Source organism: Sphaerisporangium corydalis (genome assembly GCF_025506355.1).
Lineage (GTDB): Bacteria > Actinomycetota > Actinomycetes > Streptosporangiales > Streptosporangiaceae > Sphaerisporangium > Sphaerisporangium corydalis.
This window is the reverse complement of the sequence record NZ_JANZYP010000006.1, coordinates 173,015-226,707: the sequence shown is the minus strand read 5'-3', so window position 1 is coordinate 226,707 and position 53,693 is coordinate 173,015. Positions and strand designations below refer to the sequence as shown.

The following is a 53,693-nucleotide window of genomic DNA, read 5'->3' as shown; positions in this document are numbered from 1 at the left end:
CCGCACCCCCCGTTCCTTCAGCTCCGGTGGATAGCGACGCTGGGCAGGGTGAGGGGAACTGGATCGACCTGACATGGACTCCATCCTTTCCAACCGATGAAGTCTCCATCAATCCCGGCGCGGTTCACCTCGGCTTCCGCCCCCACCGCTGCGGCCAAAACCTGATTGTCGAAGCCACGACCATCACACCGGTAGACGCCCTGCGGGCCGAAGCCGACCTCTACGGCACCATGGAACTCGCCCAGCAACTCCAAGCCTCCGACGTCGGCAACGGCACCCTCGAAGCCTTGGCCGAAGCCGTCGACCTGCTATGCCGCGCCTACCCCGTCGTCTCCGCCACCTTGCGCGACCGCACGCAGAAGCGCCTCGCCCAGGTGTCCCGGCTACTCTCTGGCCGCATCACCCTCGACCAGCATCGCGACCTCCTGGTCATCACCGGCTGGCTGACCGCCCTACTCGGATGCGTCCACTACGATCTCGGCGAACGCGAAGAAGCCGAAACCGCCCGCCGCACCGCCTACGAGATGGGCCGCCAAGTCGGCCACGGCGAACTCATGGCCTGGGCCTACGAGATGTTAGCCTGGTTCGCCCTCGTCGAAGGCCGCTACGAAGACGTCGTCACCGCCGCCCGCATGGGCCAAGCAGTCGCCGGCCAAACCAGCGCCATGGTCCAACTCACCCTGCAAGAAGCGCGAGGCCTGGCCCGCATCGGCGACCGCCGCGAAGCCGACAAAGCCCTAACGAGGGGAGCCGACACCCTCGCCAAACTCCCCATCCCCACCAACCCTGACCACCACTTCGTCTTCGACCACGCCAAATGGCTCTACTACGCCGCCACCGCCTACACCTGGCTCGAAGACAACGACCGCGCCGAAGAACACGCCCTCGAAACCATCCAGATCCACACCTGCCCCGACGGCACCAGCAACGCTCCCATGCGCGTAGCCGACGCTCACATAGACCTCGGCATCATCCACGCCAGAAGAGGCAACCTCGACGCCGCCGTTAACCAGGGCCTCACCGCCTTCGACATCGAACGTAAGTCCCTCACCGACCTGGTCAACCGCGCAGGAGACCTTGATCGAGTCATCCGCCACCTCTTTAGGCGCGAAGCTCTAGCCCAGGAGTTCCACGACCGCTTCGTAGCAGCCCGGTGCGCCCTATCGAATCGCCGTCCAGAGCTCCTCGATTGAGGAGAATGTCCGCACAACCCAGCCTCCGCCCGGCGAGGAGCCAAGGACCTCCTGAAGAAGGGCCGTGTCTCTGATTGTTGCCCTCGCAGCACCTGCCCTTCAGCAGGAGATATCCCTCACGCGGGTGTCGCTGACGCTGCGTTGAAGAGAAGTGTGAACCAGGCGACAGGCACGTCAGCAAGTGTCTTTCCCCGAGGGCAGCACGCCCCTTCAGGTCAGAGCGCTCGGCCTACCGCACCTAGCTGATCAACTCACTGGGCCGGGTTCCTCGCAGATTCAGCAACTGTCGCCAAGTGACCAGACCGAACCGATCGACGAGCTGGCTCATTGCCGCGATCAAGACGGAGCCAAGCATGCGGACTACCAGGCCATGCCATGACAGCAGCCGCACTCCATCCCGGTGGCGTTCCAACACCAGCCAGCAACACCAGCGCATTCGTGAGGCCGCGGTTAAATCTTCGTTCAGCCAGTCGGGATAGTCGGCCTCACCACCGAAAGGTGATGCGCACGTCTGATAGCCCCTACTTCGGTCGTGGCGGTATCCCCAATGTCGGGGTGATACTACATCCCACGAGAATGCAGATCCGTTGGTTGCCCACCTGTCCCCACAGCGTCGTCGTCTCATTGGCCAGCGGGCATTATGACCACCCGCAGTGATCCGGCCCGCCCCGCAGCTGTGAGTCTCATGACCAAGCGCAACAGCATACGGATCCGGGACGTGACGCTGCAAACCTACAATGTCTCTTCGGCCTCGATCGATTGAATCTCTTCCTCCGAAAGCTGCCCGGCAAAGAAGGCCTCAATCCGCTGCCGGGAGAGGTCTGCAGAAACGAGGCTCGGGGTTGGCATATTCAGCGGATGTGACCACCAGCGGCCGGGATGAAGTTCGTCCCATGGAGGGCGCTTCCCTGTCCTGCGACGGTCCGCACCAGGATCGTGGTTTCCGAAACCATCTACAAGGCTATTCCAAATCGGCCGATGGTGCCTAATCATAACTCGCTCCGCTAGCGAAACGAATGCCTCAATGGCGACAAGATGCCTGACTAAGAAGTCATCAACCTCTAGGTCGCACGCCTGATCGATGGAGGATTTATGGTCTTTGACTATGCGATCCCACAGGGCGACGGAGTCCGCACTTTCGTCAGCGACGCCTTTGCGGGTTCCCTTTGGGCGAGCTTGACCGACATAGATCGGAACCATGCATTCAGGAGAACTGATGGGCGCATACAATTCATGTGACCCATTGTAGTAAAGGGCGTAGATGCCGCTGCCGTACATGGGGGCGACGCTTCCAAGGGGTTCTGGATCTCGGGCTAGCAACTCACCCTCGACGCTACGGCCCAGATTGTCTAGATCAAGCGGATTATATGCCTCGAAATGTCGAGCCGTCGCATACCACGCCTTTCCCTTTCGAGGAGTCTTGGGTGCCTTCGGGGCTTGCTCGCGCTCGCCTTCTGGCGTGGCGAAGAGGGGCGTGGTGGACAAGCGCGCTCCGTTTGGTTGGGGGTGATGCGTGGGCCGAAGTTGTATGACAAAGGTGTTGGAATGGATGGGCTGCCGTTGGCGGGTCACACCAAAGCGTGTCCTTGACTGGCGCCGCCTGAGCGCTTCCGATCCTGCGACCCCTCGCCGGACCGCCATTGTGGCAGATCTTCCCGCTTTGGGAGTGCTGGCAGAGTGTTGAACTATGGGGGACGTTCTCCACACACCTGCCGCGTGATCGACAACTCCGCGGTACGCTTCTCCCATGGCTGAACAGTTGGATGTCTCCGCTGGTAGGACATGTGTCGAGTTGTTCGCAGGTGGTGGCGGCCTCGCTATGGCGGTCGAGCGGGCCGGCTTTCGTCCGCTGCTGTTCAACGAGATCGACAGACGGGCCTGCGAGACACTGGCACACAAGGCGGAGGCGTACGAGGTAGGTGGTGAGCGCCCACCGATCCCAGGGCCAGGTGAGCGTCCGCCGCTCCTCATGGGTGATATCCGAAAGGTCGACTTCGACTATCTGAAGGGGCACGTCGACGTACTGGCGGGAGGGCCGCCCTGCCAACCGTTCAGCCTAGGCGGGATCGCCAAGGGCGATGAGGATGATCGCAATGGCTTCCCACACATGTTCCGAGCCGTTCGAGAGATGGAGCCAAAGGCAGTCATTTGCGAGAACGTTCGTGGTCTCCTACGCCCCTCCTTCAAGCCGTACTTCGACTACATCAAGCGCGAGCTCTCGCTGCCCTTCGAGCAACGGAAGGACGGCAGCACCTGGCGGGATCATGACGAGGTGCTCCGTCACCTGCTGGAGACGAACGCGGTAGACCCGCACGAACGTTATGACGTGATGCACTTTCCGGTGAACGCGGCGGACTACGGTGTCCCGCAGATCAGGAACAGGGTGTTCATCGTTGCCTTCCGATGTGATCTCAGGATCAACAGGAAGAGGTTCAGACAGCTAGTGAAGCCGCGTTTCTCTGAGGCTAGCCTTCACGAGCACATGATCGATGGCTCCTACTGGGCACGGCATCCCGAGGTTCCCCGGGAAGTTCGAGGCCGGGTGATGGCCCGGATTCCGCAGCAACCACTATTGCGGAGCGATGCGGAACGACTACTGCCCTGGCGCACGCTACGAGACGCGATCAAGGGGATCGACGGGCAAGAGCCTCTGCCACCGGTGGAGCGACTCGACCGCAAGGAACACAACCTCGGCGGATTCACAGACCATATCGGCTGGCCAGACGCGCGAATCTATCCTGGACATACACCAAACGAACTCGATCGTCCCGCGAAAACGGTCAAGGCTGGCGTGCATGGCGTCCCAGGAGGCGAGTCGGTGTTGCTGCTGGACGACGGAACACATCGGTATATGACGGTCCGCGAGACGGCCCGAGTCATGACGTTCCCCGACGATTGGGCGCTCGCTGGCCCGCGGGGGGAGAAGATGCGACAGCTCGGCAACGCGGTCCCCGTACTGCTCGGACAGGTCTTCGCCAGCGCGGTGGCCACGGTACTGGAGGAGGCCGAGCGCCCGAGATGATTCCCTCGCCACCCTCGGACTCTGGACGGTGGAAAGATGAGCCACCCCCCGCGCGAGCATGGAAATGTCGGCCTGGCTTAAGCCGCGCCGCACGCACCGCCGAGCAGGATCGGGCCGCAGGCGGAGGTGACCGCCGACTGGTCGACCTTGGTGATGGCCGTACCGCTAGGGCGTCCGTTGAGTTGAAGGTCCTTCCGAGAACTCGTCGAATCCGGGCATATCTGCGCTGGTCCGATAGAGGAAAAACTCGCGAAACGTACCTAGGCGAGGTTTCTCAGCCGACTAGAGCACTGAATCTTGCTAGTGCTTGGCACCTGGCTCAAGAACAGCAGCTCGTTACGACTCCTGATGCTTCGACCGACTCGTGGGCAAGCTCGCCCGCAGTGCGCACCGTGATGAAAGCTAACCGAAGCAGAGACACCAAACCTGAACTCGCGCTCCGATCAGCTATTCATAACCTAGGGCTTCGGTACCGCGTGGATGCTCGTCCGATCCAAGAGCTGAAACGGCGTGCGGATGTCGTCTTTACCAAGGCGAGAGTCGCGGTCTTCTCCGATGGGTGCTATTGGCACGGCTGCCCTGAGCACTACAGGGCCGCACGCCATAACGATGAGTTCTGGAAGGACAAGATTGCCAAAAACCAAGCCCGAGACCGAGACACGGACGCGAAGCTTCTTGCCGCCGGCTGGTTGGTAGTAAGGGTGTGGGAACACGAGGATCCCACCGAAACCGCCGACCGCATCGCCCAGGCTGTGCGCCGTCGATCAAACCGACTATCAACATCGAGCACCGACGCACGACCTGAGTAGAAATTAGGGAACTTAGATGGTCCTGCCTCGTCAGAAAGCTAGCGCCCCCAGTACCTGACCCACCGCACATCCTCCTTTGAGCCTGGCAACGACGAACCGTCTTCGGTAGGAGCTAGCGGCGGCAGTGTCCCGAAGAGCAGATTACGATCTAGCACCGTATTGAAACGAGTGCAGGCGACCTCTGAGATATGAAGACAGGCGGCGCATGCCCCGCCGAAATCCCGTCTACAGGGCGGATCAAATACACACCGTTGCTCTGCATCCAATTCCCGCAGCGCGTCCACCAGATCAAATCGGTAGACATGTTCTAGTCCTCCGAGGGTGAACTCACTGCGAGTGTTTGCATAAATGAGAAAGGCGCAATTGGTAGGGAACATGAACTCTGCGAGCGAATCCACATTGAGCCCGCACCTCGCAGCAAGGGCCTTCATCGTGCGATGCGCCATCGAGTGAACAAGGCCAAGAATCGCTTTTGTGACGGGATCCTTAGGAGTACTGAAAGCGTCCGTGACTGGGTCGACAGTTTCGTAGATCCACCTCTGCGCGTCCTGTTGGGTGTTAACGCCAGGAGCGTCCACTACTCCAGAGTCCACTAGCCACTCGACCACCGCCAGCTTGTCCAGCTCAAACAGCAGGCCTTCGGTATCCGTACGCACACCGTACATGGGGAACTTGCTGTCGCGGCTCGCCGGAAAAAACCGAAATCGTGTCGTGGTACGAGTGCCGCGGCGCGTCGTGGACACCGCCTTCCCACTGATTCGCGTGTAGCCAGCGACAATGTAAGCGATCGGTAGCTCGCGCAGGAGTGTGACGTTAACGAACTTGTATTGTGAGAACAGTTCCTTATACTGCTGATAGATCGACTCCAACGGAGTATCCGCACCGCCATGCAGCAGATTCTGCACCGTAAGTGGCGCGGCATCCCAGGCAAGTCCCAGTTGACGGCATTCCTCGCCGAAGGCATCAATAGTCTCAGGAGACCTTCCCAGGGCGTCGACTTGTGCTGCCCACGCTGGAATATCGTCCGCCTGTTGTTTGGCCCTGGTGATCAGCTGCTCGTACAGATCGTCATCCTGTTTCAGTCCCAGAGCGGCCGCTGTCTCCTCCGCTTGCCGAAGCGCGCTGTCAGCCAAAGCCCCGCCTGCGGCTAAGCGCAATCCTTCCGTGCCACGGGGAAGAATGCCGAGGCTTTGAGCTACAGCTGCCGCGTAGACACGCTCATGAGCAAGCTCAGCGTAACCATTTCGTGTCGGAGGGTTGATGACAGTGATTACCTGCGGATAGTAAGCCGAAGACTGGGGCACCCGCATGATCTGAGGGCGACCAGCCCGGCAGGTCGTGCACCACTTCACGATCGGTTGTTCCGAGCGAATTTGACAGTGGCTACAGGTCCAGTACCACCGAGAAGTTTGCAGCTCACGAGTATTGTGCAGCCGCATTGGCGCGCGGCAACTATGATCGCATCTTGGCACACTGATCTCTTCGAGATGGCCACACTCGTGGACCTCGCACCAGGAGAACTGCTCCATCAGTCCATGATTTCGGGTGGGGCAAAATGGAGCCGGCTCACCGGTCTGGATAATCTTGAATATGCAGCAGACACGGCATAGGAAGCTGTTGGGAAAGCGTTCGGCGCCAAGGTCTTCGGCCTTCACCAAGACGAATTGACCTCGCCCGATGACCTCTAACTCAGCTCTCGCACCTGGATTGCCAGCATTCGCGGCGCCGAAGGGCAGGAGCAAGCGGTGAAGTTGAGGGGCAACCCATCCCTCGGGCAGGTCGAGGGGCGTTACCTGACGTGGAGCTTTCCCTACAACGGACCCCTTAGATGACCAGTTGTATGGTTGACCAGGCATATAACGCCAAAGCGCCGCAATGTTGCTGCGATTGAGCTTGTCAAAAGCCATAGCAAAGTCTCTCCTCACGAGCAGGATAAGTCTATGGAATTGAAGGGAAAACGCGCCCGATTACACGTCGCCATAGATGGTGAGAGGCTCTTCAATGTCTCTAAGAGACCGGGGAACGGACGGGCGTAGCAGATCCGGTAGCCTCTTGCCACTCTCCGCTCGCAAGGGCAACGCTGTGAGCTGATCGTCGACCCAGGTGTCAATTGCCTCGCGGTGCATCCTGTGATAGACGTTCGTGTCGTCGATGTAGAAGCCGCGGCGTAGTAGTGAGATCAACAGCTCTCGATTGATATCGCCATTGTTGACAGCGTCACGAAAGGAGGTCGAGTCAGCTAACGACTTCCGTCTACGACCTCCGGTGATCCACTTCCGATCGAGGACTTGGAGGAGCCAAGCCATGAGACCGCCGGGCAGCACTCGCTTCAACACAGGCACGGACTGGCGGTTCACCGGCACTTTATGCACTAGACGATCTAGATAGCGAATCCACTCCGGATAATAGCGAAAAACGCTGGCATCCCTATCTCTACTCGGGTTTATGACATTCACGACAAGGCCGGGATGACTCCGCCCCACGCGCGCTGAAGCCTGAATGATTTCGGCAGCTTGCGTGGGCGTACCCATTACAGCCATGACACCCAGTCGCGCCACGTCAAAGCCGTGGCCAATCGCCTTAGTTGCAGCAATGATCTTGACTCGACTTGAGTTATCCGATGGTGGATGGATAAGTCTATCTACGGCCTTACGCACCGTCTCTGCGTCGGCGTCTCCATTGATAGTGACGAGGTTATCCTCGCTCGTGAGGATTTCCTGCACGGCGTGGTCACGGGTAAGACTTGTTAGATCTTCATTGCGCAAACAGTACGCCACCAGCACTTCGTACAGATCCTCACCCGCCAGCTGAGCTTCCTTTATAAGACGCGCGTCATTGGCGTTTAGGCCGGCCTCTGCTACAACCACATCCGGCCGTTCACAAAGGTCACGTACCCACTGTGCATGGACCATAGCGATCTCGCGGGTAGCCGTAACCATAGTGCTCGCCCTAGATCGAACGCCTAGGTACCGACGCATAGGGATATCGACCCTTATCGTAGACCAAAAGGTCTCCCCAGGCTCAGGCCCATTGACAGGGAAGCGGTGCGCCTCGCGTTCATAAAGATGCGCTACCTGCTTGTGATATCCCTCGATGGTCGCTGTTGCGGCGACGATCTGTAGGGGTTCATTCTTGAGGTGCTCGCTGATGGTTTGCAGCAGCGATTCGTACATACCGTCGAGAGCACCGAGACTTTCGTCCAGCAGGTGCAGCTCGTCGGCTATCTCAAGTCGTATATGTCCGAAGCCAGGAGGAATCGGATATCGCTCCTCTTTGCAGCCGAAGACAGAGCACCACGTAGGGTTCGCGGAATATCCGTGCTTTGGGCAACGGGAGTGAGGCCGACCAAGCAGAACCTGAAACGCCTGGTTCTGTCCAAGCTGTGCCAGCTTGTCTACGGTGCCAACCAGCACGGAGGGGGCGCGGCGATAGATGTCGTCATCCACCCCCCATACGGGCAAGACCCCACGCAAACGACAGAACCGGTTATTACAGATATGCCGCATGGTGTGACTTGCATCGTCCCAACGTACGTCGACTGGCTCATTACACAATGGGCATTTGCTCAGAACACGACATGCTTCTGCGGTTTTCGGCGAACTAGGGTCAGGCCCCTGAAAGAGACTACCGGGTTTGTGGAGCTTGTTGGGAGTGTTGCCATCGCCGACAAAATAGCCGATGCCAAATGCTGCCGTCCCCGAGATGCGAGGGTCGTCCTGCCGTACGACCTCAGCGTTGAAAACCATCTTGGCGAAGCGTTCAGTCTGTTGCATTGCAAGCAAACGCAGGGGGAACCGGGCCCATACCTGGGTGCCGGCAGTCACCCCTGTGTAACGACCGTAAAATAGCGTGACCAGCATCAGCCCAAGGTAGGCTTCCGACTTTCCGCCACCGGTCTGGAACCAGACGATGTTTACTTTGTTGTGCTCTCTTGGATTCACCATACCGGGAAGACAACCGACGATCCAAGCCACTTGGAAGGGGTGCCAAAGACTATAATCGCCCTGCGCGGCAGCTTTGACCACTCGGTTCGCAGCGACGAAGGCGTCACGGACGGCCTCATTAGAACGCAGTACCTCCAGTCCTGCCTTGACCCACTCGACTTCCTCACGAGCGGCCTGAGCATCTTCCTCGGCTTCTTTCCGTGCTGTTACGTTCCAACCTCGCGTCTGATGGAGAACATTGAGCTCAGCAGAGCTCCAATGATCATCTACCCAGATTTGTAGCATCTCCACCAGTTTCGAGACGATGCCTACTGGATCACTGATTAGAGAGTCAAAATAGGTATCAATCTCGCCTTCTCGACCATCTCGACCCTTTGAAAACTTTCTTGGATATCCTCGTGATGTAGATTCTTCGGCAGCGAATAGCGTTCGCAGCGTGGTGTGCCCGTTTTCTTGTTTGCAGGAAACCGGCGAGGCATGGCCGAAAGCGTCCACCGACCGCTCATAGCGGTGCGACTGAGCCACCTGCTCAAGTTCATACGGAATGACCTCCGTGGCACCCGTGGCGGTCAGTTCAACTTCGAAGAGGCGTGTATCGAGATACTCCTCTTCATAGGGCCGAACACCATCGATCAACTGATGAATAGGAGCCGGGCTTGTATTGACTACGGCAACAAATATTTCAAAGAGGCCGTCAACGGACATGATGTCGATTTCGATAGCCGCTCGATGTTCGGGCGGGCTAATGTCGTCCGCACGGATGAGATTGCGGGCACTGTACGAGGCCCATGTTCGTTCGTCGACGAGGTCATCGTCGCGAGGGAAAGCGCCGTTTGGTGTGCCAGTACGCCGTTGCCGAAAGAGCTCACCGGCCCTGCGAGCGATAGCCGCCCTGAAGGCGCCTGCGATTTCTGGTTCACCGACACGCATTGATCTTGCCCCACCCGCCGGTAGAGCAGCGTTGATCCGTACCGGCTCTATAGCAATCTTCGTCCATACGTGTGCTAGCTTGTAGCCTCTGGCTCGGCTGGTTGCGGATGTCATGGCATTGGTGCGCAGTATGTTGGCATCATTCGTGGAGGCGCCTCGCGTTTTCCCGCTGTCGTTTGTATTGGAATCTTTTCCACTCAGGTCGACAGAGTTGAACTTGTCTACGCTGATCTGTTCTTCGAGGGTCGGATGAAGTGCCAGGTAAGCAGCTGCGCTCACCTCGACAGTGAGGATATCGGGCAAGGTTGCTACTCGGAACGAAAAGCCCTGAGCGGGTGGAGTGATCTGAAGGCCACGATAGCCAGCGTTGGTTTCAGCTATCAGCTTAGGCTCGCTGGCCAGCATGCCCAACCAAAGCCTTCTATGCGGCTGATCCAGTAGGCGAGTTCCTATGGGAATCGAAAGTCCAACCGCTTGATCAACTATGCGCTGCGAAAGGCAACCGAGCATGGCATCATGACGTTGAGCATGCGCTACGGCCGCCGTCGGGAACTGACTATGGGGCGATGCCGACATGATGTGTCTCCCTAATTAGAGGGGGCGTGACGCTAATGGACACGTCCGGAAGGACCTCGCGCGACCTGTATAAGATGTCGGGACGGAACGATGGCCGTGCGGTCCGGCGAGGATTCGCCGGACCGCAGTGCGCCCTATCGATAGGAGCTACTTATCCCGCCGATTCCGATGAAGGACGTCCCAAAGGAATCCGGCAGCGGTCAGCCCGGCACCGATCGGGACTGCCCAGGCGGGCTGTACGGCGACAGCGACCGCGACCGCGCTAGCTGCTCCCCCGATGATGACGATCCGCCACGCGATACGGCGCCAGCGATCGCTGTCAGGGTTTTGGGAACTCATGCCCGCGTCGCCTCCCTCTCCATCACGCCGGCAAAATCCGGGCTGCTATGGACATGGGCCCTGGTTGCTTCGGCGAGCTGCTGCTGCCGCCGCAACTGATCGAGGAGGCGGATTCGCGGACAGGGGGAGGACTGTAAGGCCTGGCAGGTGATCCGCTGAGGGCCTCTCTTGACAGCTGGCAGTCTGCGGCCAAACGGGGGCGCCGACATGGCGATACTCCCTGGTTGAAGGAACGAGGCTTGACGCCGGTGGGCACGTCCGGGGAACCCTCGCGTGACCTGCAAGAAGATGTTGAAGAAGAGAGCCATGTGCTTACTGTGCGTCTTGAGTCGGTTCATACCGTAGCGCCTCGACGGTCGTCGCGTTCCCTACTTCTGCGACCTTCTGGGGCAGCTGCACGCGCCAGACTATTTTCGAGTGGCCCCTATTCAACGTTTCGGATGACCATCAGGACGCACTGTCGATCAGCTAGCAGGTGAGTCAACAGAAAAGGACAAGTGGGTCCTCACGCAGGCCTGGAGACGCCCGGGGGGCAGCATGCCGCAGTAGAAAGGTCTGAGAAGCCGCTATGAGGAGCCGCCAGACTTGCCGAGTTGCGCTCATGAGAATCAAGGCGACGGCGCTCCGCGCCGCCGCACGGCCCGCCGCCCACCGTACGGCGCGCCCGCCGCACTGGACCGCTCCCGCCGACCGGGGACGCACCGCCGCGACCCTATTACCCATCCATCCGGGGAAAGCGGCACGCCAGACAATCGGGGTGGGGCCACGGCTGCGCCTCCCGGAGCATCTCGACGTCAGGGGGCTTCTGCGCCGCCTTGAGCAAAGGTCGGCGTCCATCGCCAGAACCTGCTAGACCGAAAGCCGCAGCCCTCCTTGGCCTAGGTGTCGCGCCTGGCCTCGGACATCCTTCGCAACTGTACTCGCCCATGATCTACCACCCGTACGGTGGACCTCTCGCCGTAGCAGAGGTAGAACCGTTAGGAGATTACGCTTGGCGCACTGAAAGGAAGAATCTGGCGGATGCGCGTACTGTTGGACACGAATGTCTGGAGTCGGCTGATCGATAAGGGCGCCGGAGAGGACTTCTATCGATACGCTAAAAACGCCAACCTAGATGTCCTGATTGCTCCAGCTACTCTGATGGAGCTACTCGCGTCCCCTAATCCTGAGAGCAGACGCATGCGAGTTCGCGTTGTCTGCCGTTCACGTTGGACTCGACTTCCTACAGAGGCCGAATCTGAAGCCAATGAAGTTGTGTCAGAAATCCGCAGGTTGCGACCAGCGTGGCTACGGCCGAAGCCCGATCTCTATCGGCTAGCTCACTTGCACGAGCTGTGGCAGAACGTGAAATGGCGAGAAGCCCGAGCTGCTGAGCCTTATCTCATTGAAGAAGCCACCGCAGGCATGGATGCGTACGTGAGACGAATGATGATTCTGTCACAGCGTGAACAGAAAAGACTCAGAGAAGGTACTGACTACCTAACCTACCCGACCGATATCAGCAAGCGCCTGAGCGAACCGGTCGAAGTCGTCCCTGATCGCAACCCCGAGAAAAGGATGATCGCTCTCGGATGGCGAAGAGGAACCTCTTGCCAAGGGTGGCGTGTGCAACTTGCAATGGTGATCGACCATGCTCTCTTCGGTGCTGGAGCACACCCTGGAGAGCCCTTCGCGGACTGGATCGGCATCTACGTGGATCTACATAAGCTCAGGATGCAGAGACGCGATCTTGGGAGCATGCTCCTTTACGAGGTGGAGCCTTCCGCCATGAAGAGGAACTGGCTACGCTGGGCCGTTGACTTCACACAACCCGCAATGCGAATCGGCAGCGGGAATCCCGGCGACAATCAGCTATCCGCCTATCTTTTTGATGCAGATATTTTTATCACAGCGGACAAACGATTCGCTCAGATACTGCGCGAGTTGCGACCTGTATCTCCCGTGACATTCGCCATGCCAAAGTATTTGAATCCCAGCGCTGAAGACCTTACTCATGCAATCGAGGGCTTGACAGCTAGTTGATCCGTTAATGCGGCTTGGTGCACGCCATGGTGCCGCCGTCCAGGTACCGCCCTCACGATCGCCATGCGGTGGTGGGGGACTGAGCGGGGTTGGGGGCGATCGAAGGTCCGGGCCTCGTTCCTCGGCCCGGCCCACCGGGTGACAGGGCTGATGACCGTTACGGGATATGCGCGGGATGGTGCCGTCAGCCGCGCGGTTGCCGAAAGTCTGCGGTGCAGGTGGGAGGGATGATGACCCTGGTGGCTAGCGGTCCACTTCTAATCCGACGGTCGCAGGTTCGAATCCTGCAGGGCGCGCCCTCCACACCAGGTCATCCGCCCTCTGACCTGGCCTTTCACCTTGATCGGCGAGTGCCCCCACTCGCAGTCGGATGCCACCAAAAGCAGCCCTCAGCCGGCGCCTACGGGATGCACGCGGGATGAAACCGGGTGCGTTTTACCAGGTCAGACCCCAGTTTCCGCGGTTCTTGCGGGATGAGACCACCCGGAGAACGCCGAAAGGCCCCGGAGTGATCCGATACCCTCTGGCGTTGCCTTCAGTCCCCGTCTTGATCCAGGCCAGCGGTAGGAGGCAATCCCGAGGTCGGCTCGTCTGTCACATCCGGCGCCCCTTGGGGCGGATCTTGATGTCGCGCATGTCGGTCACCGCGAGCTGCAGGATCTCATGCAGGTGCCCGTGCGCCTCCAGCGCGGCCATCGCGCCAAGCGCCGCCTCGTCCTGGCCGTCGTCCGGGCCTGCTGACACCTGGCAACGGAAGGTGAAGGCCGTCACGCTCTGATCGTGGGTGAACGTCCCGGCCTCGGTGTAGGCCATGTCGGCTGCGGCCAGGACGGCGGCCCGCCCGGCGTCGTCGAGCCCGGTGAACTTTCCTCTGATCGTCACCCTGAACAATTGCTCATTCCTCTCGTACGGCATAGCTGAGTAGGCGCTCCCCCATGAGGTCCTCCGCAGCGTCGATCAGCTCCAGCACGTTCGCGGCGATAACGCTCGGCCGCTCGTCGGCCGCGGTCCGCCTGCCGATCTCCGACAGGACCATGCTGTGCAGGCTCCCAAGCTGCCAGGCGACAGCCCGCGGCAGCGGATCGCCGGGCGTGGCGCCAGTCTCTTGGGCCAACTGGTCGGCCAGCTCGGCGGTCATCTGGTGCGCAAGCCACTCAAGCCGGGCGGTAAGCGTGGGCGCGGCTCGCATCATCTCCAGCACGCGGCCGAACCCCTCGCTCAGCCCGAGCCTGCGCTCACGCCCGCGCACCTCCTGCCGGAGCCGCGACAGGACCGCATGGGCCGCCGACCGGCCGGGACGGCGCTCGCGGACGATGTCGGCCAGCCGCTGGGGGGAGGCCTCCTCCGGCGGCAAGACGAGGTCCTCTTTGGCTTGGAAGTAGTTGTAGACCGTGTTGACCGACACCTCGGCAGCCGCGGCGACCTCCGCGATCGTGACGTTGTCGAAGCCGCGCGCGACGAACAGGCCGATGGCCACATCGGAGATGCGTTGCCGGGTCTGCCGCTTCTTGCGCTCGCGCAGCCCTTCAGACATATGTAGAGCCTACTCCAAATTCGGAGTCCACTGCATTTTTGCACCTTCCGCACGGTATTGGATGGCGATCGTCGGGCCGCGCCTCACACACCTCGACGAGGTGCGGGTGGCAGATCGTAGGGACCGGCTTGACAAGGGAGAGTGCATGCCTGGCCTCATACGGCTAGCGCGTCCATGATCCGCTGACTGGCCATCTCGCGCTGCCGGCCAGGGGCGAGGCGACCTGATCATGCGGTTCGCCAGTCTCAGTTCACCGGCTTGTCGTCCTGGTAGTCGGGGATGCGATCGAACTCGTCAAGATCAGGGTGTTCCTGGGCTTGCTCGCCGATCACAAGGACGCCCTCAAAATCAGAGATCGGGAGGCTGAGCGCCGCAGTCCCTGGTTGTGGTCACCTTGAAGGTCTCTGAACAGGGGTCGCGTGTCGCGTTATCGGGCTGGCCGGGTGGAAGTGTTCAGTTTCTCGGTTTGCGCCAGGTGATGGTGTAGCGGAGGAGGAGGTGGCGGCGGTATCGGGAACCGGGGAGGGTTTTGGTGGCCAGGGATCGCATTTGGGGGTAGGTCAGGGGTGGGGGCCACACTATGGGGGACGGGTGTTCCCAGTGGCCCTTTGTGGCGCGGTGGGTGATGCCGAGGGCGATGCCGGCCAAGTCGCGTGGCAGGTCGTTGGGCATGGTGCTGCGGGCTAAGCCGATGATGGCGAGGACGCCGCCGGGGCGTAGCAGGTCGCGCATTCGGGCCAGGCCGGTGGCGGCGTCCATGTGGTGCAAGGTGGCCACGGATGCGATGAAGTCGAACGAGGCTGGCTCGAAGGGATGGGTAAGGAAGTCACTGAGTACGTAGTCGATGTCGGAAGGATGCTCCAGGCTTTGGGCGACGTTGTTTTGGTGTTCGCGGGCTTGGGTGATGCTGGGGGCGTGGAGGTCGATGCCAGTGACGTGTGGGATGGTCCGGCGTAGGTCGCGGGTGAGCATGCCCTCGCCGCAGCCGACGTCGAGGGCGTGCTGGGCGCCGGCGGGGATCGCGCGGAGGATGCGGGGGTGGTAATGGATGTTGTGGTTCCATCGCCCGCCGTTCTTCGCTGCCATTTGATCATCCTGCCCCCAGATGTCCGGCTGCGGCCCTCTTTTCTGCGATCAGGAGCGGTTGCCTGAGCGGTTGACGAAGCGGGGGGCGTTGATCGGGGGGAAGGGGGTGGGGTGGGTGCCGGTGAGGGCGGTGGTCATGGTGTCCTTCCAGATCGGGCCGGGGACGGTGGCGCCGAAGACGGCGCCGTAGTGCCTGCCGCCGAGGGTGACGCCGTTGAGCTTGTGCGCGGTGGCGCCTCGGGGGTCGCCGATGCTCACCGCGCCGGCCAGGTCCGGGGTGAACCCCGCGAACCACGCGCTCGCCTGGTCGTCGGTGGTCCCGGTCTTCCCCGCGGCGTCGCGGCCAATGCCGCCCACCGCCCGCATCGTGCCCTTGGTGAGCACCCCCGACAGGATGTGCGCCGTGGCGTCCGCGATCTCGGGGTCGAGCGCTTGGCGGCATTTCGGCCGGTAGGCGGTCGACTTGCCGTTCCGGTCGGTGACCCGGGTGATGGCCATGGGGGCGCAGTATCTCCCGCGCGCGCCGATGGCGGCGTAGGCGTTGGCGACGGTCACCGGGTCCATGTCGTCGATGCCGAGCGTGAAGGTCTCGTACTCGCTCGGCTTCCCGCCGTCGGCGCGTTCGATGCCGAGCGATCTGGCGGTCTGGACGGTGTCGCACAGGCCGACGCGGTGTTCGAGTTCCATGAAGAACGTGTTGACCGAGTGCCAGGTGCCGGTGCGCAGCGACGTGAAACCGGGAGAACCTTCGTCGTTGGTGACGGTGTGGGCCGGGTCGCCGACGTTCTCGCCCCGGCAGTTCGTGAAGTCGGCGGCCCCTGAGGCGCGGTAGCCGTCGCCGACGGTGAAGCCGTCGCCGAGTTTCATGCCTTTCTTCAGGGCGGTGATCAGCGTGAAGGTCTTGAACGTGGAGCCGGCCTGGAACCCGCCGATGCCGCCGTGGCCGGTGTCGGCCACGATGTTGTACGCCAGCTCGTGCTCGCGCGCGGAGGTGCCGTACTCCCGGCTGGCCGCCATGGCCTTGATCATCCCGGTCCCCGGCTGGACCAGGGCCTCGGAGGCGACGGGGTCGTCCGTTGCGTGGACGTGCCGTTCGATGGCCCTTTCGGCCGCTTTCTGCATGCGGGGGTCCAGCGTCGTCCTGATCGTCAGGCCGCCTCGGCGGAGGAGCCGGGCGTTGTCCTCCTCGGTCCCGCCGTACGCGGGGTGGCGCAGAAACTCCTCGCGCACGTACACGCAGAAGTACGGGTACGGGCTGGCCGCGCAGTCGCCGGGCAGTGGGGTGCCCTTGTAGCCGAGCTTCTTAAGTTTGGCGTCGGCCGCCTGTCTCGGCGTGATCTTGCCGAGTTCCGCCATCCGGTCGAGCACGACGTCGCGCCGGTCCCGCAGCCGTCGCCGGTTCCCGGTGCCGCCCTCCGGGTCGGTGGCGGTGGGCGACTGCACGGCGCCCGCCAGGGTGGCCGCCTGCCACAGGGTGAGCCGGGAGGCGTGCACGCCGAAGAACCGCTTGGCCGCGGCCTCGATGCCGTTGGCCCCGGCGCCGAAATAGGCGATGTTCAAGTATTTCCCGAGGATCTCGTCCTTGGTGTACTTCCGCTCGACGCCCATCGCGTACCGCAGCTCGCTGAGCTTGCGCGCGTAACCGGCCTCCAGGACCTTCGCCTTCTCCCGCTCGGTGACGGCGCTGTTCAGCAGCACCTGCTTGACGTACTGCTGGGTGATGCCGGAGCCGCCCTGGCTCACCCCGCCCGACCGGAGATTCGCCGCCAGCGCCCGCATGGTGCCTTCGACGTCGATCGCGCCGTGCTCGTAGAAGCGGTCGTCCTCAATCGAGACGATGGCCGTCTTCATGACGTCGGCCACCCGGCCGAGCGGGACGACCTCGCGGTACACGTCCCAGAACTGCGCGATCGGGTGGCCCGTGGCGTCGAGGACGGTCGTCTTCTCGGCGAGTGGCGGCTCGGGAAGCTCGGCGGGCCGGAGGTCGAGCCCGTCCGACGCGCCGACGATCGCCGCGCCCGCGCCACCCACGGCGGGCAGCGCCAGCCCGGCGGCCAGCACTCCCGCCGCCACGGCCGCCATGGCGAGGCGTGCGATCTTCGATCCCCTGCCGCCGGGCATCAGATTTTGCCGAGGCCGCGGGCGAGGATGGCGGCGGTGTCCGCGATGACCTTGTCGGCGACGGCGGCGTCCTCGGCCGTGCGGTTGGTGCAGATCGCCATGATGATGGGGGCGGCCGTCTTGCCGGGCCAGATGACCGCTATGTCGTTCCCGGCGCCGTACCTCGAGCTCGTGCCGGTCTTATCGCCGATCGTCCAGGTCGTGGGCAGGCCCGCGCGGATGCGGGCGCCCCCGGTCTGGGTCGCGATCAGCCAGGTGTTCAGCCGTTTCCGGTCCTTGGCGCCGAGGGCGCCGCCCGCCGTGACCGCGCGCAGGTCACGGCCCACGGACGCGGGCGTCGTGGTGTCGCGCCTCTCCTTGGGGCTCCAGTCGTTCAGCTCGGTCTCCCAGCGGTCCAGGCGGGAGCGCGGGTCCTTCAGGGTGCGGAAGTACCGGGTCAGGCCTGCGGGTCCGCCGATCTGCTTCAGCAGCATGTTGCCCGCGGTGTTGTCGCTCCGGGTGATGGCCGCCTCGCACAGCTCGGCGACGGTCATCCCGTCCGCCACGTGCTTCTCGGTGATCGGGGAATTCTCTTTCAGCTCGGCGGCCGTCCAATGGACGACCTTGTCCATCAGGCCGGGGGCGGAGGCGCGGGCCTTGTGCAGGACGGCGGCGGCGGCGATCGCCTTGAAGGTGGACAGCAGCGGGAACCGCTCGCCTGACCGGTAGGTGATGGTCTTCCCGGTTCCGGTGTCGACGGCGTACGCGCCGATGCGGCCCTGGAAGGTCGCCTCCAGGGCGCGGAGCCGTTTGACGGCCTGACCGGCGGGCGTGGACGTCACCGTCGCGTTCGGGGAACCCGACGGGACGCCGGAGGTGGCGGCGTGGCCGGGCGCGGTGGGGCCCGTCAGGAGCGCGAGGGTGGTCAGCGCTGGGAGCGCGGCGCGTCGGAGGAGCTGGGTGGGCATGGTCCTGCCTTCCCGTCGTGGATCGGATACGACGGGAGTCTCGCGGCGCCGTTCGATGCCGTCAAAGACAGAAATGGGCAACTTGATGCTGAAATAGCATAGGGTCCTGCGTGTGGACGTCCTCGGAGCCTGGAGAGCGTTCGTCAACGTGAGCGAACGCGGCAGCTTCACCGAAGGCGCCGCGGCCACGCGGGTCCCCCAGTCGGTCGCGAGCCGGCGGATCGCCGCCCTGGAGAAGCACCTCGGGGAGCCGTTGTTCGACCGGTCGACGCGCGGGGCGATGCTCACCCAGTTCGGCCGTGACATGCTGCCGTCCGCCAAGCGTCTCGTCCGCCTGGCCGAGAGCATGGAGGAGGAGGCCGAACGGGCCAAGCTCCGTCCCTTCCGCCTCGCCGTCCCCGACATCTGCACCGTGCGTGACCTGGCCCGCCTCGACGCCGAGGCCCGGCGCGACGGCGTCCACCTCGACTTCCACGCCGCCGCGCCGGCCGGGCGGGCAGAGCTCGTCCGATCGCGTGAGGTCCGCGCGGCCCTCACGGCGGTGCCGCCGAGTGACGCGACCTGGTCGGTGCCGCTCGGGCTCGCCGGCGCCGCGGACCCGCTCGCGGAGACCGTCTACGTCGAGACCCTCCGGGCCGGACGGGCGGCCCAGGCGTCGCGGCGGAGCCGAATCTGGATCCAGCCCGAGGACGAGGTCCCGCACATCCGCGACCGCCTGTTCCGGGTCCGGGACGCCGCCGGTCTCCAGCCCGCGCAGGTCGCCGTCGCGGCCACGCTCACCGCCGCCACGGCGGAGGTCCTCGGCTCGGCCGACCTCCTGCTGTGCTCCGCCAAACAGGCCGAGGAGCTGGGGCTGCACTGGCGGCCGGTCGGCGAGATCGACCTGGTCCGCGGCTTCGGCGTGTCGGCCGCCGCCGGGGACGACGCAGTGCGCGTACGGACCCGGCTGTGGCGGCCGGTCGCCCGGTGCCTCGGCGCACGCGACCAGGACGATCTCGGTGTACGGGAGAGGGACGAGGGGGCGTCGTGAGCGTCGAAAGGCTGATCCGTGAGCTCCGGGGGGCGCTCGACGACGGGGGGTTGCGCGGGTCGTTCCTGGTCCGCGACCTGCGTACCGGCGACGAGCTCGGGATCGACCCCGACCTGGAGTTCCCGATCGCCTCTCTCGTCAAGGTCCCGCTCGCCATCGCGACGCTCGAACGGGTCAGGAAGGGCGAACTCGACGGCGCCACGCGGATCCACGTACAGCCGGGCCGGATCACCACCCCGGGGCCGACCGGGCTGAGCAGGTTCCGGCACCCGGCCGACGTCGCCGTCGACGACCTGCTCTACCTGAGCACCTCGGTGAGCGACGGCACGGCCGCCGACGCGCTGTTCGCCCTCACCTCGCCCGCCGAGGTCTCGGCGATGCTGCACGGGTTCGGGCTGGACGGCATCACCGTCCGCAACACCGTCCAGGAGCTCAGTGAGACCCCGGCCGAGCGCCTGGGCCCCGCCGACGTCCACCTTGCCCAGGTCCTGGCCATCGAGGCCGGGACGGCCGGGCGGGGGCACAGCGTCACGCAGCTCGACGTGACACTGGCCAACTCGGGGTCGGCGCGAGCGTTCGTCGAACTGCTGCAGGCCCTGTGGACACCGTCGCCGATCGACGCGGGCGTGGCCGAACGCGTGCGGACCCTTATGGCCGACAACGTCCTGCGGCACCGGCTCGCGCCGGATTTCAGCTCCGACGCGGCAAAATGGTCCTCCAAGACGGGGACGCTCCTCAACCTCCGGCACGAGATCGGCGTCGTCGAGCACGCCGACGGGCGCCTCTACGGGGTCGCGGTCCTCACCGAGTCCCGCGTGCCGGCCACCAGCCAGCCCGGTGCCGACGCGCTGATGGCGCAGGTCGCGCGTACACTGCGCGATCGGCTACGGCAGATGTGAGCGGCCCCGGCCGCATGAGTCTCTAGGAGTGGTCGGGTGCGTGGAGTCCTTTATGTCATCGTGTGCGCCGCCGGGCCCGCCAGGGACGTCGGCCGGCTGGTCGCGCTCGCCCAGGGGGAGGGCTGGGTCGTCCAGCTCGTGGCCACCCCGGCCGCGCTCGCGTTCATCGACGTGCCCGCCCTGGAGGCGGCGACCGGACGGCCCGTCCGCAGCAGGTATCGCGACCCCGGCGAGCCGAAACCCCCGCGGGCGGACGCCATCGTCGTCGCCCCGGCCACGTACAACACCGTCAACAAGTTCGCCTGCGGAATCGCCGACACCTATGCGCTGGGACTGCTCGCCGAAGCCCCGGGGCTCGGCATCCCCGTGGTCGTCCTGCCGTTCATGAACACGGCGCTGGCCGCGCGCGTCCCGTACCGCCGCAGTGTCGATCAGTTGCGCGCGGAAGGGGTCCGCGTTCTCACCGGCCCGACCGCCGACGACCTGGACGGCGACTACGCGGACCGCTTTCCATGGCATCTCACCTTGGCCGAGCTGGCAGCGGACTGACCTCCGTACCCGCCCGTGGGGGTCCCGTCGGCGGAGGGTGATCTCTGGTCCGGGGCCGGTCCTGCGCAGCGTGTTTTGGTGATCATGACCTGCGAAAACTGTCGGTGCCGGGTCCTAGGCTGCGAGCCATGGTCGGCAGTTGGACGGACGCGGATGTCGAACGGGTGCGCGGGCGGCTGGAGGAGCTGGTCGCTGGTCTCCCCGGTGTGGTCACCGAGGACGCGCATGGTCACATCGGGCTCCTGGTACGGGGCAAACGCCTCGCCTGGGTGTTCATCGATCACCACGGGGACGGGCGGCTCGCGCTGTGCGTTAAGGCGCCGCCCGGTGAGCTGGAGACGCTGGTCGCCGCCGACCTGCTCCGGTACTTCCGGCCTGCCTACGTGCGCGGGTGGGTCGGCGTCGAGTTGCACGCCGTCGAGCCCGACTGGGCGGAGATCGGCGCGCTGCTGGAACAGGCCTGGCGAATGCGCGCGGGCAAACACGCCACCGCCGCCTACGACGCCCGACGGCCTGGCTGAGAGGCGGCCATGAACAAGAGGGTCTTGCAGTGGATCGTCCGGTGGATCGTCCGGTGGTCAGGGGTGGGTGAGCAGGGCCGGGGTCAGGGCGGAGGGGCGGGAGGCGCCTGCGAGGGTCATGGAGATCTCCAGGTCGGCGAGCAGGCAGCGGAGCACGTGGCGCACGCCCGCCTCGCCGGCGAGGGCGAGCCCGTACGCGTACGGGCGGGCAAGGAGGACTGCCCGGGCACCCAGGGACAGCGCCTTGATCACGTCCGAACCGGTGCGGATCCCGCTGTCGAACAGCACCGTGGTGCGGTCGCCCACCGCCTCGGCGACGCCGGGCAGGGCGTCCAGCGAACCGATCGCGCCGTCGACCTGACGGCCACCGTGGTTGGACACGACGACGCCGTCCATGCCCGCGTCGACGGCCCGGCGCGCGTCGTCCGGGTGCTGGATGCCCTTGAGCACGATCGGGCCGTCCCAGTGCTCCCGCAGGAACGGCAGGTCGTCCCAGCTCAGGGACGGGTCTCCGAAGTTGGCGGCCCAGCGCAGCAGCGCGGCGGTCCTGTTGGAGTCGTCGACCGGGCCGCCGACCGCCTTCTGGAACTCCGGGTCGCTGAAGTAGTTCGCGACGCCGATGGAACGCAGGAAGGGCAGGTACGCCTGGTCGAGGTCGCGCGGGCGCCAGCCGAGGGTGTGGGTGTCCAGGGTGACGACCAGCGCGGTGTACCCGGCGGCCTTCGCGCGCGCCAGGAAGCTCGCCGCGACCTCGCGGTCCTTGGACCAGTAGAGCTGGAACCAGCGTGGGCCATCCGCGTTCGCGCGGGCGACCTCCTCGATCGGGTGGGAGGCGGCGGAGCTCAGCACCATGGGGACCCCGAGCGCGGCGGCGGCGCGGGCGACGGCCAGCTCCCCTTCGGGATGGACGATCGTCAGGACCCCGATGGGGCCCAGCAATACCGGGGAGGACAGGGTCTGCCCGAAGAGGTCCACCGACAGGTCGGGTGCGGCCACGTCGCGGAGCATCCGGGGCACGATGCGCCGGCGCTCGAGGGCGTCGCGGTTGGCGCGGGCGGTCGACTCGGTCCCGGCCGAACCCGCTACGTAACCGAACGCGGCCGGGGTCATCCGCTCCTCGGCGGCGCGCTCCAGAGCGGTCAGGTCGGTCGGCAGCTCCGGCAGCACGTCGCCGAGCCCGTTCAGATAGATCTCGTTCTGGAAGTCGGCGAGCGAACCCATGATCCCCCTCGGCCTGGCCGCACTGATCCACCCGAATGCTAGTGCGGCCCCCACGAAGATTCACCACCCCGAGCCCACCGCACAAGCGCGGGTCCCCGCCACACACCCGCACGCGCCGACGCCCGCACAAAGGAAGCCCTCCGGGCGCGGGCCGGTCTGGGGCGGCCGGGGCGTCGGGTAGGGACGGGGACGCGGACGGTTGCGGTGGTCGGCTGAAGGGACGACTCCGGGGCGACCGGAGGTCAGCTGAAGGGGTTGGGGGGCGGGGTGGGTTAGACGCCGGGGACGGTGCCGGCCAGGGCTGATCGGGCGGAGGCCAGGGCGAGGGGGAGGTAGCGGGAGACCTGTTCTGAGGTGCCGTAGAACAGGATGACCAGGCCGCCGACCCGGGTGAAACCGGTGTCGAGTTCGAGGGGGTCGTATCCGTGGGGAAGGGAGACCGTCATGTGCAGGGTGACGTCCTCGTCGCCCAGGCCGCGCGCCGGCCCGGTGGTGAGACGGAACGGATATTTGCCGAGAGCCCGGCCCTGCGGGCACAAAGCGGGTATTCCGCGCATGGTCTCGATGAACTGTGTGGCGCGGGCGGCGCTGTCCACACCGACGGCGAGCTGGACCTGATTCACGACCGTTTCCGGGTTCGCGTGCTTGTAGCGGAAAACGATGCCCTGATGCGGCTTGGTCTCCGCGTATTGAGAGTGAAATCTGGCTGGCCCGGGGCAATTCTGGATGAAGTTATCGATATTTCCGAAATCAGTGTTGATGGGCTTCGGCCCGCTCCAGCCCCGGCCGAGAGTCGACCCGGCCACCGCCGCGCGTCGCAGCTGGGCGCGTGTCAGGTCGGGCGTCCAGTCACGCGTCAGCGGAGGGGGTACGGACGGCGAGGACGCGCCTGCGGCCGGAGACGACACGGTCCCGATCGGCGGGGACGGTGGCGTCCCGGCGAGTGTCGAGGACGCGGGCTCGACGGGCGCGGAGGACGTGGCCGTCGTCTCGCCGGACGCGGCCGAGGCATCGCCTTCGACCTCACCACCACACCCGGTGACCACGAGCAGCACCATCGCCGCCGGTAACAGAACCGCCGTGCCGGATCGGCGGAGGGGACGTCGCATGGATCGCCTTTCGCTGGTAGCGGGTTGCGCGAGTGAAAAGGACGGGGAGGTGACAGGGCGAGGGTCAGGGGGACGCGGGGGGAGGGGGTTGGGTGAGGGGGCAGGGGAGGGAGTAAGGGTGGGCGGGGGCGTAGTGGGTCCATTGGGCTTGGGTTATGGGGCGGCCGATGCCGGTGCAGAGGATGCGGGCGTTCTCGCCGGGGTCCAGTTCCCAGATGTCGGTCTTGTTGTAGTTAGTCGCGGTGGCGAGGGTGTGGTCGTCATGGAGGAAGGCGACCGAGGTGGCGGCGTTCGTCCCGACGTGGATGATCGCCATGAGCCGAGGCGCGGCAGGGTCGGTGACGGAGTAGACCCGGATGGTCCGGTCGCGGCCGATCGTGGCGAGCCGCCGTCCGCTCGGGCTGAACGCCAGGGCGTTGACGTCGCCGCTGTCGATCAGTACCGAGACCGAGGTGAGGCTCGCGCCGCCCTTCCCGATCGCCCACAGCCGTACGGTGCCGTCGCGGCTCGCCGTCGCGAGCACCCCGCCGTCCCGGCGTACGGCCAGGTCCTGCAGTTGGTAGGTGTGGCCGGTGACGGCGGTCAGCCTGCGCCCGTGGGCCAGGTCGGAGGTGTCCCACACCTCGGTGGAGTAGAACAGGCCGGCCGTCACCAGGATGGGACGGCCGCCGCCCGGCAGGAACGCCAGGTCTGTCACGTACCCGGCCGTGAAGATCACGCCCGCGGGCGCGCCGCCCGAGGGCCGGGTGGTGTCGAAGAAGGTGACCTGTGCCGACATGTCGCCCACCGCGACCGTCTGGTCGTCGCGGAACGCGACGGTGGTGACCTCCAGCCTGCAGGGAAGCCCGGTATACCCCGTGTCCCGGCATATCCCCCTCCGGTCTTGGATGTGCCAGACGCCGACCGGTTTCGGCGCGCGCGGATCCCGGATGTCCAAAACGCGGACCCCGTCGTCACCGGCCACGGCGAGCGATCTCCCGCTCGGGCTGAACGCCACCCATTCCGTCATCCCGCCGTCGTCCACGGCCGCGAGGGGCCGGGGGTTCGTGGGGTCGGTGATGTCCCAGAGCCGGACGCGGCCGTCGCCGACATCAGCGAGCAGTCGGCCGTCCCGGCTCGGAACCGGGTTGCCGTCCACGGCCGCCATGGCCCGTCGTTCCCGGCCGTCCGCGACGTTCCAGACGCGGAAGGTTCCGGCTTTGACCCCCGACCCGTCCCGCCCGGCGTCGCTGCCCGGGCTCAGCAGGGCGAGCCGGTTCCCGCCCGGGTCGAAGGCCAGCGCCCGGACGTTGTCCGCGTCCCAGTCCGAGACCGGGAGCTCCGCGACCAGGGCGGGGTCACCCGGCCGGGAGGCATCCCAGAGCCGGACGAAACCATCGTCCCCGACGGCGGCGATCTGCCCTCTCGCTCCGTACACGCCGTGGTGCACCGCGGTCGTGGCGTCGCGTACGGGAAGGGTCTTCGGCGCGGTGGGCTTTCCGTCCGTGCCGAGGTTCCACAGCCGCACCTTCTTCGCGCCGGAGGTGACCAGGTGCCCGCCGTCGGGGGCGAACGCGAACGAGTCGACCCGCCCGACCTTCGCGATCGACACGCCGGGATACCGGGGGTCGGTGACGTCCCACAGCAACAGGAGGGACGGATCGTCCGAGGCCGCCCGGGCCACGAGCTCCGGGGTGCCTTCGGGCATGTCGCGCAGCCGGATCGGGATCATCCCCAGGATGTTCGTGCCCGGCCGGAACGCCAGCGCGTAGCGGGCCACCTGGCCGATGCGCAGGTTGATGGCGTACAGCAGGGCGGGGGCCGTCGGGTCGGTGATGTCCCAGAGCCGCAACGCGCCGTCCTGCGCGGCGCCGGCGACGGTGTGGCCGTCGGGGCTGATGGCCACCGACAGGACGTCGGCGGTGTGACCGACGAGGACGCCCCTGACCACCGGCGCCCGGGGGTCGGCGACGTCCCACAGCTGGATGTCGTGCCCGTACGCGAGTGCCAGCAGCCGCCCGGACGGGGAGCCGAACGCGGCCGCGGCGATCGGTAACTGCCCCATGGTCCGGTCGGACACGACCGTCATACTGGGCACGTCGTACAGGACCACACGCCCGTTCTCGGCGGGGAAGATCTGCGTCTTGGTCCTGCGCTCGATGCTGCCGCTCTTGGCCAGGGCCAGCAGCCGGCCGTCCCCGCTGTAGGCGAGGGTACCGACGTCGGCGTGGATCTCCTGGGCGATCTCGCCGTTCCCGGCCAGCGCGGCGGTGACCTCCGGGGTGGTGGCGATGCGGCTCGCGGCCACGATGACCTGGCGTGCCAGCCCGGGCTGGGTGTCCTGGATCGTGCGCGCTTCGGCGACCATCTGGTTCGCCAGCGCCGTGTCCCCTCGGCGGACGGCCTCGGAGCGTTGCTGGAAGGCGAAGGCGGCGGTCCCGGACGCGACCAGGACCAGGGCGGTGAGCGCGGCGATCACCAGCCGTACGGTCCACCAGGTCCTGCGGCGTTGCAGGATGTGCGCGCCGATCATTTCGTCCTTGCTCAGCCCGCGGATCGGCGCGGCGAGGTCGGCGACGATGCCCCCGAGCTCCAGTTTCGGGGGACGTACGGCGGGACCGGTCTGCTCGGCGCCTGGCTGGGTGTCGTCGGAGGTGGCCGGCTGGACGTCGTCGGAGGTGCCCGACTGGATGTCGTCGGAGGCGCCCGGGCGGGTGTCGTCACTGGTGGCCGGTCGCAGGGCGCGCAGGTCCACCCAGTGCGGCACGCGCGTGAACTTCCCCCTCAGTTCCGGGGGCAGCGCGTCTGTGACGTCCCAGTCGAAGTCGTCGGCGCCGTCGGGCCAGCTCAGCTCACCGGCCGTCCAGGCGATGAGGATGCGGCCGGGCGGGCGGTTCGCCAGCCACCATTCGACCTCCCGCCGTACCCAGGTCGATCGCGCGGAGGCGGGCGAGGCCAGCAGGATGAACCACCTGGCCGCCCGGAGGGCCTCCTCGATGGTGAGCCACAGGTCCGGGCCGGCGGGGATGTTGGCGTGGTCGCGGAACAACCGTAAAGGCCGGAGCGACTGCCGCGCTGGGGAGGCGCGCGGCGGGGAGTACGGGGTGGCGGGCCGGTGCCGGTACCAGGGGACGCCGAACCGCTGGATCTCGAGTTGGAGCGCCTCGGCGACCGGGCCGTCCTGCTTCCGGCTGTAGGAGATGAACGCGTCGAACGCGCCCTTCATGGGCGGGTTCTTCCCCTCCGCGAGTGAGGGGTTCTTTTCCTCGGCCGTTGACGGGTTCTTCCCCTCCGCGCCTTCGACGACCATTCATCCCCTATGCACCGTGATAAGCCACTACATATCTGGATTGCCGGAATCCGGATATGACACCGGCCTTGAGCCGGCGCGCCCGAACACATTAATTCAGGACGTCCCACGAAATCCTGAAATTCAGCCGAGCGCATTACCATCCCGCCTGCGCAACCACTATTTAGCACTATAAAAGGGGATAATTCAACAAAGACAAACCCAACAAACCCCGCGCCCAGCCCTTCGACCGATACACCAACCGGAGCTAGGAGCTGGCCGGGCACGCGGAGGAGCTGGGCACCAGGTCGAGACGTGGTGGAGCGAGGGGCGGGCGCGTCGGGTGCGGTGGTGGAGCGGGGTGGGGGTGCAGGACGTGGTGGAACGAAGCGGGGCGGGGTCGGTTGGCCGGGGGTCCCGATTGGCGGGGGAGGTTGGGGGTGGGGTGCATCTGGTGGGGGGTGTTTTGCGAATGACTCTTTGTGGAAGAGGCCATCAGGGATCGGCGCGCGGCCGGTGACGTGAGCGGGGGCCGGGGTGCGGGGGCGCCGGCCATGCGGGTGGCCTTCATCGCGACCGGCGCGTCCTTCGTGGCGGCCATGGTCGTCGTGCAGGTCATCTCGGGACTGCGGCCGCAGGCCGTACAGCTCACCAGCGTTGTGGTCCTGCTGCTGGCCTCGGCCGCCGTGGCCTTCGCTTCGGCTGCTCACGGCTTTCCCCGGGCCGCCGCCGCGTTCAGCGCCGTCGCGGCCACCGGGTACGCGGCGGAGTGGGTCGGCATCAGGACGGGCCTCCCTTTCGGCGGTTACGCCTACACGGACATCCTGTGGCCGCAGGTCGGCGGGGTGCCGGTGATCGTGGCCCTGGCCTGGGGCGGCATGGGTCTCGCCGCCCACGCGGTGGCGGGAATGGCGATCGGCCCGCCTCGCCCCGATCCCGACCCGCCTCACTCTGGCCCCGGCCGGGCGAACGTGGACCCGCTCCCCGCCCTCCCAGGCCGGGCCTGCGTGAAATCGCAGCACGTGGATCCGAACCTGACCGACGGGGACCCGTACCACGTGGGTCAGAGCCGGGCCTGCGGGGATGAGGATCGCGTAGATCCGCGCCACGTGAATCTGGGCCCGGCTGACGGGGACTCGCATCACGTAGATCCGAGCTTGACCGGCGGTAGCCGTCACCATGTGAATCCGGGCCTGGCTGACGGGAACCCCCACCACATAAATCCGAGCCTGGACGACGGAATCCCGCGCCACCCGGCTCCGAGCCACCCCCACGGGAACCCCCCTCACGTGAATCCGGGTCCGGACGACGGGAACACGCGCCACGTAGGACTGGGCATGGCCGGTGGGAACACGCGCGGCCTGGCTGGTGGGGGATTGCGTCGTGGGGGTTCGGGGTGGGTCGGTGCGGTGGGGGTTTTTGGGGGGCGGGTGGGGGATGTTGGGCGGGTTGTGGTGGGGGCGGGGGCTTTGGTGGGGTGGGATCTGTTTCTCGATCCGCAGATGATCAGGCTCGGGCTTTGGACCTGGGACGTTCCCGGTCCCTACCGGGGCGTGCCGATCAGTAATTTCGCCGGCTGGGTCGCCGTTTCGCTGGTGGTCATGGCCCTGCTCGGCGCCATCTTGAACGGGTCCGCTGTGCGGAGCACCGGGCTGATCGCCGTCTACACGGTCATGGCGGTCATGGAGACCGTGGGCTTCGCGGCCGTGTTCGACCCGCCCGATCGACTCGTGGCCGCCACCGGAGGGATCTGCATGGGTGTGTTCGCACTGCTCGCCTGGAGGCGTCGATGGCAGAAGTGATCGTGGTCGGGGGCGGGGTGGGCGGGATGGTGTCCGCGCTGCTGCTCGCCAGGGACGGGCACCGCGTCCGGCTGTACGAGCGGCTCCCCCGCCTCGGCGGCAAGCTCGCCGAGCACCGGCGCGACGGCTTCACCTTCTCGATCGGTCCCTCGCTGCTCACCCTTCCCGGCGTGTTCCTGGATCTCGGCCTGCGGCTCGACGTCGTGGAGCTCGACCGGCTCTGCCGCTACCGCTTCGCCGACGGCACGACCCTGTCCACGTACCGCGACCCCGGCCGGACGGCCGCCGAGGTGGAGCGGCTCGCCCCCGGGGAGGGCGACGGCTGGCGGGCCTTTTACCGCTGGGCGCAAAAGTGCTGGGAGGCGTCGGAACGGACATTCTTCGCAGGCCCCCTGACGTGGCCACCGTCCCCGGAACGCACGTTCCTCGGCGGGCCGCGGGCCGGGGCGCGTCTGGCGGATCTGTTCGCTGTGGCGCCGGGTCGTAGCCTCGACGGGTTGGCGCGTCGTTACTTCCGCGACCCCCGGCTTCGCCAGTATGTCGGCCGCTACGCCACCTACGCGGGGTCCAGCCCGTACCGGGCGCCTGCCGCGCTCGGGTGCATACCGGCGATCGAGCACGGGGAGGGCGGCTGGTATGTGCCCGGCGGTCTGCCGCGCCTCGCCGACGCCCTGGCCGAGCTGCTGGACAAGGCCGGGGTGGAGGTCCACCTGGAGTCCGAGGTGGACCGTGTGCTGGCCGACGGGGAGCGGGTTCGCGGAGTGCGGCTGGCGGCCGGCGGGGAGCACGTACGTGCCGACGTGGTGATCGCGAATACGGACGCGGCGGCGTTGTACGGGTGGTTGCTCCCGAATCGCCGACGCCTGCGCCGTATCGCCGGGCTCGGCCGGTCGTCGTCGGCGTTCCTGATGCTCGCGGGTGTGGAGGGGAGGACCGAGGCGCTTCCGCATCATTCCATCGTCTTCTCCGGCGACTACCGGCAGGAGTTCGCCGACATCTTCGACCGACGCCGGCCGCCGGAGGACCCCACCGTGTACATCGGCTGCTCGGCGGTGGACGATCCCTCGCAGGCGCCGGAGGGCACGGAGAACTGGGTGATGATGGTCAACGTCCCGGCGCGCGACCCCGGGCGGTGGCCGATGTCCCCCGAGGCATACCGGGACCTGGTGCTCGACCGGCTTGCGAGCCGGGGGCACGACCTGGCGGGGCGGCTGCGGTTCGTCGACCTGCTCACCCCCGCCGACCTGCGTGAACGCTATGGCGACTGGGGCGGGGCCATTTACGGGACCCCGTACACGGGCATGCTCGCCCCGTTCCGGCGACCGGGCAACCGGGGCCCCCGGCGAGGGTTGTACCTGGTGGGCGGCTCGGCCCATCCCGGCGGCGGCCTGCCACTGGTGGCGATGGGCGGCCGGATCGTCGCCTCCTTGGTGAACCAGGACTTCCCCGGGCCGGCCGTCAGCGCCTCCCCACCAGGCAGGACCAGAAGGGGCCAGGGTTCGAGCGAGACCGGACGGGGCCCGGGCTTGGGCGAGACCGGAAGGGACGCGGGCTTGGGCGAGAGCGGATGGGACCCGGGTTTGGGCGAGAGCGGACGGGGCCTGAGCAGGGGCGAGACCGGAAGGGGACGGATCCGATGAGGCCGCTTACCGTGGCGCAGGCCCTCGCGGCGATCGTCGTCGCGACCCGGTTGGCCCGAGGACGCGACAGACATCCCCCGCTCGGCCGCACGCCGACTCGGAACGAGGACGGGGCCGATCGGACGGATTCCGCGGTCGTGCCTGTTCGGGGCGAGGGTGGGGCTGTTCGGAGCGTCTCGGTGGATGCGGCGGCTCGGGACGGGGGCAGGGTTGGGTGGGCGGTTTCTGTGGTGGTGCCGGCTCGGGATGAGGAGGGGCGGATTCGGCCGTGTCTGGCTGCGGCGCTCGCCGATCCCCGGGTGAGCGAGGTGATCGTCGTCGACGACGAGTCGAGCGATGGCACGGCGCGGATCGCCGCCGAGATGGGCGCGCGGGTCGTGCCGGGGACGCCGCCGCCGTACGGCTGGGTCGGCAAGCAGTGGGCGCTCCACCAGGGGATCAGGGCGGCGACGGGCGACATCGTGATCACCCTCGACGCGGACGCCCGGGCACGGCCCGGCTTGTTCGGCGCGATGGCCTCGGCCCTCGCGGACTGCGATCTGCTGAGCGTGGGACCGCGTTTCACCTGCGGCGGCACGGCGGAGCAGGCGCTGCACGCCTCCTTCCTGGCGACGCTGGTCTACCGGTTCGGGCCGATCGGCGCCTCGGCCTCCCCTCCTCCGCACCGGGTGATGGCCAACGGGCAGTGCATGGCGTTCCGCCGTGGCGCGATGCTGGAGGCTGACGGTTTCGCGCGCGTCCGTAGGCATATGGCCGATGATGTGGCGCTGGCCAGGACGCTCGCCGGTAGCGGCTGGGAGGTCCGGTTCCTGGACGCCGGGGACCTCCTGGAGGTCGACATGCACGACTCCACCGCGGGTGTGTGGCGGGAGTGGGGTCGCTCCCTGTCCCTGCGGGACGTCACCGACCCGGTACGGCAGGCGGGGGACCTGGCCGTGATCTGGCTCACCGCCGCGCTACCGGTGCTGCGGCTGGCCACCGGACGGCCCACCCGGCTCGACCTCGTCCTGCTCGCCGTACGGTGGTCGCTCACGGGGGCGCTTCGCGGCAGTTACACCCGTCCGGGGATCGGCCTGTTGCTGTCCCCTCTGCTGGACCCGGTCGCCGCCGTACGGCTGACCCAGGCGAGCCTGCGACCGGTACGCACCTGGCGCGGCCGCACCTATCCGGCGGCTACCTGGCGTGACTCCGTCTCACGGACTCTCTCACCACAGAACCCCGTGCGGGATCGCGACGTACAGAACCCCGTGCGGGATCCCGATGTACAGGACCCCGGAAGGCGGGACGTCGAAAAGCGGGACGCTGAGGTACGAGGCCCCGGGGTGCGGGGCGCTGGGGTGCAGGGCGCTGGGGCGCGGGACTCCGAAGTGCAGGGCGCTGGGGCGCAGGCCGTTGGGGGGCGGGACTCCAAAGTGCGGGATTCCGGGGTGCAGAGCGCTGGGGTGCAGGACTCCGGAGTGCAGGGCGCTGGGGTGCAGGGCGCTGGGGTGCAGGGCGCTGGGGTGCAGGGCGCTGGGGTGCAGGGCGCTGGGGTGCAGGGCGCTGGGGTGCAGGGCGCTGGGGTGCAGGGCGCTGGGGTGCAGGGCGCTGAGGTGTGGGATTCCGGGGGTACGGGATCGCAGAATGCGGGGGCTTGAGGTGGGAGGCCTTGAGGTGCGGGGCTCCGGAGTGTGGTCGGTGGCAGGCGGGGGCGTGTGGGGTCAGGTGGTGTGGCGTGCGGATAGGGCCGCCTGGGCGAAGCGGAGTCCGATGAGGCACATCAGTGCGCCGGTCGCGGCCACCTGCGTGATCGGTGCGAAGAGGAGTTGCAGCAGCGGTACTCCGAACACGCCGACGCGGGCGCCGATCGCGAATGAGCGGGTGAGCAGGGCGGTCACGGTCAGGGCGGCCACGGCGAGCAGGAACGCGGGCGGGCAGATGACGGCGACGCCGCCGGCGAACGCCAGGATCGAGCGCCCGCCCCGGAACCCCGCGAACACCGGCCAGGCGTGCCCGATCATCGCGGCGGCGACCGCCACGTACACCGTCAGCACGCTGGGACCGGCGAGCGCCCCGTACAGGGGAATCGTACCGGTACCGGCTGTGTGGGCGCCGCCGGCCGTCAGGCCGAGGAGTGCCGCGAACGTCCCCTTGAGGGTGTCGCCGACGAAGACGGGCACCGCGGACCGTCGGCCGACGCGCTCCTTGACGTTCCAGTATCCGGGGTTGCGGTCGCCGACGTCACGGGGGTCGAAGCCGTGTGCCCTGGCGACCAGTACCGCGACCGGCACCGAGCCGAGCAGGTAGCCGCCGATGATCGCGACGAGCACGGGAAGCATCGCTTCGTTCCACCTCATCAGGTATGCGGATCGGGGGGCCATGCGGTACATGGCCCTGGACCGGCCGGTGCTGCGCCGTACCGGCGGGCTGCTGTTCTGGCGCCTGCTGGGCACAGGACAGGGTGCGTCGATGAGCCTGGGGGCGGATCTGACGCGCTGGGCCCTGCTGGCGGTGTGGCGGGATGAGCGGGCCCTGGAGGACTTCCTGGAGCGGTCGCCGATCGCGGCGCGCTGGCGTGAGCAGGCGCGGGAGTCCTGGCATGTCCGCCTGACCCCGCTGTCCTCGCACGGCCGCTGGACCGGCACCAACCCGTTCGCCCCCCTCCCCACACCCTCCGTCGCCCCCGGTCCTGAACCGGATCCCGGTCTTGAACCCGGTGCCTGCGCTGCCTCCGGTGCCGCGGGCGGGCGTGGGAACGGGTGGAACGGTGAACGGCCGGTGGCGGTGGTGACCAGGGCGGCGATCCGGCCCGCCCGGCTGGTGGCGTTCTACCGGTCGATCGCGGCGGTGGACCGGGTTCTGCGGGAGCAGGACGGCTGCCTGGCCTCGGTCGGTGTGGGTGAGTGGCCACTGGCCCGGCAGGCCACCTTCTCCCTGTGGCGGGACGGCGCCTCCGTACGGGCGTTCGCCTACGGGGAGCACGCCCACCGGCAGGTGATCGGCCGCGTACGGGCGGAGGGCTGGTACTCCGAGGAGTTGTTCGCCCGGTTCACCCCATATCGCAGCGAAGGCACCTGGGACGGTACGGACCCCCTCGCCAAGTACACCCTCGGCCCTCCCTTCTGAACTGCACTTGGAGAAACCTCGCAACGCCGTTCCCAGAGGGGGCGGAAGAGGGGTCATCGGGTGGTGAGGTGGTGGAGGTGGGTGGTGATCTTGCCTTCGGCGAGGTCGCGGGCCACCACGCAGGCACGGGCGATGGTCCGGGCGCGTGAGGAGCCGTGTGCCACGACGACCGTGCCGTTCAGGCCGAGCAGGGCCGCGCCGCCGTGGGTCTGCGGGTCGTAGCGGGCGGCGATCTCCTGGAGCTCGCCGGGAGTGGCGATCCCGGCCTGGGCCACCATGGTCAGCGCCGCCCTGACCGTTCCCTCCACGTTCTTGAGCACCACGTTGCCGGTGAACCCGTCGGTGACGATCACGTCGACGATGCCGGCCAGCACGTCGTGGCCTTCGACGTTGCCGTGGAAGCGGAACGGCGGCCGGTGCGGAGGCTCGCCCTGGCCTTCGATGTCGCCGGGGGAAGGGAACGGCGGCCGGTGGGGAGGCTCGCCTTGACCCTCGCTGTCGTCGCGAAAGGGGAACGGCGGCCGGTGGGGAGGCTTGCCTCGAGCCTCGATTTCGCCGGGGGAAGGGGCGGGGTTTTCGTCGTTTTTGTGGAAGCGGGAGGGTGGGCGGTGTGGCGGTTCGTCGGGAGTGTCGACGTTTTCGTGGGGGGAGAACGGTGGCCGGCGTAGCAGTTCCTCGGCCGCGCGGGTCAGGCGGTTGCCCTTGCCGGGTTCGGAGCCGATGGACAGCAGGCCCACCGACGGCTCGGGCACCCGGAGCACGATCTGGGCGTACGCCGCGCCCAGCAGGGCGAACTGGGCGATCATCTCCGGGGTCGGGTCGGACGTGGCACCCGCGTCGACCAGGACGGTGAACCCTCCCCCGGCCGTGCCGCCGGACCCGCCATCGCCGGTCGGGGTCGTAGGGGCTTCGGTGGGGAGGGTGACCGCGAGGGTGGGGCGGAGGATGGCGGGGGCCTTGCCGAGGACGCGGATCGCGCAGGCGACGACCGCGCCCGTCGAGCCGGCCGACACGAACGCGTCGCCGACCCCCTGGCGTACCAGCCGGCAGCCGACGACCAGGCTGGAGTCCGCCCAGGACGCGGCCCCCGCACCGCGTTCGGTCATGGGGACGGCGGTCCCGGCGTGCACCACCTCGATCTCCCCGGCGGCGTCGTGGCGCGCGAGCTCCCGGTGTATCTCGTCCGCCCGCCCCACGAGGATCACGCGCGTGCCGTGCTCACGGAAGGCGGTGACGGCGCCCGCGACGGTCTCGGCCGGCCCGTGGTCGCCCCCCATCGCGTCGACGACGACCACCGTCACGGCGTCCCCAGCGGTACGCGGCGTTCGGCGCGGCCGGCGGCGGAGGCGTCCTTGAGGTGGCGGGCGAAGATGGCGAGCCTGCGGCGTCGCGGCACCGTGGCCCTGGCCGCCAGCACGTCGTGACCCGCCGCCTCGATCTCGTCCAGGATCCCGCCGTACAGCTCGTAGGCGGCGCGGACGCACGGCCGGGACGAGGGGACCAGCATGTCGATGCCCGCGAGCGCCCGCCGGTAGTGGTCCCGCGCCCGTCCGGCCTCGAAGGCCAGGAGCTCGCGGACGGCGGGGACGGCCCGGGGCAGCCGCAGGTCGGCCACGTCCACGCCGAACTTGTCCAGGTCGTCCGCCGGGAGGTACACCCGGCCGCGTTCCAGGTCCTCGCCGACGTCCCTCAGGAAGTTGGTGAGCTGGAAGGCCAGCCCGAGTTGCCGCGCGGGTTCGCGGGCCTCGTCGGCCGATCCGGGCATCGGTTCGAGCACCGGGAGCATCATCGTGCCGATGACGGCGGCCGATCCGTCCATGTAGCCGAGCAGGTCGTCGTACGAGGGGTAGCGGGTGACGGTCAGGTCGGCGCGCATGGACCGCAGGAAGGCGTCGATGTCGGCGGGGTCGATGCGGAACGACCGCACGGTGTGCGCGAACGCGGGCAGGATCGGGTCGTCGACCGGCTCGCCGGCCAGCGCCGGGGCCACCCTGCCGGCCAGCTCGTCGAGCGCGGCCTCGCGGTCGCCGGTCATGTGGAAGGAGTCCACGATCTCGTCGGCGTACCGGGCGAAGCCGTACAGGGCGTGCACGTGCGGCCGTTTCCAGGCGGGCAGGAGACGGGTGGCGAGGTAGTAGGAGCGGCCATGGCGGGCATTGAGCCTGCGGCACTGTTCGTAGCTGGCGGTCAACGTCATCGGGGGTTCCCCAGGATCCTTTCGGCGGCCAGGCGGCCGGAGATGAGTACGGGGGGTACTCCGACGCCGGGGGCGGTGTGCATGCCGGCGAAGTGGAGGCCCGGGACGCGGCGGGCGCGGGCGGCCGGGCGGAACCATGCCGTCTGGGTGAGGCGGTGGTCCAGGGCGAAGGGGGTGCCGGCCGTGTGGCCGAGGCGTTCCCAGGCGGGCGGGTCCACCGTGAACCGGGGCGACCCGGCCAGGCCGTCGTAGCCGAGGTCGGCGAGCCGGTGGAGCAGGCGTTCCTCCAGGCGGGACGTCAGCCGGTCCCGGCGGGTGCCGTTCGTCAGGTTCGGGGTGGGTTCGAGGACGGTGAGGGTGGTGTGGCCGGTGGGGGCGGCGTCGGCGTCGGACTCGGGGTAGGTGACCAGGAGGCTCGGGTCGGGCTGGGGGCGGCCGGCCGCGAGGGCCGTGAACGTGGAATCCCATTCCTTGCCGAAATGCAGGGTGTGGTGCGCCTGGCCGGTCAGGGGTCTGTCGAGTCCGAAGTGCATGACCAGGCACGACGGCGAGAAGCGGGGGCGTCGCAGCCGCCAGTCCCCCGCGCCCGGGGGCAGCAGGCCGGCGTGCGCCCGGTGCAGGTCGCACGCGACGACGACCTCGCGGGTGGCGATCCGCTCGCCGGTGTCCAGCCGTACGGCGGCCACCCCGGAGGCGTCGGTCTCGATCTTGGTGGCGCGCACGCCATAGCGGATCACGGCGCCGGCCTTCTCGGCGACGGCCGCCATCGCGCGGGGGATGGCATGCATGCCCCCTTCTAGGGGGAAGTAGACCCCGCCGACGGTGTCCATGTGCGCCACCACCGCGTAGATGCCGAGGGCCCGTTTCGGCGACAGGCCGACGTACAGGGCCTGGAAGGTGTGGGCCTTCACGAGCCGATCGTCGGTGAGGTGCCGCCTGACCAGGCCGTCCAGGCTGCGGAAACCGCCGAGTGCCGCGATCCGCGCGAGCGCGTACGGATGGACCAGGCTCCGGAGCCGGGTCATGTCGCGGTCGATGAACGCGGGCCACTCCACGTCGAACATCTCGCCGAGGACGCGGCGGAACCGGACGTACCGCGCGGCCTCTGCGGCCCCGCACAGGGCGCGCACCTGCTCGGCCATCGCCTCCTCGCCGGGGACGACGTCCAGGTGGGAGCCGTCGTGGTAGGTGAGCCGGTAGGAGGGGTCCAGCCGCCGCAGCGGCAGCCAGCGGTCCATCTCCTCCCCGGCGGCCGCGAAGGTCTCGGCGAGCACGCCGGGCATGGTCAGGACCGAGGGGCCGGTGTCGAAGCGGTAGGGGCCGAGGTTCGCGGTGCCGCAGCATCCGCCGGGCACGTCCCGGGCCTCCACGACGATCACGTCGCGTCCCGCGCCGGCCAGCCGCATCGCGGCGGAGAGCCCGCCGAGACCGGCCCCGACGACCACGACCGGGCGCCCGCCCATCAGGTGCGCCGCCCTTCGGCACCGGTCGCCGCACGTGTCGTCGTCACCATGGGCGCAGCTCCTTTGATCGCTGTAATCCCTTTCGACCGGGGTGAGCGTTCCGGATGCACACGGAACGCCCCGATCGCCGGACGAGCGTCCCGGGATGCGGGCGGAGGGGCGCTGATTGTGGAAGGGCGGTGCCGATGCAGGTGGGGGTGTCTGGTTTGGGAGCGCCTGGTGCATCCGTGTGGGGGTGGGGACTCGAAGGGGGGAGTACCGGATTTAGCGCCTGTCGGGGGAGGTATGACGACAAAGCCTGCTATGTGGCCTGGGCTGCGGGTCGCCTTGGACGGCCGGTGGGCGCGAGGCGTAGTGCCAGGTCACAGGGGTGGCGCGTTGACCCATTCTTGGATTCCCGACACTGAAATGATCTTGAAGGTCCGGGTACCCGTCGCCTTGGATGGGATGCGGGGGCTCATGGAGGACACGATCGGCACCCGCCTCGCCTCGGGCGAGAGCGGATCGCTCGGCGACTGCTACCGCCTGTACGCCCCGATGGTCCGCTCCTACCTGCGCCGCCTCGTCCCCGCACAGGACGTCGAGGACGTGCTGCAGGTCGTGTTCACCGAGGTGTGGCGCTCGCGGCACCGCTTCGACCCGGCCAGGAGCCTGCCCGCCTGGCTGGTCGGGATCGCCCACAAACGCGCCGTCGACCACCTGCGGGCCCGCACCCCGTACACCGTCCCGCTGGACGCGGTCGCCGACCCGGCGGGCTCGGACGGCCGCGCCGCCGGGGACGACCTCGCCGACCGTGACCAGCTCCGCCGGGCCCTGGCCGAGCTGCCCGCGCCGCAGCGGCAGGCCATCGAGCTGGCCTACTACGGCGACCTGACCCAGCGCGAGATCGCCGAGCGCCTCCAGGTGCCGCTCGGCACGATCAAGGCCCGCACGACCCGCGGCCTGCACCGCCTGTCCACGATCCTCACCCTGGCGTCCCGATGAACGGCCCGTACGACCCGCCGCCCGCACCGCCCCCTGGCGACCCTCACCCTGGCGGAGTGGTGGACGGCTCGCGGCCTGGCGGTCCTCACTCTGGCGGAGTGGTGAGCGGGCAGGTGCGGCCTCGGGTGGCGGTGTCGAGTTGTCTGCTCGGGGCGGCGGTGCGGTTCAACGGTGGGCACAGCCGGGACCGATTCGTCTCCGGGGCCCTGTCCGCTTACGTGGACTGGGTACCGATGTGCCCGGAGATGGACATCGGCCTCGGCACCCCCCGCGAGACGCTCCGCCTCGAACGCTCCCCCGAAGGGCCGCGCCTGATGACCCGGCGGACCCGCGCGGACCTCACCGGGCCGATGACGGCGCTCGCGGCCGGCCGCGCGGCCCGTCTGGACGCGGACGGCTACGTGTTCAAGTCCAAGAGCCCGAGCTGCGGGATCCACGGCATCCCCCTGTACACGGGCGAGCAGGGTGAGCAGGGCGAGCAGGTCGTCGACCGGCGCAACCGCGGCCTGTTCGCCGACGCGATCATGACGGCCCACCCGCTGCTCCCGGTGGAGGACGAGGGCCGGCTGCACGACGACGTGCTCCGCGAGGCCTTCGTCGAGCGGATCTTCGCGCACGCCCGCCTGCGCGCGCTCTTCGAGAGCGACTGGCGGCCCCGTGACCTGGTCGCCTTCCATGCCCGGCACAAGATGCAGATCCTCGCCCACGACCCGGCGGGCTACCGCACGATGGGCAGGCTAGTCGCGGAGGCGGGCACCTGTACGCGCGAACGGCTGGCCACCGGCTACGGGGAGGCGTTCCGCACGGCCCTCACCGTACGGGCGACGGCGGGCCGGCACGTCAACGTGCTCCAGCACTGCCTCGGCATGGTGAGCGACCACCTGGACCCGGTCCGCCGGGCCGACCTGGTCGAGGTGATCCGGTCCTACCAGTCGCGGCTCGTGGCGCTCAGCGTGCCGCTGGCCCTGCTGCGCCACCACGTCCTCGGGTCGGGGATGGCCTATCTCGCCGAGCAGACGTACTTCACGCCCTACCCGGACGAACTACGCCTCCGCAACCACGTCCCATCATGACCTCGGACGAACCACGTCCCATCGTGACCTCGGACGAACCACGTCCCTTCATGGCCTCGGACGAAACCGCGCCACGCGACCACGCCCGCGTGACCCGGAGGAGCGGGATCAGCCCTTCCCCCGCCCCGAGACCAGGTCGCGGATGCGGTCGACCAGGCCGGTGCCGGGGGCGAGGAGCTTGCTGGCCAGGGGGTTGTCGGGCGCGGAGGGGTGCGGCCGGGTGGGGGCGATCTTCTTGATGGACTGGATCTTCAGGCCGAGGCTGTGCAGCTCCTCGACGTCGGCGTACTGGACGAGCTTGGGGAACAGCCGGCTCTCCACGTCCCGCGCGTGTTCGCGGCCGGCGGCGATGACCCGGTCGAGCAGGTGGTCGAAGGCCGGGTCGGCGGTGTCGGTGCGCTCCAGTTCCTTCATGAGGCGCTCGGCCTCCGCGTGCCCGGCGACCTCCTCGTCGGCCAGCTTGTCCCCGTCGGGGACGAACTTGCGCGCGGCGGGATGGAGGTAGGCCTCCTCGGCGACGGAGTGCCGGACCAGCTCGATGATCATGCGCTCGGTCAGGTCCCTGCGGCGTTCCCGCTGTCCGGTGCCACGCAGAGCCTCCAGCTCGGCGAACATCTTCTCCACCTCGCGATGATCGGTGGTGAGAACGGTGATGACGTCGCCGTCGTGCTCCATCATGGAACTTCTTCCCCCTCGTCCGACGCGCGCTCTGAGTTCGCTTCGGTTACCCGCTGGGATCACCGGGAAACCTGCCGGCGCCCGCGCGCCCGCACGAAGGTCCGTACACCTGGCGGTCAGTAGTACACGTAGCACTCCACCTCGGCGCGGCGCCGGGTCAGGCCGGCCTTGACCGCGGCGACGACGCACCGGCGTTCCCGCCTGCCGAGCCGCAGCCGGCCGCACACGGTCACCCCGGAGTAGGTGCGGCAGTCCAGGTAGGGATTCCGCGCGCCGACGCGGTAGTTCCACCTCACCGCCTGGCGGCACTGCTTGCGCAGCTTGGGGGTGTTCGCGTACCGGCACTGACGAACCATGATCCGGTACTGCCCTCTGCCCACGGTCGTCCTCGCGACGGCCCCGGCCGGGCTCGCCCCAGCCGCGCTCGCCCCGGCCGGGCTAGCCCCGGCCGTGCTCCCCCCGGCCACGAACTCCCCCGCCATGACCATGACCAGCATGACCACTGCGAACATGCGCTTCATCATGCTCTCCCCCTGGGGGCGTGCTCAGCTCTGCTCGCCCAGCAGGTCGGCGAGGATGGCGGCGTGGCTGTGCTCGATGACCTTGGTGGCGGTGAGCAGCGTCACCGGCCCGGTCCTGAGCATCTCGCGCAGGCCGTCGAGCGCCGACCGGTGGGTGGCGTCGCCCAGTTCCGCGAGGTAGCGGCGGCCGAACTCCTCCCACCTTTCGGGATCGTGCCCGTACCAGGTGCGCAGCTCGTTGGACGGCGCGACGTCCTTGAGCCATTCGTCGACGTGCGCGGCCTCCTCGGTCAGGCCTCGCGGCCACAGGCGGTCGACGAGGACGCGTTTGCCCTCTTCGGCGGCGGGGTCGTCGTACACGCGGCGCAGCAGTACAGGCATCCCCTCTCCCCCGTCCCGTTCGCGGAGACTCCTTCTACCTGGGAATATGCCCAGATCAGCGGGCCCTCACCCTGGGCGCCCCGAGGAGGTGCGCCCGCGCGCCCGCCGGGGTGAGGAGCCCGCGCCGCCGGTCTGGGACCCCCGGAGCACGACCGTGGGCGCCCGGCCCAGCGTGAGGAGCATGCGGACGTCGTCGAAGCGCTCGTCGCCGACCTCGATCACGTTGGGCAGCCGGCCCCACTCGCGGAAGCCGAGCTCCTCGTAGAGCTCGATCGCCCCGTGGTTGTTGCCCCGGACGCCGAGCGTCAGCGTCTCGATGCCGGCGGCCCGCGCGTTCTCCACCAGGGCGCCGACGACCAGGCGGCCCAGCCCGAGCCCGCGCGCCGACGGGTGCGCCATGATCTTCCCGACCCTGGCGGAGTGCTGGAAGATCGGTTCCGGCTCCCGTTTCCACAGCCCCATGGCCCGCACCACGCCGTCCACCCGGGCCAGCGCCAGCGCGGCGTGCCCGTGGCGGACGGCGGTCAGGACGCCGTCCAGGAACTTGTCGGTCTCCGGTCCGCCGGGGGGTCTCAGGTAGCCGACCGCGCCGCCGGCCGCCACGACGGCGTGCAGGACCTGGTGGACCTGGTCACGCAGGACGTCGTCGGCTTCGCTGGGCCACACCAGATCGATCCGGGAAGACATGGCTGAGAATTATCCACGCTCGCGAGCGGGCGGCTGCGGGCGGCCCGGCCCGTACGACAGTGTGAGCCAGGTCACATCGCCCGCGTGTCACGCCGCGGGGCCCGGCTTCCGTCCTTGTGGTCATCGACCCCCGCGAGAGGGGCCACAGAGGAGGATGACATGAACACCATCCCTGCTCGGCACCGCATCGTGGTGATCGGCGCGGGCTACGCCGGCGTGATGGCCGCGATCCGCACGGCGCGGCGCACCCGTCGCCACGGCGGCCGGATCACCCTGGTCAACCCGTCGCCGGCGTTCACCGAGCGGCTCAGGATGCACGAACTGGCCGCCGGCCGCCGGCTCGCCGATCTCCGCGTCCCCGACATGGTCGCCGGCACCGGCATCGAGTTCGTCCAAGCCTGGGTCACCGCCATCGACCCCGCCCTGCGGCGGGTCACCGTGCGGACCGGCGAGGGCGAGCACGCCCTGGATTACGACACGCTCGTCTACGCGATCGGGAGCGCGACCGGCCCCGGCGAGGTGCCGGGCGTCGCCGACCACGCCCACACGCTGGACGGGCCCGAGGCCGCCGCCCGGCTCGCGGCCCGGCTGACCGGCCTGTCGGTACGGGGCGGCACCGTGACGGTGTGCGGCAACGGCCTGACCGGCATCGAGGCGGCGACCGAGATCGCCGAGGCCTTCCCTGAGCTGCGGGTCGTGCTGATCGGCCGCGAGCCCGCGGGCCGGATGATGGGCGAGCGCGCACGCGCTCACCTCGCGCGGGCCTTGGAGCGGCTCGGCATCGAGACCCGCGACGGCGCCGAGGTCATCAAGGTGCTGCCGGACGCCGTGGAGCTGGCGGGCGGCGAGACCCTGCACTCCGACGCGTGCCTGTGGACCACCGGTTTCACGGCCTCGCCGCTGGCGGCGGACTCGGGGATCACCGTCGACGACCGGAACCGCGTCGTCGTCGACGCCGCCCTGCGGTCGGTGTCCCACCCGTCGATCTACGCCATCGGGGACGGCGCGGCGATCCCGCAGCCGTTCGGCGTCCTGCACGGCACCTGCCAGAGCGGCATCCCGAGTGGCGCCCACGCCGCCGACTCCATCGGGCGGGCGCTGCGCGGCAGGGAGCCTCGGCCGTTTCGGTTCGGGTATTTTCACCAGCCGGTCAGCCTGGGCCGCAAGGACGCGGTGATCCAGTTCACCCACGCCGACGACACCCCGCGCCGGGCGCTGCTGACCGGCAGGAGCGCGGTCGTGTACAAGGAGTTCGTCTCCGCCAGCCCGCCCGTCACCTACCGGATCAGCCGCCGCCTCGCCGTCCCCCTGGCCTTCCTGAGTCCCGGTTCGCGCCCGGCCCCCCGTCCCGGGTCCTGATCAGGGAAGGGCGGGCGGGGCGGCGAGTGCCGTGTCGAGGCGGTCGCCGTGGGAGGCGAGCAGCAGGCGGGCCTCGTCCGGGCCGAGATCACGCTCGATCATGACGACGGCGGTCTTCACCTCGTGCCCCGAGGTCTCCAGGGCGAGGCGGGCGGCGGTGCCGTCGGCGCCGGTGATCTCGCCCACGATGCGGGCGGCCCGTTCGGCGAGCTTGGCGTTGCTCGTGGACACCTCGACCATGTAGTTGCCGAACGTCCGGCCGCACTTGATCATCGCGATCGTCGAGATCATGTTCAGCACCAGCTTCTGCGCCGTGCCGGCCTTCAGCCGGGTCGAACCGGCCACCACCTCGGGGCCGACGATCACCTCGATGGGATGGTCGGCGGCCTCGGAGAGCGGCGTGCCGGTGTTGCACGACAGGCCCGCCGTGAGCGCGCCGAGCCGGCGGGCCTGCGCCACCGCGCCCACCACGTACGCCGCCCGGCCGCTCGCGGAGATCCCGACGACGGAGTCCCTGGGCCCGACCCGCTGGTCCCGCATGGCGGCGGCGCCCGCCTCGGCGTCGTCCTCGGCGCCCTCGACCGAGCGGGTCAGCGCACGCGCGCCGCCGGCGATGATGCCGCGCACCAGGTCAGGGTCGGTGCCGAACGTCGGCGGGCACTCCGAGGCGTCCAGTACCGCGAGCCGTCCCGAGGTGCCCGCGCCCACGTAGAGCAGGCGCCCGCCCATCCCCATCCGGGCGGAGATCTCGTCGATGGCCGCCGAGATCCTCGGGACCGCCGCCGCCACCGCCGCAGGCACGGTGGCGTCGGCGGCGTTCATCAGCAGCGCGATCTCCTCCGTCGGCAGCCGGTCGATCCTGCGGTACCTCGGGTCGCTCTGCTCGGTGGTGGCCAGGGCCGGTGGTCGGGTCATTACTCCTCGTATTCCGGGGGGTTCGATCTGACGTTTACCGCGCGGGCGTCACACCAGGGGGCGGCGGTAGAGCCAGAAGACCCGCTCCACGCGCGCGCCGACGGCCTTGGCGTAGAAGCCCACCGGGCCCACCCAGCTGATCTGCGTGCTGCGCTGGCCCGCCGCCGCCTGCTCTTCCAGGCACCGCCTGAGCAGGACCTTGCCGACCCCGAGGCCCCGGGCGGCCGAGGCGGTGCCCATCGGGCCGAACCACCTCGGCCTGGCACCCCAGGCGGCGAACCCGAGGATCTCCTGCCCCCGGGTCGCGTAGTGGCAGCCCGTCGCCTGCGCGACCTCCCAGGCCCACGCCTCGTTCCAGTGCTCACGGACGAACCCGATCACCGCGGCCCGCTCGTCGGGGGGCGCGGAGTGGAAGACGACGCCCGCCGAGGCCAGGCGGGCGAGATCCTCAGGGCACGCCGACTCGTCGTCGACGTCGGACCCGGTGGTGGAGGCGGCGGAGGCCGGGGCGTCCGGGCCGGTGGGGTCGCTTCCCGGCGCCGGTTCGGCGGCCGGGCCGGTTCCCGAGATGGTGACGTCGGCGCCCATGTCGGCGCCCCGGCTGGTGCCGTTGGCCACGTCGAACCCGGTGCCGACCGTGGGCGCGGCGCCGACGCCGCACGGGAGGTCGTCGCCGATGGCGTCCTGGCCGCCGGGAAGGTACTTCGACAGGTCGGCGGTCATGTTCCAGGCGCTCCGGTACTTCTCGTAGCCGAGGCTCTCGGCCAGGCACACCGCCGGGGTGTAGCGCACGTCGATGCCGGGCCAGGCGTAGCAGGGCGGATTGCCCGCCAGGCGCGCCTCGCGCGCGCCCTGGTCCCGCAGCCATCCCTCGGCCGCCCTGACCAGGGCGGCGCCGATCCCCCGGCCCTGGGCCGAGGGGTGGACGGCGAGCAGGTCGATGTGGCCGACGCCTTCGGTGGCCGAGGAGGACGCGAACACGACCCCGTCGAGGGCCTCGGTCACCAGCGCGGTCCACCGGCGTCCCTCGGGCGGGGTCCACAGGCGCGCCACGATCTGCGGCGCCTCGCCGGCGTCCAGCGTGAGCGCGTGCCGGGCGATCTCGCAGACGGCGGCCGCGTCGTCGGCGACGGCGTGCCGCAGGGCGCCGGAGACGGTCATGCCACGGCCTCCACGGGGATCACGCTGCGGCGCTGGGCGTGGAAGCAGGCGCGCTCGTGCGAGGCGTCCGCGCCGCGTCTGAGCGCGGGCCGCTCGGCCTCGCAGCGTTCGGTACGGAAGGGGCAGCGGCGGGCGAACAGGCATCCCGCGTCCGGGTGGCGCTCGTCCAGCGCCTCGGTCGGCACGACCCGCTCGGGCCCGGGCTGCTCCAGCCCGTGCAGGACGGGGATCGCCGACAGCAGCGACTGGGTGTAGGGGTGCTCGGGGGCGGAGATGACCTGCTCGGTGCCGCCGCGCTCGACGACCTGGCCCCGGTAGAGCACGTACAGCTCGCCGTCCTCCCCGACGTACCGGGCGGTGGCGATGTCGTGGGTGATGAACACCAGGCTGACCCCGAGCCGCTCGCGCAGGTCCTTGAGCAGGGCGAGGACGCTCAGCCGCATCGACACGTCGATCATCGAGACCGACTCGTCGGCGACGAGCATCTCGGGGTCCACGGTCAGCGCGCGGGCGATGACCACCCGCTGGCGCATGCCCCCCGAGAGCTGGTGGGGGTAGCGGCCGAGCACGTACCCGGGGTCGATGCCCACCAGGGACAGCAGTTCCTCGGCGCGGTCGTCCACCCACGCGTCCGAGCGGCGCGTCTGGCGCGCGCGCAGCGTGAGCGGCGCCCGCAGGGTCTGGTGGATCGTCCGCGTCGGGTTCAGCGCCGAGTACGGGTCCTGGTGGATGAGCTGGATCCTGCGGAAGTACGGCTGGCGCCGCCTCGGGCGCAGCGCGGACATCGGGACGCCGTTGATGACGATCTCGCCGGAGTCGTAGGTCTCCAGGCCCGCGATGATGCGCCCGAGCGTCGTCTTGCCGCACCCGGACTCGCCGATGAACGAGACGGCCCCGCCCTTGCGCACGGTGAAGTCCACCCCGCGCAGCGCCTGGACCGTGCGGCCGCCGAGGACGTCGCCGCGCTGCTTGTAGGTCTTGGTCACTCCCGTGCCGGTGATCACGCGCGCTCCTCCTCCCTGCCGACCCGCTCCTGCTCCCTGACGACCCGCTCCTCCCTGACGACCCGCTCCTGCCTGGCGCCGGCGACCGCGTGGCACGCGACCGTGCGCCGGTCGACCAGCACCGGGGGCGGCTCCACCGTCTCGCACACGTCCATGCGAAGCGGGCAGCGCTCCCGGAAGACGCATCCCCCCGCGGGCAGGGTGCCAAGCGTCGGAGGGCGTCCCGGTAGCGCGCGGGCCTCGGCGGTGTCGCCGGACAGCCGGGGGATCGCCCGGATCAGGCCCTGGGTGTACGGGTGGCTGGGCGCGCCGATCACGTCCATGGTGGGCCCGTGCTCGACCACCCGCCCGCCGTACATGACCGCGAGCCGGTCGGTGACCTCGGCCGCCACGCCGATGTCGTGGGTGACCATGAGCGTGGTGAGGCCGCGCTCCTTGTGCACCTCGCGGACGATGCGCAGGATCGTGGCCTGAGTGATCATGTCGAGCGCCGTCGTGGGCTCGTCGAGGATGACGAGCTGGGCGTTGAGCACCAGCGCCAGCATGATGCCGACGCGCTGGCGCATGCCGCCCGACAACTGGTGCTGGTGGGAGTCGAGCACCCGGGCGCCGTCCAGGCCCATCCGCTCCAGCAGGCTCCTGGCGTCCCGTACGAGCGCGCGCGGGTCGTCGGCGCCGTGGGAGCGTCCGAGGTCGAGAAGCTGTTTGCCGACCGTCTTGAGCGGGTTGAGGGAGTTCTGCGCGGCCTGGAAGACGTACCCGAGGTGCCGGCCGCGCGCCTGACGCAGGTCGTCCCCGCCGAGCTCCAGGACGTTCCCGAGCCCGTCGATCTCCACGCTGCCGGCCGAGATGCGCCCGGGCGGCTGGACGGCGTTCAGCAAGGACAGCGCCAGCGTGGACTTGCCGGAACCGGACTCCCCCACGATGCCGGTGATGGTCCCCGGCTCGATGGTGAGGCTGACACCGCCGAGGGCGGGCAGCTCGCCGAGCGGGGTGCGGTAGACGACGACGAGGTCACGGACGCGGACGCCGGGCGCCGTCATGTCACCGGGCCCGCCGGCCAGGCCGGGGGGCGACGGGGCGCCGGGGTGTCCCCCGGTCTCCGGAGAGGTGGTGGTCATCGGGTCACTCCTCACGCAGCCGTGGGTTGAAGATCTCGTCCATCGCGTCGACGATGAGCACGATGCCCAGCGTGAGCAGGAGGATCGCGAGCAGCGGCGCCAGCAGGTACGGCAGTGCGGCCGTGCTGGTCAGGGCCCCGCCGCCGAAGACGGCGAGGTTGAGCATCACACCCCAGTTGTTGGAGTCGAACGGCAGGACGCCGAGGAAGAACAGCCCCACCTGGGCGTAGATCGCCCCGGTGACGGCGATGAGCACGTTCATGGCGATGTACGGGGCCATGCTGGGCAGCAGCTCGCGCGCGATGATGTGCCGGGTGGACAGGCCGAGGCCCTTGGCGGCCTCGATGAACCCGCGCTCGCGCAGCGACAGGGTCTGCGACCGGACGGCCCGCGCCACCCCGCCCCAGCCGAGCAGCCCGAGGACCAGGCCCATCTCCAGCGGGCTGTTGAACTTCCACACCGTGGACAGCACCAGCAGCAGCGGCAGGCCGGGGATGGTGAGCTGCAGGTCGGTGAGCCGCATGAGCGCGGTGTCCCAGCGCCCGCGGTGGAACCCGGCGAGCAGCCCGAGCGCCGTGCCCAGCGCCACCGTGATGACGGCGGTGGCCAGGCCGGTGAGGATGACGTACCGGGCGCCGGTGACGACCAGCGCGAGCACGTCGGTGCCCTCGAAGTCGGTGCCGAACGGGTGGGCCAGGCTCGGCGCGGCGTACAGGGCGTTGTCGTCGCGCGGCAGGTGGGCGGGGTAGAGCATCGGCCCGACCGCCGCCATCAGCAGGAACAGGCAGACGATGGCGACCCCGGCCATGCGGCTGGGCTTGCGGCGCATCACGCGGGCCACGCCGCGCCAGAAGTTGCGCCGCAGGGTCGCGCGCATGTTCGGCGGCCCGGCGAGCGGCGTCGTGAGCGTCATGCCACGCCTCCGGTCCGCACTCGGGGGTCGATCACCGCGTACAGCAGGTCGGCCGCGATGTTGACCACGATGATCGCCATCGTGGTCACCAGGAAGGTGCCGCCCATCAGGGCGTAGTCGCGGGCGCCGATGCTGTTGACCAGCAGCAGCCCGAGCCCGGGATAGTTGAAGATCCGTTCGATGAAGATCGCGCCGCCGAACAGCATGCCGAGCGACAGCGCCAGGATCGTGAAGAGCGGCAGGATCGCGTTGCGGGCGATGTACCGGAACAGCACGCCCCGCGACAGCCCGCGCAGCTCGGCGGCCAGGATGAAGTCGTCGCCGAGCACGGTCGCCACGCTGGACTTCATCGCCAGCACCCAGCCTCCGTAGCTGGCCAGCGCGTACGTCAGCACGGGCAGGGTGGCGTGCTGGATCAGCGAGGCGAGGTAGCCGGCGTTGAAGCCCGGCACGAATTCGACGTCCACCGGGCCCCCCGCCGGGAAGATCGGCCACAGCGTCGTGAAGATCGCCAGGACGAGGAGCCCGATGACGTACTGCGGCACGCCGTGCAGCAGCGAGCCGGAGATCGACAGCAGGTCGCCGAGCTTGCCGGACCGCTTGACCCCCGCGTACACCCCGAGGGTCACGCCCAGCACGAAGCTCAGCAGCGTGCCCCCGAGCACCGGCAGGATGGTCCACTTGGCGGCCGAGCCGATCAGGGTGACCACTTCGGTGCCCGGCGTGCTGAGCGACTGCCCGAGGTCGAGGTGGAGCAGCGCCTTCATGTACCCGGTGTACTGCTCCCACAGGCTGCCGGTGGGCAGGAACCCGTAGAGCGCGGCCGTGGCGCGTTCCGCCTGGTCGGGGGACATGCCGCGCTCGATCAGCGTCTCGTACTGCCCGAGGACCGGGTTGCCGGGGATGTTGCGGATGATCACGAAGCTGATCGTGGTGACCACCCAGATCATGACGAGCCCGCGCACCAGATGGCCGGCGAGCCGCCGTGTCACTGCGTTCACCCGGGGACGGCCCCGGACCGTGGAGGGCTTCATACGCCACTTTTCTTGATCATCCCAAGCTGCATCCACACTCCCGCGGGCAGCCGCAGCGCCTCGCTTCCCGCCGCCGGCCAGCCGGTGTAGCGGGTGGTGTTGACGAACTGGGTGTTCACGTAGTCGTAGATCTGGATCACAGGAAGCTGCTCGTTCGTCAGCTTGGCGAGCGTGCCGACGATCCTCTTCTGTTCCTCGGGGGTGGCCAGGTTGAGCCGGTTGGTGAGCTCGCCCGGGTTCACCCCGCCGACGGTCTCGGGACCGCCCATCCAGTTGCCGTCCTTGCCGGGCGCGGCGTGGTTCAGCCGCCCCGCCAGCAGGGACCAGCCGTTGGCCGGCCCGTACACGCGCTGGAAGATGTTGTACGGCGAGGGCCCGAGGGCCATCAGCCAGAACCCGATGTCGAACTTCCCGCCCGCGAGCTCGTCGAGGTAGAGGATGTAGTCCGCCGAGGTGACCACGCTGGAGTCGATGCCGTGGTCGTTGAGCTGGCTGGTCACCGACTTGGCGGCGGCGACCCAGTCGGAGAACGACGCGGGCACGTGGATCTGCACCTTCCAGGGGCTCCCGTCCGGCATCGCCCACTGGCCGCCCTTCTTGACCATGCCGGCCGCCCTGAGCTCCTGGTCGGCCTTGGCGGGGTCGACCTTGTACTGGTCGAGGGCGCCGAGCCCGGCGCCGAGCCAGGCCTGGGCCGAGCTGCCGTGGATGCCGGTGGTGGTGACCGACGGCGTCCCCGCCTCCGGGGAGGCGATCTTCGTGACCTGGGCGCGGTCGATCAGGTACGCCAGCGCCCGCCGGACGTGCACGTTGTCGTACGGCTTGCGCGCCTGGTTGAACGCCATGGACGCCGCCACCGGGGAGTAGCCCTTGCGGATGGCGTTGCCCGGGGTCTGCTTGATCTTCTTCATGACGGCGGCGGGCACGGCGGTGAAGGGCGCGCTGTCCAGCTTGCCGGAGACCAGGTAGTTCCAGATCTGCTCGTTACCGGTGTAGTTGAGGACCTTCACCTTGCCGGGCACGATCCTGGCGGCGTCGTAGAAGTAGGCGTTCTTGCGCAGCAGCGCGGCGCCGGGGTTGACCCGCTCCAGCACGAAGGGGCCCGCAGAGACGTCCTCGGGCGGCGAGAAGGTGATGACCTTCTGCGACAGGCCGGTGATCTCGGTCTTGGCCTTCTCGGCGGCGGGGCCGGTGCCCCTGGCCGCCGTCAGCGTGGCCCAGAAGCCGGCGGGCAGCAGCGGGCCGAAGACGTGGTCGGGCACCACGACGGTGGACAGGACGTTCCTGAGGAACGCGTTGCTGCGGTTCTTCCCCTGCACGATCTTGACGGTCTTGGCGTCCACGACCTTGATGTCGGCCGCCGCGCCCGCCGCCCCCGCGTTCACCGTGTACGCGCTGCCGCCCTGGGTGTAGGCCAGGCCGATGGAGGTGCGGATGTCCGCGCTGGTCACCGGCCTGCCGTCCGACCAGCGGGCGTTCGGCTGGAGGTGGACGACCACCTCGCCCTGGTCGGGCGTGGCGGTCCAGGAGCGCGCGAGGCCCGGGTAGAACAGGTTCGGATCCATCAGGTCGTTCTTCGGCCAGGCCAGCGCCATCGCGTCATAGCCCGCGAACGTGCTGCCCTGCGGATTGAACGGGTTGATCGGCGCGGTCGCGTCGATCTGCTTGGAACCGTCGATCGTGGTGTAGACGCCACCCGGCCCGGCCGAGGCGGCCGTCTCCGAAGTGCCGCAGGCGGCGGTGGCGGTGGCGACCGCCGCCAGGGCCGCGGTCGCTGCGAGTCGCTTCATGAAGTGCTCCAGGGTCCCGATTGCCAGGACCATACGGTCGCCAGGGCAGGGTGGTCAATTTTTTTCCTCTTCACACCCTAGCATGAAGCTATTCTTTACTTAGCCCTCCTACCTGCGAAGATACCGTCCAGAAGTCCAGCCCAGACTACCCCTGACGCGCCTTCCGGCCCCGAATGGCACCGCACCCGGCGCGGGCGGACGGGCCCGGGAAACGGCTACGGACACGCGGAAGGGCCCCGGCGCCGGCCGGGGCCCTTCGTCGGGTGGAACGGCGTCAGCCGCCGAGGAGCTCGCGCACGCGGTCCGCGCCGACCGCGAGCAGCAGCGTCGGCAGGCGGGGGCCGGTGTCCCGCCCGACCAGCAGCCGGTAAACCAGGGCGAAGAACTCGCGCTGGGCGACCTTCAGCTCGGGGGTGGGCTTGGCGTCGGGCGCCAGCCCGGCCTGGATCTTCGGCACCCCGTACACCAGCGACGTCAGCCCGTCGAGCGACCAGTGCTCGCCGAGCCCGGCCAGCAGCAGCCGCAGCGACTCGCGGTCCCCCTCGCCGAGCGAGCCGAGGATGTCGGTGGCGGGCTCGTCGCGCACGCGCGTGCGCTGCTCGGCGGGCACCTGGGTGGTGATCCACCGCTCCGCGCGGTCGAGCCGGGGCCGGACCTCGTCCAGGGACGTGATGGGGTGCTCGGGGTCGAGGTCGCGCAGGATGCGCAGCGTCTGCTCGTCGTGCCCGGTGGTGACGTCCACGATCGACGCCAGCGTGCGGTAGGGCAGCGGCCTCGGCGTGACCGGCAGCGGGCCTGAGGCGGTGCCGACCGCGCGGCCGTGCGCGGCCACGTCCGCGGGCAGCGCCGTGCCGTCGCCGATCTTGCGGTGCAGGGCGTCCCACTCGTCGTACAGCCGCTGGATCTCCTGGTCGAAGGCGATCTTGAAGGACTGGTTCGGCCTGCGGCGCGCGTACAGCCAGCGCAGCAGCGGGGCCTCCATGATCTCCAGGGCGTCCGCCGGGGTGGGCACCGCGCCCTTGGAGCTGCTCATCTTGGCCATGCCGCTGATGCCGACGAAGGCGTACATCGGGCCGATCGGCTGGTCGGCGCCGAAGACCTCCTTGACGATCTGCCCGCCGACGACGAACGACGAGCCGGGCGAGGAGTGGTCGACGCCCGAGGGCTCGAACACGACGCCCTCGAAGGCCCAGCGCATCGGCCAGTCGACCTTCCAGACCAGCTTGCCCCGGTCGTGCTCGGCCAGGCGCACGGTCTCGGAATGCCCGCAGGCGCAGGTGTACGACAGTTCGGTGGTGTCGTCGTCGTAGGCGGTGACCGTGGTCAGGTCGCGCTCGCACACCGAGCAGTAGGGCTTGTACGGGAAGTAGCCCGCGGCGGCCTTGCCATCGTCCTCACCGGCCGCGCCCGAGCCCTCGGCCGCGGCCTGCGCGGCGGCGGCGTCGGTCTCGTCCAGCTTCTGCTGCTGCTTGGCGGCCGGCTTGTCCTTGGTGCGGTAGCGGTCGAGGATCGCGTCGATGCGCTCGCGCTCGCGCATGGCGAACAGGATCTGCTCGCGGTAGACCCCCGAGGTGTACTGCGCGGTCTGGCTGATGCCGCGGAACTCGATGCCCAGCTCGGCCAGCGCCGCGATCATGGGCGCCTTGAAGTGCTCGGCCCAGTTGGGGTAGGCGCTGCCGGGCGGGGCGGGCACCGAGGTCAGCGGCTTGCCGATGTGCTCCGACCAGGACGAGTCCACCCCGGCGGGGACCTTGCGGAAGCGGTCGTAGTCGTCCCAGGAGATGATGTGGACGACCTCGTGGCCCCGGCGGCGGATCTCGTCGGCGACCAGGTGGGGGGTCATGACCTCGCGCAGGTTGCCCAGGTGGATGGGGCCCGAGGGGCTGAGGCCCGAGGCGCAGACGATCGGTTCGCCGGGGGCGCGACGCTCCGCCTCCGCGATGACCTCGTCCGCGAATCGTGAGACCCAGTCGGCCTCAGCGCTCATAGCCACGATCGGCACATCCTTCCTCTACAGCCTGACGCCCCCATTGTCCCGGACCGGCGCAGTGATCCGCGCACCGTCCCGGCCCGAGGGCGGTCTCCGGCCGGTTTCCCGGCCACGGCGACGGCCGACTTGAGGGATAGGGCTTATTTTGTCGGTCCGCGCTGAGAAGATCATGTCGTTCATCGGATGTCGAAAGGATCCACCATGGGTGGCGTGACGGCGGCCGACTACGCCTGGTTCCGCGAGGAGCCCGGCGAGAGCTTATGCCGCTCCGGCGGCTGCCTGACCTTCGTACGCGACATGTCCCCCGAAGAGGCGTTCCACCGCCTCGGCGTCACCCCCGAACCGGCGGGCCGGGGCGTCGTCCCCGATCCCACGGACGGCCCCGGCCACCTCATCTCCGCCTATCCCGCGATCGGCGGCACCGTCCTGCTGGAGGGCGGCGGTTACGCGGGAACGCTCGCCGAGGTGACACGGCGGCTCTCCGCCGGCACCGCCATGGCGGCGGTGTCCCTCGGCACCGCCTCCGGCCTGGAGTTCCTCTTCGCGGCCGACGGGCAGGCCGTGACCGGCTTCCGTCCTGACGAGCCTCACGAACGCTGGGGGCGCGACCCCGACCGGCTCCTCGGGCACATGCGCGACCTGGGCATGCCCGTCGACGGTGACGACGACGGCTTCGACCCCCTCGGCGCCGCGCTGGCCCTCGCCGAACGCGCCACCGGCGTGCGGGTGACGCGGGCGCACCTCACCGTGCGGCC

Annotated in this window: 43 protein-coding genes (1 of these 43 cut by a window edge); 16 read left to right on the top strand and 27 right to left on the bottom strand. The window is 68.6% G+C overall.

Annotation, left to right across the window (positions count from 1 at the left end; all coding sequences use genetic code 11):
• The coding region (locus tag NYZ98_RS07110; RefSeq protein WP_262841741.1) for a hypothetical protein at window positions 1-1,193 on the top strand (1,193 nt) is incomplete at its 5' end.
• Between the two features lie 732 nt (window positions 1,194-1,925).
• Here the strand turns inward: NYZ98_RS07110 and NYZ98_RS07105 are convergent.
• Window positions 1,926-2,678, bottom strand: coding sequence for an Eco29kI family restriction endonuclease (locus NYZ98_RS07105; protein ID WP_262841740.1), 753 nt, complete (start codon window positions 2,676-2,678; stop codon window positions 1,926-1,928).
• Between the two features lie 262 nt (window positions 2,679-2,940).
• Here NYZ98_RS07105 and NYZ98_RS07100 point away from each other — a divergent pair, with 262 nt between their 5' ends.
• Both NYZ98_RS07100 and NYZ98_RS07095 read left to right on the top strand, forming a co-directional pair.
• Window positions 2,941-4,215: a DNA cytosine methyltransferase gene (locus NYZ98_RS07100; protein WP_262841739.1), complete on the top strand. Its 1,275-nt coding sequence runs from the start codon at window positions 2,941-2,943 to the stop codon at window positions 4,213-4,215.
• On the top strand, window positions 4,212-5,024 hold the full coding sequence (locus tag NYZ98_RS07095; protein WP_262841738.1) for a very short patch repair endonuclease: 813 nt from the start codon (window positions 4,212-4,214) through the stop codon (window positions 5,022-5,024). The genes NYZ98_RS07100 and NYZ98_RS07095 overlap by 4 nt, the downstream gene beginning before the upstream one ends.
• A 38-nt stretch (window positions 5,025-5,062) precedes the next feature.
• Here NYZ98_RS07095 and NYZ98_RS07090 read toward each other — a convergent pair whose 3' ends face one another.
• Both NYZ98_RS07090 and NYZ98_RS07085 read right to left on the bottom strand, forming a co-directional pair.
• Window positions 5,063-6,931: a hypothetical protein gene (locus tag NYZ98_RS07090; RefSeq protein WP_262841737.1), complete on the bottom strand. Its 1,869-nt coding sequence runs from the start codon at window positions 6,929-6,931 to the stop codon at window positions 5,063-5,065.
• A 60-nt stretch (window positions 6,932-6,991) separates the two neighbouring features.
• Entirely contained in the window at window positions 6,992-10,474 is a 3,483-nt protein-coding gene (locus NYZ98_RS07085) for a helicase-related protein (RefSeq protein WP_262841736.1), read from the bottom strand.
• A 1,359-nt stretch (window positions 10,475-11,833) separates the two neighbouring features.
• Between NYZ98_RS07085 and NYZ98_RS07080 the strand changes: the two genes are divergently transcribed.
• A complete protein-coding gene (locus NYZ98_RS07080) occupies window positions 11,834-12,835 on the top strand; it encodes a hypothetical protein (protein WP_262841735.1) in 1,002 nt (333 codons plus the stop codon).
• A gap of 594 nt (window positions 12,836-13,429) precedes the next feature.
• On the opposite strand, the gene NYZ98_RS07075 is transcribed toward NYZ98_RS07080, so the two are convergent.
• From NYZ98_RS07075 to bla, 5 genes are all read right to left on the bottom strand, one after another.
• Entirely contained in the window at window positions 13,430-13,750 is a 321-nt protein-coding gene (locus tag NYZ98_RS07075) for a DUF6204 family protein (protein ID WP_262841734.1), read from the bottom strand.
• Complete coding sequence (locus tag NYZ98_RS07070) at window positions 13,731-14,369, bottom strand: TetR/AcrR family transcriptional regulator (RefSeq protein WP_262841733.1); 639 nt, start codon at window positions 14,367-14,369, stop codon at window positions 13,731-13,733. The genes NYZ98_RS07075 and NYZ98_RS07070 overlap by 20 nt, the downstream gene beginning before the upstream one ends.
• A 453-nt stretch (window positions 14,370-14,822) precedes the next feature.
• The gene (locus NYZ98_RS07065; RefSeq protein WP_262841732.1) at window positions 14,823-15,455 is read right to left on the bottom strand and encodes a class I SAM-dependent methyltransferase; all 633 of its coding nucleotides are present in this window, start codon (window positions 15,453-15,455) and stop codon (window positions 14,823-14,825) included.
• Window positions 15,456-15,503: 48 nt separating this feature from the next.
• On the bottom strand, window positions 15,504-17,576 hold the full coding sequence (locus tag NYZ98_RS07060; RefSeq protein WP_262841731.1) for a transglycosylase domain-containing protein: 2,073 nt from the start codon (window positions 17,574-17,576) through the stop codon (window positions 15,504-15,506).
• Window positions 17,576-18,523 (bottom strand): class A beta-lactamase, encoded by a 948-nt coding sequence (gene bla, locus NYZ98_RS07055; protein ID WP_262841730.1) that lies wholly within the window; start codon window positions 18,521-18,523, stop codon window positions 17,576-17,578. The genes NYZ98_RS07060 and bla overlap by 1 nt, the downstream gene beginning before the upstream one ends.
• Before the next feature lie 112 nt (window positions 18,524-18,635).
• Between bla and NYZ98_RS07050 the strand changes: the two genes are divergently transcribed.
• The 4 genes from NYZ98_RS07050 (at window position 18,636) to NYZ98_RS07035 (ending at window position 21,522) form a co-directional block, all read left to right on the top strand.
• Window positions 18,636-19,553, top strand: a complete 918-nt coding sequence (locus NYZ98_RS07050; protein ID WP_262841729.1) for a LysR family transcriptional regulator — start codon at window positions 18,636-18,638, stop codon at window positions 19,551-19,553.
• Entirely contained in the window at window positions 19,550-20,452 is a 903-nt protein-coding gene (locus tag NYZ98_RS07045) for a serine hydrolase (protein ID WP_262841728.1), read from the top strand. Before NYZ98_RS07050 ends, NYZ98_RS07045 begins: the two co-directional genes overlap by 4 nt.
• 36 nt (window positions 20,453-20,488) lie before the next feature.
• Complete coding sequence (locus tag NYZ98_RS07040; RefSeq protein WP_262841727.1) at window positions 20,489-21,001, top strand: flavoprotein; 513 nt, start codon at window positions 20,489-20,491, stop codon at window positions 20,999-21,001.
• Window positions 21,002-21,129: 128 nt separating this feature from the next.
• Entirely contained in the window at window positions 21,130-21,522 is a 393-nt protein-coding gene (locus tag NYZ98_RS07035) for an MmcQ/YjbR family DNA-binding protein (RefSeq protein WP_262841726.1), read from the top strand.
• A 57-nt stretch (window positions 21,523-21,579) separates the two neighbouring features.
• Here NYZ98_RS07035 and NYZ98_RS07030 read toward each other — a convergent pair whose 3' ends face one another.
• The 3 genes from NYZ98_RS07030 to NYZ98_RS07020 form a co-directional block, all read right to left on the bottom strand.
• Complete coding sequence (locus NYZ98_RS07030) at window positions 21,580-22,743, bottom strand: lactate 2-monooxygenase (RefSeq protein WP_262841725.1); 1,164 nt, start codon at window positions 22,741-22,743, stop codon at window positions 21,580-21,582.
• 272 nt (window positions 22,744-23,015) lie between these two features.
• Window positions 23,016-23,366 carry a hypothetical protein gene (locus NYZ98_RS07025; RefSeq protein ID WP_262841724.1) on the bottom strand — a complete coding sequence of 117 codons (351 nt, stop codon included), beginning with the start codon at window positions 23,364-23,366 and terminating at the stop codon, window positions 23,016-23,018.
• Window positions 23,367-23,916: 550 nt separating this feature from the next.
• Complete coding sequence (locus NYZ98_RS07020; protein WP_262841723.1) at window positions 23,917-27,057, bottom strand: toll/interleukin-1 receptor domain-containing protein; 3,141 nt, start codon at window positions 27,055-27,057, stop codon at window positions 23,917-23,919.
• 617 nt (window positions 27,058-27,674) lie between these two features.
• Between NYZ98_RS07020 and NYZ98_RS07015 the strand changes: the two genes are divergently transcribed.
• Genes NYZ98_RS07015 through NYZ98_RS07005 form a run of 3 tightly spaced genes read left to right on the top strand, consistent with a single transcriptional unit; the run spans window position 27,675 to window position 32,199 of the window.
• The gene (locus NYZ98_RS07015; RefSeq protein WP_262841722.1) at window positions 27,675-28,922 is read left to right on the top strand and encodes a carotenoid biosynthesis protein; all 1,248 of its coding nucleotides are present in this window, start codon (window positions 27,675-27,677) and stop codon (window positions 28,920-28,922) included.
• Window positions 28,910-30,562, top strand: coding sequence for a phytoene desaturase family protein (locus NYZ98_RS07010; protein ID WP_262841721.1), 1,653 nt, complete (start codon window positions 28,910-28,912; stop codon window positions 30,560-30,562). Before NYZ98_RS07015 ends, NYZ98_RS07010 begins: the two co-directional genes overlap by 13 nt.
• Entirely contained in the window at window positions 30,490-32,199 is a 1,710-nt protein-coding gene (locus tag NYZ98_RS07005; RefSeq protein ID WP_316249538.1) for a glycosyltransferase, read from the top strand. The genes NYZ98_RS07010 and NYZ98_RS07005 overlap by 73 nt, the downstream gene beginning before the upstream one ends.
• A gap of 63 nt (window positions 32,200-32,262) precedes the next feature.
• Here the strand turns inward: NYZ98_RS07005 and NYZ98_RS07000 are convergent, their stop codons facing one another.
• On the bottom strand, window positions 32,263-32,880 hold the full coding sequence (locus NYZ98_RS07000) for a glycerol-3-phosphate acyltransferase (RefSeq protein ID WP_262841719.1): 618 nt from the start codon (window positions 32,878-32,880) through the stop codon (window positions 32,263-32,265).
• A 40-nt stretch (window positions 32,881-32,920) separates the two neighbouring features.
• On the opposite strand from NYZ98_RS07000, the gene NYZ98_RS06995 reads away from it, so the two are divergent.
• Window positions 32,921-33,667: a spheroidene monooxygenase gene (locus tag NYZ98_RS06995; RefSeq protein WP_262841718.1), complete on the top strand. Its 747-nt coding sequence runs from the start codon at window positions 32,921-32,923 to the stop codon at window positions 33,665-33,667.
• Window positions 33,668-33,720: 53 nt separating this feature from the next.
• Here the strand turns inward: NYZ98_RS06995 and NYZ98_RS06990 are convergent, their stop codons facing one another.
• From NYZ98_RS06990 to NYZ98_RS06980, 3 genes are read right to left on the bottom strand one after another with little or no spacing between them, the layout of a single operon-like run.
• The gene (locus NYZ98_RS06990; protein WP_262841717.1) at window positions 33,721-34,968 is read right to left on the bottom strand and encodes a phosphate acyltransferase; all 1,248 of its coding nucleotides are present in this window, start codon (window positions 34,966-34,968) and stop codon (window positions 33,721-33,723) included.
• The gene (locus tag NYZ98_RS06985; protein WP_262841716.1) at window positions 34,965-35,864 is read right to left on the bottom strand and encodes a phytoene/squalene synthase family protein; all 900 of its coding nucleotides are present in this window, start codon (window positions 35,862-35,864) and stop codon (window positions 34,965-34,967) included. The genes NYZ98_RS06990 and NYZ98_RS06985 overlap by 4 nt, the downstream gene beginning before the upstream one ends.
• Window positions 35,861-37,327: a phytoene desaturase family protein gene (locus NYZ98_RS06980; RefSeq protein ID WP_262841715.1), complete on the bottom strand. Its 1,467-nt coding sequence runs from the start codon at window positions 37,325-37,327 to the stop codon at window positions 35,861-35,863. The genes NYZ98_RS06985 and NYZ98_RS06980 overlap by 4 nt, the downstream gene beginning before the upstream one ends.
• A gap of 459 nt (window positions 37,328-37,786) precedes the next feature.
• Here NYZ98_RS06980 and NYZ98_RS06975 point away from each other — a divergent pair, with 459 nt between their 5' ends.
• Window positions 37,787-38,311 (top strand): RNA polymerase sigma factor, encoded by a 525-nt coding sequence (locus NYZ98_RS06975; protein ID WP_262841714.1) that lies wholly within the window; start codon window positions 37,787-37,789, stop codon window positions 38,309-38,311.
• A gap of 101 nt (window positions 38,312-38,412) precedes the next feature.
• Entirely contained in the window at window positions 38,413-39,384 is a 972-nt protein-coding gene (locus tag NYZ98_RS06970) for a YbgA family protein (RefSeq protein WP_380706373.1), read from the top strand.
• Between the two features lie 108 nt (window positions 39,385-39,492).
• Here the strand turns inward: NYZ98_RS06970 and NYZ98_RS06965 are convergent, their stop codons facing one another.
• The 4 genes from NYZ98_RS06965 to NYZ98_RS06950 all read right to left on the bottom strand — a co-directional run bounded on the left by NYZ98_RS06965 (window position 39,493) and on the right by NYZ98_RS06950 (window position 41,651).
• Window positions 39,493-40,062: a hemerythrin domain-containing protein gene (locus tag NYZ98_RS06965; RefSeq protein ID WP_262841712.1), complete on the bottom strand. Its 570-nt coding sequence runs from the start codon at window positions 40,060-40,062 to the stop codon at window positions 39,493-39,495.
• Between the two features lie 116 nt (window positions 40,063-40,178).
• Complete coding sequence (locus tag NYZ98_RS06960) at window positions 40,179-40,574, bottom strand: hypothetical protein (protein ID WP_262841711.1); 396 nt, start codon at window positions 40,572-40,574, stop codon at window positions 40,179-40,181.
• 33 nt (window positions 40,575-40,607) lie between these two features.
• The gene (locus NYZ98_RS06955; RefSeq protein WP_262841710.1) at window positions 40,608-40,964 is read right to left on the bottom strand and encodes a DUF488 domain-containing protein; all 357 of its coding nucleotides are present in this window, start codon (window positions 40,962-40,964) and stop codon (window positions 40,608-40,610) included.
• A gap of 66 nt (window positions 40,965-41,030) precedes the next feature.
• The gene (locus NYZ98_RS06950; protein ID WP_262841709.1) at window positions 41,031-41,651 is read right to left on the bottom strand and encodes a GNAT family N-acetyltransferase; all 621 of its coding nucleotides are present in this window, start codon (window positions 41,649-41,651) and stop codon (window positions 41,031-41,033) included.
• A gap of 159 nt (window positions 41,652-41,810) precedes the next feature.
• Here NYZ98_RS06950 and NYZ98_RS06945 point away from each other — a divergent pair, with 159 nt between their 5' ends.
• Window positions 41,811-43,010: an NAD(P)/FAD-dependent oxidoreductase gene (locus NYZ98_RS06945; protein ID WP_262841708.1), complete on the top strand. Its 1,200-nt coding sequence runs from the start codon at window positions 41,811-41,813 to the stop codon at window positions 43,008-43,010.
• Here NYZ98_RS06945 and murQ read toward each other — a convergent pair whose 3' ends face one another.
• From murQ to lysS, 8 genes are all read right to left on the bottom strand, one after another.
• Window positions 43,011-43,925, bottom strand: coding sequence for an N-acetylmuramic acid 6-phosphate etherase (gene murQ, locus NYZ98_RS06940; RefSeq protein WP_262841707.1), 915 nt, complete (start codon window positions 43,923-43,925; stop codon window positions 43,011-43,013).
• A 48-nt stretch (window positions 43,926-43,973) separates the two neighbouring features.
• Window positions 43,974-45,086, bottom strand: a complete 1,113-nt coding sequence (locus NYZ98_RS06935) for a GNAT family N-acetyltransferase (RefSeq protein WP_262841706.1) — start codon at window positions 45,084-45,086, stop codon at window positions 43,974-43,976.
• Window positions 45,083-46,090, bottom strand: coding sequence for an ABC transporter ATP-binding protein (locus tag NYZ98_RS06930; protein ID WP_262841705.1), 1,008 nt, complete (start codon window positions 46,088-46,090; stop codon window positions 45,083-45,085). The genes NYZ98_RS06935 and NYZ98_RS06930 overlap by 4 nt, the downstream gene beginning before the upstream one ends.
• The gene (locus NYZ98_RS06925) at window positions 46,087-47,211 is read right to left on the bottom strand and encodes an ABC transporter ATP-binding protein (protein WP_262841704.1); all 1,125 of its coding nucleotides are present in this window, start codon (window positions 47,209-47,211) and stop codon (window positions 46,087-46,089) included. Before NYZ98_RS06925 ends, NYZ98_RS06930 begins: the two co-directional genes overlap by 4 nt.
• Before the next feature lie 4 nt (window positions 47,212-47,215).
• Window positions 47,216-48,124, bottom strand: coding sequence for an ABC transporter permease (locus NYZ98_RS06920; RefSeq protein ID WP_262841703.1), 909 nt, complete (start codon window positions 48,122-48,124; stop codon window positions 47,216-47,218).
• Window positions 48,121-49,125, bottom strand: coding sequence for an ABC transporter permease (locus tag NYZ98_RS06915; protein ID WP_262841702.1), 1,005 nt, complete (start codon window positions 49,123-49,125; stop codon window positions 48,121-48,123). The genes NYZ98_RS06920 and NYZ98_RS06915 overlap by 4 nt, the downstream gene beginning before the upstream one ends.
• A gap of 29 nt (window positions 49,126-49,154) precedes the next feature.
• The gene (locus tag NYZ98_RS06910; RefSeq protein WP_262841701.1) at window positions 49,155-50,948 is read right to left on the bottom strand and encodes an ABC transporter substrate-binding protein; all 1,794 of its coding nucleotides are present in this window, start codon (window positions 50,946-50,948) and stop codon (window positions 49,155-49,157) included.
• A gap of 274 nt (window positions 50,949-51,222) precedes the next feature.
• The gene (gene lysS / locus NYZ98_RS06905; RefSeq protein WP_262841744.1) at window positions 51,223-52,935 is read right to left on the bottom strand and encodes a lysine--tRNA ligase; all 1,713 of its coding nucleotides are present in this window, start codon (window positions 52,933-52,935) and stop codon (window positions 51,223-51,225) included.
• Window positions 52,936-53,139: 204 nt separating this feature from the next.
• On the opposite strand from lysS, the gene NYZ98_RS06900 reads away from it, so the two are divergent.
• Window positions 53,140-53,693, top strand: partial view of a DUF6461 domain-containing protein gene (locus NYZ98_RS06900; protein WP_262841700.1) — the 5' portion only. It continues 31 nt past the right edge of the window; the window shows 554 of its 585 coding nt (coding positions 1-554); the start codon lies at window positions 53,140-53,142; its stop codon lies beyond the right edge, outside the window.

What these genes read in the sequence shown, in the direction of transcription:
- NYZ98_RS07100 (WP_262841739.1), top strand. Translation starts at nt 2,941, where the DNA reads ATGGCTGAACAGTTGGATGTCTCCGCTGGTAGGACATGTGTCGAGTTG.
- NYZ98_RS07095 (WP_262841738.1), top strand. Translation starts at nt 4,212, where the DNA reads ATGATTCCCTCGCCACCCTCGGACTCTGGACGGTGGAAAGATGAGCCA.
- NYZ98_RS07090 (WP_262841737.1), bottom strand. Translation starts at nt 6,931, where the DNA reads ATGGCTTTTGACAAGCTCAATCGCAGCAACATTGCGGCGCTTTGGCGT.
- NYZ98_RS07085 (WP_262841736.1), bottom strand. Translation starts at nt 10,474, where the DNA reads ATGTCGGCATCGCCCCATAGTCAGTTCCCGACGGCGGCCGTAGCGCAT.
- NYZ98_RS07080 (WP_262841735.1), top strand. Translation starts at nt 11,834, where the DNA reads ATGCGCGTACTGTTGGACACGAATGTCTGGAGTCGGCTGATCGATAAG.
- NYZ98_RS07075 (WP_262841734.1), bottom strand. Translation starts at nt 13,750, where the DNA reads ATGCCGTACGAGAGGAATGAGCAATTGTTCAGGGTGACGATCAGAGGA.
- NYZ98_RS07070 (WP_262841733.1), bottom strand. Translation starts at nt 14,369, where the DNA reads ATGTCTGAAGGGCTGCGCGAGCGCAAGAAGCGGCAGACCCGGCAACGC.
- NYZ98_RS07065 (WP_262841732.1), bottom strand. Translation starts at nt 15,455, where the DNA reads ATGGCAGCGAAGAACGGCGGGCGATGGAACCACAACATCCATTACCAC.
- NYZ98_RS07060 (WP_262841731.1), bottom strand. Translation starts at nt 17,576, where the DNA reads ATGCCCGGCGGCAGGGGATCGAAGATCGCACGCCTCGCCATGGCGGCC.
- bla (WP_262841730.1), bottom strand. Translation starts at nt 18,523, where the DNA reads ATGCCCACCCAGCTCCTCCGACGCGCCGCGCTCCCAGCGCTGACCACC.
- NYZ98_RS07035 (WP_262841726.1), top strand. Translation starts at nt 21,130, where the DNA reads ATGGTCGGCAGTTGGACGGACGCGGATGTCGAACGGGTGCGCGGGCGG.
- NYZ98_RS07030 (WP_262841725.1), bottom strand. Translation starts at nt 22,743, where the DNA reads ATGGGTTCGCTCGCCGACTTCCAGAACGAGATCTATCTGAACGGGCTC.
- NYZ98_RS07020 (WP_262841723.1), bottom strand. Translation starts at nt 27,057, where the DNA reads ATGAAGGGCGCGTTCGACGCGTTCATCTCCTACAGCCGGAAGCAGGAC.
- NYZ98_RS07015 (WP_262841722.1), top strand. Translation starts at nt 27,675, where the DNA reads ATGCGGGTGGCCTTCATCGCGACCGGCGCGTCCTTCGTGGCGGCCATG.
- NYZ98_RS07010 (WP_262841721.1), top strand. Translation starts at nt 28,910, where the DNA reads ATGGCAGAAGTGATCGTGGTCGGGGGCGGGGTGGGCGGGATGGTGTCC.
- NYZ98_RS07005 (WP_316249538.1), top strand. Translation starts at nt 30,490, where the DNA reads ATGGGACCCGGGTTTGGGCGAGAGCGGACGGGGCCTGAGCAGGGGCGA.
- NYZ98_RS07000 (WP_262841719.1), bottom strand. Translation starts at nt 32,880, where the DNA reads ATGCTTCCCGTGCTCGTCGCGATCATCGGCGGCTACCTGCTCGGCTCG.
- NYZ98_RS06995 (WP_262841718.1), top strand. Translation starts at nt 32,921, where the DNA reads ATGCGGTACATGGCCCTGGACCGGCCGGTGCTGCGCCGTACCGGCGGG.
- NYZ98_RS06985 (WP_262841716.1), bottom strand. Translation starts at nt 35,864, where the DNA reads ATGACGTTGACCGCCAGCTACGAACAGTGCCGCAGGCTCAATGCCCGC.
- NYZ98_RS06980 (WP_262841715.1), bottom strand. Translation starts at nt 37,327, where the DNA reads ATGGGCGGGCGCCCGGTCGTGGTCGTCGGGGCCGGTCTCGGCGGGCTC.
- NYZ98_RS06975 (WP_262841714.1), top strand. Translation starts at nt 37,787, where the DNA reads ATGGAGGACACGATCGGCACCCGCCTCGCCTCGGGCGAGAGCGGATCG.
- NYZ98_RS06965 (WP_262841712.1), bottom strand. Translation starts at nt 40,062, where the DNA reads ATGATGGAGCACGACGGCGACGTCATCACCGTTCTCACCACCGATCAT.
- NYZ98_RS06960 (WP_262841711.1), bottom strand. Translation starts at nt 40,574, where the DNA reads ATGTTCGCAGTGGTCATGCTGGTCATGGTCATGGCGGGGGAGTTCGTG.
- NYZ98_RS06955 (WP_262841710.1), bottom strand. Translation starts at nt 40,964, where the DNA reads ATGCCTGTACTGCTGCGCCGCGTGTACGACGACCCCGCCGCCGAAGAG.
- NYZ98_RS06950 (WP_262841709.1), bottom strand. Translation starts at nt 41,651, where the DNA reads ATGTCTTCCCGGATCGATCTGGTGTGGCCCAGCGAAGCCGACGACGTC.
- NYZ98_RS06945 (WP_262841708.1), top strand. Translation starts at nt 41,811, where the DNA reads ATGAACACCATCCCTGCTCGGCACCGCATCGTGGTGATCGGCGCGGGC.
- murQ (WP_262841707.1), bottom strand. Translation starts at nt 43,925, where the DNA reads ATGACCCGACCACCGGCCCTGGCCACCACCGAGCAGAGCGACCCGAGG.
- NYZ98_RS06935 (WP_262841706.1), bottom strand. Translation starts at nt 45,086, where the DNA reads ATGACCGTCTCCGGCGCCCTGCGGCACGCCGTCGCCGACGACGCGGCC.
- NYZ98_RS06925 (WP_262841704.1), bottom strand. Translation starts at nt 47,211, where the DNA reads ATGACCACCACCTCTCCGGAGACCGGGGGACACCCCGGCGCCCCGTCG.
- NYZ98_RS06920 (WP_262841703.1), bottom strand. Translation starts at nt 48,124, where the DNA reads ATGACGCTCACGACGCCGCTCGCCGGGCCGCCGAACATGCGCGCGACC.
- NYZ98_RS06910 (WP_262841701.1), bottom strand. Translation starts at nt 50,948, where the DNA reads ATGAAGCGACTCGCAGCGACCGCGGCCCTGGCGGCGGTCGCCACCGCC.
- lysS (WP_262841744.1), bottom strand. Translation starts at nt 52,935, where the DNA reads ATGAGCGCTGAGGCCGACTGGGTCTCACGATTCGCGGACGAGGTCATC.